The organism is Brevundimonas sp. MEB006b (genome assembly GCF_030209705.1).
Taxonomy (GTDB): Bacteria; Pseudomonadota; Alphaproteobacteria; order Caulobacterales; family Caulobacteraceae; genus Brevundimonas.
Map to the genome: position 1 here is coordinate 557305 of NZ_JARVRL010000005.1, position 57026 is coordinate 614330.

The following is a 57026-nucleotide window of genomic DNA, read 5'->3' on the forward strand; positions in this document are numbered from 1 at the left end:
CCCATCCGGCGTCGTCAGCCAGGGTGTGAACGTTGATCCACGGACGGCCGTCAACCGTCTCGACCGACAACGGATTGGCGCCCGGCGTATAGACGGTGGCGCGATAGGCGGCTTCCAGGCTGGCGGCGTCGGCCGGCTGGGGCTGCATCTGGAAGTCACGATCGCGACGCCCGACCTTGAAGGTGCACAGCGACGGAACGCCGCCGGTGAACGGGTTATTGCGGTTCCACAGCAGATAGGGGGCGGTGCGGACACGTCCGGCTTCCGTCGTCAGGTCGCCTTCCCATCGGTCCAGCCGCTCTTCGGCCAACTGCGCGGCGGTCTTGTCGCCGCATTTGACCAGGGTCGCGCCGAGCGGCGGTACGTTGCGAACGCCGGGCTTCACATAGGAGACGACATATTCGCCGTTGCGCCACGCCGTGGTCACGCCCGGCCAGCTGGTCGCGAAGAAGGGGCCGAGGCCTTCGTAGGTCGGGCGAATCGCGATGTTCGAATCGCGGAAGCCGTTGGCGTAGTAGCGCATCAGATACGCGTGGCTGTCGCCGCTGTTCACGCGTCCCACCTTGCCTTGCGCATCGGTCAGGCCGGCATCGATCCAGCTGCGAAACGCTTCGCTGGGCGCGCCGGGAATCACGGCGGCGGGGTGGTTGGCGGCCAGGGCGTCATGCGCGGCTTGGAGGTCTTGCTGCGCCAGAGCGCGAAAATCCTGTGCGACAGCGGCGCCGGCGACGACGGTCAGCGACAGAACGGCGGCCGATGCGGCGGCGATCATTCGGTTCATGGAGTTTCCTGCGGCCTTTGATTTCAAGCTCGTGGGAAAGGTTAAACCCCATGCGTCCGGCGCTTGCCAACCCCGCCGCGCGGGATTTCGCCCGATTGTCACATGGGCTGCGGCGATGCGGCGCGCATCAAAGCGGCGCCGGCGCCTCGACCGCCGCGCCGAAGATCCGATCGAAGCTGCGCCTCAAGGCCTCATCCGCCTCATCCATCGTCGCCAGAACGCCGAGATCGACCAGGCTGGTGACGCCGTGTTCCTGAATGCCGCAGGGGACGATGCCGCCAAAATGATCCAGATCCGGCTCCACGTTCAGACTGATGCCGTGGAAGCTGACCCATTTGCGGACCTTGACGCCGATGGCGGCGATCTTGTCCTCGCGCGACCAGCCCGCCCCCTTGCGCTCGACCCACACGCCCACGCGCCCCGGCCGGATGTCGGCCTTTACGCCGAACGTATCCAGGGCGCCGATCAGCCACAGCTCCAGCCCGCGCACGAAACACCGGACGTCCTTGCCGCGCCGGTTCAGGTCCAGCATCACATAGGCCACGCGCTGCCCCGGCCCGTGATAGGTGAACTGTCCACCTCGCCCCGTGCGATGCACTGGAAACCGGCCGGCATCCAGAAGGTCGTCGTCCTTGGCCGAGACGCCGGCCGTGTAGAGCGGCGGATGCTCGAGCAACCAGACCATCTCATTCGCCTCGCCGGCCGCAATGGCGGCGACGCGCGCCTCCATGAAAGCCTCCGCGGCCGTATAGTCGACGTAGCCTTTCGACACGGCCCATTCGACCGGTCGGCCATCGTCGAGACGCAGTTTCTGAAGGGACGGGCTTAACGGCTCAGCAAGCATGACGCTTCAATGTGGTCGCCAGGGCGTTTCTGCAAGAGACGGCCCTCCAGTGAAGAGAGCTTTACGTGACCCAGATCAACGCCGTCGATGTCGAAATCTCAGTGGTGCTGGGTCGCTCGGTGCTGCCGATGTCGCAACTGCTGCGCATGGGTCGCGGCGCGGTGATTCCCCTGGACGCCGCAGAGGGCGACGAGGTCTGGATCCTAGCCAACAACTATCCGGTCGCGCGCGGCGAAATCGAGATCCGAGACGACCGTATCGCCATCACCGTCACCCGCCAGGCGGACGTGTACGACTTCATGGCCGGGTCGGCCTGAGGCTTTGATCCGCGACGTCTTTGCGTCGTTCATTTCGCCCTTTCCTTTTCCAACGGCTTCGTCTATTCGCCGCCGCTCCGATGCGAGCGGTCGTGGCGGAATTGGTAGACGCGCAGCGTTGAGGTCGCTGTGGGGCAACCCGTGGAAGTTCGAGTCTTCTCGACCGCACCATCTGGCTAAACAGGGCGATTCATCGGCTAAGTACGGCTGGACATTCTACCAAGGGAGGCGACCACGTGAGCACCACGGACACCGCCTTTGCTCCAGACGAGACGCTCGATAACGAAGACCACGCCGCCCTGGACGAGGACTATGTCCTCACCCCTCAATTCGTCGAGAAAGTCGTGGACGCCGCCGACGACGGCGACGGGATGCGGCTGCGCTCGCTGCTGGAAGACCTGCACCCGGCCGACGTCGCTGACCTGATGGGCTTTCTGACGGCGGAACACCGCGCCGTCGTCGTGCTGTGGTTGCCGCCCGAGCTTCTGGCCGAGACCCTGCCCGAGCTCGACGACAATATCCGCGAAGAGGTGCTGGAGCGGGTCCCGCACGGCACCCTGGCCGAGGCGCTGCAGGAACTGGATTCCGACGACGCCGCCGCCGTCGTCGAAGACCTGGAAGACGACCAGCGCGAACGCGTTCTGGCCGCCATGCCCGAAGTCGATCGCGCCGCCATCGAAAGCAGCCTGGGCTATGCGGAAGAGTCCGCCGGCCGCCTGATGCAGCGCGAGGTGATGGCCGCGCCCCAGTTCTGGAGCGTGGGCGACACCATCGACCACATCCGCAAACAGGGCGACGACCTGCCCGAGCTTTTCTTCGACATCTATGTCGTCGATCCGCTGAACCGTCCGGTCGGCGGCGTGCCGATCAGCGGTCTTCTACGCGCCGCCCGAACCGTCGCCCTGACCGATCTGATGGAGCCGATCAACGAGATCGCCGTCGATCAGGATCAGGAAGAAGTCGCCTACATCTTCGAGAAATACCACCTGATCTCGGCGCCCGTCGTGGACGCGGCCGGTCGGCTGGTCGGTCAGATCACCGTCGATGACATCGTCAACATCATTCAGGAAGAAAACCGCGAGGACATTCTGCGTCTGGCCGGTGTCGCCGATGAGGACCGCGGTTCGTCCGTGCCCGAGATCGTGCGCGGTCGCGTGCCCTGGCTGGCGATAAATCTGGCGACGGCGGCGCTGGGCGCCAGTGTCATCGGCCTGTTCGAGGCCACCATCCAGCAGATCGTCGCCCTCGCCGTCCTGATGCCAATCGTCTCGGCCATCGGCGGCAACGCCGGCACCCAGGCCCTGACCGTGACCGTACGCGCCCTGGCGACGCGCGAGCTGAACAGTTCGAACGCCCCGCGCACCTTCTGGCGCGAGATGATGGTCGGCCTGGCCAACGGCCTGATCCTGGCCCCCCTGATCGGCATCGCGGCCGGCTTCTGGTTCCGGGACGAAGACTGGAAGATCGGCCTTGTGATCGGCGCGGCCATGATCCTGAACTTGTTGGTCGCCGCTTCGATCGGGGTCCTGACGCCCCTGACCCTGTCCAAGCTGAAGTTCGACCCGGCCGTGTCGTCGGCCGTGTTCGTAACGGCGACCACCGACTTCTTCGGCTTCCTGATCTTCCTTGGTCTGGCCACACTGGTGCTGCTCTAAACACGACGCGGATGATCCGGCGCGGCCCTTGCTGGGAGCGGTGCGAGCGCCGCGCGCCTGTTTCCAATTGGGTCAACTGTGTCTGACGTCCTCCCCAAACCCAGCAAGGTGTCCCGCGAGGGCGTCCTGCTGATCAAGAGTTTCGAAGGCTTCCGGCCTCGGGCCATGCAGCGCAGCGACGGTCGATGGGTCATCGGCTATGGCCACACCCGGTCGGCTCGCGAGGGCGCGAGGGTGTCCGAGGCCGAGGCCGAACTGCTAATGCAGTACGACCTGATCCCGGTCGTGAAGGCCGTGACCGATCATGTCCGCGTTCCCCTCAACCAGCATCAGTTCGACGCCCTGGCCAGTTTCGCTTTTTCTATCGGCGCGGACAGGTTCGCCGCCTCCGACGTGGTCAAGCAATTGAACGCGGGGTCTGCGCGTCAGGCGTCCGCCTCCATGAGCGCCTGGGCCGATGAAGCCGCAGCCGAGACCCCAACCCGCCGTCGTTCGGCTGAACACGCGCTGTTCAACGCCGCACCCGGCGCGCCGGTCACCTTGGCGGACCTTTTGGCCGCGCCCCTGCCGTCTCCTTTCGAGACGGACGAGCCGGCCCTGCCCGCCGTCGACGGCGCCCTGGATGAGGCCGTCGCCCCCTTCCCGGCCCAGGACGGCATGGTGCTGGCTCAAGCCATCTCTGCGACCACCGCACCTCAGCCGCACAACACCTATGCCGCGACGGCTGTCGGCCCGGTCCCGGACGTCGTGCCGTTGACCGGGCAGTCGGAGACCGTGTCTGTCGCTGCGTCGATCATCGCGGCCAACGACATCCACGCCCCGGTTGAGGCCAAACAGCCTGAGACGCCGTCGGGCTTCGCCGATGCGCAAAAGACCAGCGTGGTGCTGACCGCGCCGGGACTGGCCGAAGCCACGTCCGGCGACAGCGCCGCCGCACCGGCCATCGAGGGTGACACGGCATCCAGCGAAGACGTGCTGAGCACGCGTGAGGTCGTGGCCCGCGCTCGGGCCAGGCGGCGCTCGGGCCTGGGGGAAACCCTGACCTTCGTCATCATGGGCGGCCTAGGCGCCCTGTGCCTCGGCGTCGCCATGGCCGCCTTTCGCCGCGCGTCAATATCGAACAGCAGCGACACCGCCACGGTCGCCTGGGTCCTGATCCTGGTCGCCGCCGCCTGCATCGGCGTGTCGGGCTATAATCTCTATCGTCGCTGGGGACGGGCCGACCGCGTCTGACAACGCTTGGCGAACAGCCGTGCGCGATGCTACGCCCTAGCGCATGAGCATTCCCTTCGCGCCCCAATCCATGGAATTCGGCCTTGGCGATAACGCCGACGCCATCCGCGACACCACCGCCCGCTGGGCCGCCGATCGCCTGGCGCCGCTGGCCGCCGAGATCGACGAAAAGAACGAGTTCAAACGCGAGCTCTGGCCCGAGATGGGCGAACTGGGCCTGCACGGAATCACCGTCGAGGAAGAGTTCGGCGGCCTTGGCCTGGGCTATCTCGAACATGTCGTGGCGATGGAGGAAGTGTCGCGCGCCTCGGCCTCGATCGGCCTGAGCTACGGCGCCCACTCCAACCTGTGCGTCAATCAAATCCGGCGCTGGGGCACGGCCGAGCAGAAGCAGAAATATCTGCCCAAGCTGATCAGCGGCGAGCATGTCGGCTCGCTGGCCATGTCCGAGGCCGGATCGGGCTCCGACGTCATGTCGATGCGCACTCGTGCCGAAAAGAAGGGCGATCACTATGTCCTGAACGGCACCAAATTCTGGATCACCAATGCCCCCCACGCAGACACCCTCGTCGTATATGCCAAGACGGATCCGGACGCAGGATCAAAGGGTTGCACCGCCTTCTTGATCGAAAAGGGCATGAAGGGTTTCAGCGTCTCCAAGAAGCTGGACAAGATGGGCATGCGCGGCTCGGACACCGCCGAACTGGTGTTCGAGGACTGCGAAGTGCCCGAAGACAACATCATGGGTCCGCTGGGCGGCGGCGCCGGCGTGCTGATGAGCGGCCTGGACTATGAGCGCGCCGTTCTGGCCGCCGGTCCGCTCGGCATCATGCAGGCGGCGCTGGACGTGGTCCTGCCCTACGTCCGCGACCGCAAGCAGTTCGGCAAGCCGATCGGCTCGTTCCAGTTGATGCAGGGCAAGATCGCCGACATGTACGTCGCCCTGAACAGCGCCCGCGCCTATGTCTATTCGGTCGCCAAGGCCTGCGACGCTGGCCTGACAACGCGCTACGACGCGGCGGGTGCGATCCTGCTGGCGTCCGAAAATGCGGTGAAGGTCACGATGGAGGCCGTTCAGGCCTTGGGCGGCGCCGGCTACACCAAGGAATGGCCGGTTGAACGACTGGTCCGCGACGCCAAACTCTATGACATCGGCGCCGGCACCAACGAGATTCGCCGCTTCCTGATCGGACGGGAACTGCTGGGCGGCTGACGGCTTGTCTCCGCACAAGGGAGACAGACCATGCCCGCCAAATCCGCCGCTCAGCAAAAGGCCGCCGGCGCCGCCCTGTCGGCCAAGCGCGGGGACACGCCGAAGTCAAAGCTGAAGGGCGCGTCCAAGTCCATGGTCGAGTCCATGACGGAAAAGCAGCTGGAAGACCTTGCCGAAACCACGCGCAAGGGCAAACCCGAGCACGTGCAGGACTGAGACACAGTCGATTTATCTGATCGCCTGTCCGTTCTGTAAGTGGCGATCCACGCGCCGACCGCCTAGATGGGCGCAATCTCCAGCCGAGCGCCCCGCCTGATGCCCGCCCAACCGCCTCCGAACGACGACCTGCGGCGGTTTTCCGACGTCCTTGAAGACCTCGGCCACGCCCCAGAACCCAAGCTGACCATGGCTGAACTGGTGGCGTCGTTCGGCGAGCGCGGCTTTGGGGCCATGATTCTGATCCTGTCGCTGCTGGCGCTCTTGCCCTGGCCGCCCGGCGGCAAGGCGGTCTTCGCCGTACCGATCATTTTGATGTCCCTGGAACTGGCCTTCCAGAGACAGAGTGTCTGGCTGCCGCGCTGGATGTTGAAGGCCTCGGTGTCCCGCGCCGCCTATAATTCCTTGATCGCCACTCCGTTCGCAGCCCCGGCCTGGCTGCGTCGCTGGGTGCTGTCGGCAAAGGTGCGGATCGCCGGGCGCCGCTACATCTTTTCCGACGGCGTGAGGCGCGCCGTTCGCAGACGCCCGAATGGCCTGAGCGTCCTGAAGATGGTCCGCGCCATCGAACGCTTGACCCGCCCTCGCCTGCCGCTGCTGACCGGCGATGTCGCCGACACCTTCACAGGCTTGGTCTGCGTGGTGTTGGCTCTGATCATGGCCTTGCCCATCCCGTTTGGAGACGCCCTGCCCGGCATCGCCCTGGTTCTGTTCGCCTTGGGCATGATGCAGCGCGACGGTGTCGCCATCCTGCTCGGCGTCGTCGCCACCGCAGCCAGCGCTCTCTATCTGTTCCTGATCTGGGCGACGGTGGTCGAGGTGGCCCAGCACGTGACCGGCTGGTTCGCCAAACTGCTGCACTGACGGCGACAAAAAGGGCCGCCGGGTTTCCCCGACGACCCTTCATTGCCTGACCGCGAACGGTCCGGCCGCAACTCAGTCTGAAAGGCTCAGACCAGACCCTCTCCGAGGGCCAGGGTCGCGGTCGCCGCTCGCGATTGATGACAATGAGACACTGGATCACCTCCTTTCGACTGTTGAACAGGGAGGTGAAACATAAGACGGCTCAACGCCTTGCGCCAATGGGCTTCGCGCTTTCGTGAACGCGCGCTTATCTACTGCGTCGGCGACGCCCCGCCGGACAGGCCCTGCATGATCATGCGATTGATGTCGATCAGATCCTGAAAGCTCTCTTCACCTCGCATGATCGCCGAGGAATGGCGATTGATGAACAGGCTCAGGGAAATGATCTGAGCACGCATCGGAGCGCCCAGAGCGTTGCCTGCATCGCTGCACTCGCCGGCCAGCGTCGACCAGAGGCGCCGATTCCAGTCCAGCGCGTCGATACGTGTGGCGATGTCGGACTCGTCGACGGTCGAGGCGTGAACCAGAGCGCGCGTGACCTGACCGAACAGACGGTACTCCAGGTCGCGCGGGCTCTCAGCCCTCGCTGTCGCCGCTGTGTAGGCCTGAAGCGACATTCAGCACTCTCTCTTCATACTCGACAATCTTACGCGCCGACATCAGGGCCTTATAGTATTCGCGCGCCAGCACATGACGCGAGGCCGAGACGCATTCGGCCAGGATGTCCGGGTTCTGCGTCGCGCCCATGAATTCGGTGATCCGCAGAGCGAGTTCGTCGAAGAACTTCGACGCCGAACTCTCGTCCAGATACATCATCATGATCGGGAAATAGATGCGGCGTGCGGGCGTGGTGACGTCCTCGGCCTGCATGATGTCCTTCTCGCGCAGAACGCTGGCGCGGTTTTGGAGGATCAGCACGCCGCGACGATCGCCGTTCTGGACCACGGCGCCATTCAGAACGAACTTCTCGCCGGGTTTCAGCGACAGCTTCAAGGCCATTGAGGACCGTACTCCAGTCGTGGTCGAGCCGGTCGCGCACGACAGCTCCGAGTGAATCAGACTCTACCCCGGCATCAGTTAACCATCCCTTGTGAGATCGATCCGCTGGAACGCGTATCGTCGCCGTTGCGTTGGCTTGTCGAAGAGGAGACGACCATGCCGGACAACGACTATCAGGACGATCAGGAACAGTCTGAGACGTTCGACGAAACCCATCTGGACGACGAGGGCGACGGCGAATTTCTGCTGGATGAAGCCGACCAGGTGCTGGACGTGACCCAGGCCGATGGCGACGCCGACGAAGAGGATTTCGACGAAGACGCCGAGGTCGATCTCGACGACCAGTTAGCTCTCGACGGCATCGAACGCGAAGCCGATGCCCTGTTGGGCGTCGATGGCGAAAACCGCGATCAGATCGACGCCGAAGGCGGGCCTGCGTCAGCACCAGACGAAGTCGAGCTCGTCTATTCGGGCCTGATGGAAAACGAACGCGGCGCACAGGCCAGCGCCGCCCACTGGGAGGCGAAACGGCTCTCGGATGACGACATCACGGATCTGGGATACGGCCCGGACGGCGATCAAGACGCTCCGGCGCGATAAGGAGACAATGACATGACCGACGACAAAGCCCGTCACGACGCGTCGCCCGACGCCCCGCACGCCAAGCGCACGACCTCGCAGGACGGCGTGCCGGACCAACTCGACAAAATCGACAAGTCCGACAGCCGCCAGGAAGCTCTGGTCGATGAAGGCCTGGAAGAGACCTTCCCCGCCAGTGATCCGGTCTCGGCCAAGCGCATCACCTGATCGCTGTTCACGACGCAGGCGATCCGCTAACCCACTTCGTGGAAACATGGAGTGGGTTTTTCTATGAGCCGTTTCGAAGGCACGGACCGTTATATCGCGACGAGCGACCTCAAGGTCGCGGTGAACGCTGCGGTCGCACTGGAGCGTCCCCTGCTGATCAAGGGCGAGCCTGGCACAGGCAAGACGGTCCTGGCCTATGAGATCGCCAAGGCCTTCGACGCGCCCCTGATCACCTGGCACGTTAAATCCACGACCAAGGCCCATAACGGCCTGTATGAATACGACGCCGTCAGCCGGCTGCGCGACAGCCAGTTGGGCGAGGAACGCGTCCATGACGTCCGTAACTATCTGAAGAAGGGCAAGTTGTGGGAGGCCTTCACCGCCCCCGCCCGCCCCGTCCTGCTGATCGACGAGATCGACAAGGCCGACATCGAGTTTCCCAACGACCTGCTGCAGGAACTGGATCGGATGGAGTTCTACGTTCAGGAAACGGACGAGACGATCCGCGCCGAAGTTCGTCCCATCGTGATCATCACCTCCAACAATGAAAAAGAACTGCCTGACGCCTTCCTGCGCCGCTGCTTCTTCCACTTCATTCGCTTCCCCGACGCCGAGACCCTGTCGGCCATCGTCGACGTGCACTTCCCCGGCATCAAACCGCGCCTGGTTTCCGAGGCGTTGAAGACCTTCTACGAAATCCGCGACACGCCGGGCCTGAAGAAAAAGCCGTCAACCTCGGAGCTTCTGGATTGGCTGAAGCTGCTGCTGGTCGAGGATATCGACGCCGAGACCCTGCGCGAAAAGACGCCGAACAAGCTCATCCCGCCGCTGCATGGCGCGCTGCTGAAGAACGAGCAGGACGTGCATCTGTTCGAACGCCTGGCGTTCCTGAACCGCCGCGAAGGCTCGCGCCCCGGCGGCTGACCCTGTGATTACTGCGATTTCACTGGATCGCGCGGCCGCAGCGCGCAGAATGGGGGCCAAGAGAGGTTCGACCATGCGTCATGTCCTGCTTTATCTAGCCCTCAGCGCCAGCCTGGCCGCCTGCGATGGCGACAACTCGGTCCGCATCACCACCACCTCGTCCAGCGACGATCAGGGCGCAGGCGTATTAAAGGTGATCGACGCCCTGCAATGCCCGGACAATCTTGGCGTCCTGACGCGAAAGGGCCTGGCGGCGGCGGGCGGCGCAAACTGCGTCTATGGCGGCCCCAAGGGCGCCGACGTCGTGCTGCATCTGGTCAAGCTGGACGGTCGCTCCGTCGATGACGTCCTGCGGGACTTCGAAGCGCGCGCCAGCGCCGATCTGCCCCATACGGTCGCGCGCTTGGCCCCGGGCGCAGGCGATGCGCCGCCGCCTCCGCCATCGATCGAGGCAGGCGATACGACTTCCGTCCAGGCGCCTGGGGTCGACATAAAGACGCGCGGCGAGGACGCCTCAGTCCGCCTGCCGGGCCTGAAGATCGAGACCCAGGGCGATAATGCCAGCGTCCGCATCGGCGGCATCAACATCCAATCCAAGGACGGACAAAACGTCCGCACCGAAACCTCGATGGTCAGCGTGGACGCCAACGACAACTCCACGCGCGTGCGCACCCGTGCGCCGGGCGCGGCGACGCGCATGACCTATATCCTGGCTGACGATCAGCCCGGCGATGCGGGCTGGCGCCAGGTCGGCTTCGAGGCGCGCGGGCCCAGCGGCGGTCCGATCGTCATCGCCGTGGTCAGGTCCAAGGATCGCCGAAACGACGGCATTTTCGACGACGCCAAGGAACTGGTCACACTGAACGTCGGGCGCTGACGCGGCGATTTCCTGCGCCGTCTGGTCCCTCCCGCTTGATCCCGGCGTGTCTTTGCGTCACCTGACCAGCCGACAAGCGATCAGGACACGCGATTTGGCCGAGCGCCCCACCAAGAAGAACGCCCCCCGCGCCTGGCAGCGCATGCTGTCCGGTCGTCGCCTGGATTTGCTGGACCCGTCGCCGTTCGACATCGAGATTGAGGACATCGCCCACGGCCTGGCGCGCGTCGCCCGCTGGAACGGTCAGACCATCGGCGAGCACGCCTTTTCGGTCGCCCAGCACTCCTGCGTGGTTGAAGAGATCGCGGCCCACATCAAGCCCGGCCTGGATCCGAAGTGGCGTCTGGCCGCCCTGCTGCATGACGCCTCGGAATACGTCATCGGCGACATGATCTCGCCGTTCAAGGCGGCGCTCGGGGCCGGTTACAAGGACTTTGAGGCCAAGCTGGAAGCCGCGATCCATCTGCGCTACGGCCTGCCGCCCAAGACGCCTCAAACGATCAAGACGCTGATCAAGAAGGCCGACAAGGCCTGCGCCTTCTTCGAGGCGACTCAGTTGGCGGGTTTCACCGAAAAGGAATCGCTGGGCTTCTTCGGCAGCCCGCCTGAGGGTTACAGCCTGACGATCGAGCCTCAGCCCGCCCCGGTCGCGCAGGCCCGATATCTGGAACGCTACCGCGTCCTGGCTGGCGCTGTCGGTCTGATCCCCACCGACGACGCCTGGCACACGGAATAACATGATGACCCAGGGGGCGGAGGATGGCGTTCGCATCGGTCTGTCGGCGGTCGTGATGACCTTGAGAGACCGACAGGCCGTCGTCCTGACGACCCCGACCGAGGACGGTTCGCGCGCCCTGCCCTTCGGACCGTTCGATCCCGTGCGCGACCGCACCTTCGAACGCGCTTTGCGAGACTTCGTGACGGACCAGACCGGGTTTCGGCTTGGCTTCGTCGAACAGCTCTATACCTTCGGCGACGCTGGCCGCGCCTCTCCCCGTGCGACGCCCGGCCCTGGCCGGCACAGAGAGGTCTCCGTCGGCTATCTGGCCCTGACGCCCGACGCCGCGGAAGGCCAGACCCACGACGCCCGCTGGGACGCCGTGTTCGAGTTCTTTCCCTGGGAAGATCGGCGCGGCGGTCACGATGCGCGAATCACGGAAGGCCTGCACGCCTGGGCCGATGGCGACGAGCACCGCCTAGCCCGTGCCCGCGCCCTGTTTGCCCTGACGCCCGATCACCGCTGGAACGAGGAGCGGGTCCTGGAGCGCTATGAACTGCTCTACGAAGCGCGTCTGGTCGCCGAGGCCTGGCGCGACGCCGACCTGTCACCCACGCAGCCCATGCCGGGACGCATCATGTCCTCCGATCACCGGCGCATCTTGGCGACGGCGCTTGGCCGTCTGCGCAGCAAGCTGAAGTACCGCCCGGTACTGTTCGATCTGACGCCTGGCGTCTTCACCCTGTCCCAACTCCAGGCGGGCGCCGAGGCCGTCTCGGGCCTGAGCCTGCACAAGCAGAATTTTCGGCGCGGCGTGGAGCGCACAGGACTGGTCGAACCCACCGGACAGCTCTCTTCCACCACGGGCGGCCGACCCGCCGAACTGTTTCGATTCAAGGGCGTGGACGCCCAGACCGGCGCCGCGCCGGGCCTGTCTTTGCCCGCGCAAAGATAGCGTCGGATTTCTTTCACAGACGGGTTGCGAAGCGCTGCGGCTCCGACTAGAGAAGCCCCTCGCTCGACCAAGCGATATCGGCGCCGCGGAGAGGTGGCAGAGTGGTCGAATGTACCGCACTCGAAATGCGGCGTGCCTGGAAGGGTACCGTGGGTTCGAATCCCACCCTCTCCGCCATCGGCCTGACTGGGGTCTGACCCAAGTTCCAACATTCTTGAACCGAGGTTTCGGCCTTTATCTACGGCCCGCTGCACGTGCATCTCGGCCTCGCTGTCATTCCGCATTGAATGAATATGATACCGGTGTCAGGATCGCTTTCGTCGGATATCAGATGGGCGACGATCGATGATCACGCGACGTAAGGCGCTGCTGAGCAGCTTGGCGACCGCAGGTGTGCTTTTGGCGCCCTCTGGTGTTCTTGCGGCGACGGCGCCAAATCGCGTGATGACCACCGCAGGACCGGTCATCGGTCTAAGACAGGACGGGATCAGCGTCTTTAAGGGCGTGCGATACGGAGCGCCGACGCGACGGTTTCAGCCGCCGGAGAAGCCGACGCCTTGGCGCGACCCGGTTCGTGCAACAACCTACGGCGCGGCCAGTCCGCAGCGCGGCGATGAGCCGAATCAAGGCGAAGACTGCCTGTTCCTAAACGTCTGGACGCCAAGGACCGACGCGGGTCGGCGACCGGTGATGGTCTATATCCACGGCGGCGCCTATTCGAGCGGATCGGGATCGGACCCGCTGTATGACGGCACGCGTTTGGCGGCGCGCGGCGATGTCGTGGTGGTGACGCTGAACCACCGGCTGAATGTCTTCGGTTATGCCTATCTGGCGCGACTGGCGCCGGGGTTCGAAGATTCGGGCAACGTCGGCCAGCTGGATCTGGTCCTGGCGCTGCAGTGGGTACGAGACAACATTGCGGCGTTCGGCGGCGATCCGTCGAGGGTGATGCTGTTCGGTCAGTCCGGCGGGGGCGCCAAGATCGCCACCTTGATGGCGACGCCGGCGGCGCAAGGTCTGTTCCATCGCGCCGCGACCATGAGTGGTCAGCAGGTGACGGCGTCCGGGCCAATCAACGCCACGACGCGAGCCACGACATGGCTGAAGGCTCTGGGCCTGACGCCGGATCGGGCGGCCGAAGCGGCGACGATGCCGGTCGAGCGGCTGCTCGAAGCGCAGAGCGCCGAGGACCCGATTCTGGGCTTCGGCGGCCTGTATTTCGGGCCGGTGCTGGATTTCCGCACCCTGCCCCGCCACCCCTTCTATCCCGACGCGGCGCCGCTGGGCCAGTCGATCCCCATGATCATCGGCAATACCCGCGAAGAGACCTTGGGCTTCATGGGCAACGATCCCAAGAATGTCGGCCTGACGTGGGAGACCTTGAAGACGCGACTGTCGCCCGGCGTCATGCGAATCGACATCACGCCCGAAGCCGTGATCGCCGGCTATCGCGCCATGCATCCTGAATGGTCGCCCGACCAGGTGCTGATCGCCGCGACGACAGCGGGCCGGTCCTGGCGCGGCGCGGTGATCGAGGCTGAAGAGCGGGCCAAGGCCGGCGCACCCGCCTGGGTCTATCAACTCGACTTCCCTGGAGAGTTGGCCTCGGGTCGCAAGGGCGCCTTCCATACCGCCGACATCCCGCTGGTGTTCGACAATGTAGAGGCGACAGGCTCACGGACGCGTGGGCCGGATGCGCAAATCATGTCGGACCGGATGAGCGACGCCTTCATCGCCCTGGCCCGCGACGGCGATCCCAACCATGCCGGACTGCCGCGCTGGGACCGCTATGAGCTGCCTCGCCGACAGACGATGTTGATGGATATCCAGCCGCGCATGGTCGACGACCCGCGCGGCGACGAGCGGGCCTTCTTCTCGGCCATTCCCTATATCCAGCCGGGAACCTAGAGCGGGAAATCCAGCCTGACGGCCCAGGCGCGCACCAGATCGGGCCAGACCTGGGCGGGCTTGCCCTGGATCAGGCGGACGCCGAATCCGTGGCCGCCTTCCTGGAACAGATGCGCCTCAGACGGGACGGCGGCGGATTTGAGCGTGGTCAGCAGTTGCAGGCTGTTCTCGACCGGCACGGACGTGTCGTCCATGGCGTGCAGCAAGAAGACGGGAGCCGCATTCCGCCACCCCATCTGCTCAAGAGAATAGGCCGCGATCCGCTCGGCCGAAGGCGTCTCGCCCAGCAGGTGCGTCCGCGATCCGGCGTGGACGTACGGGTCCGCCATGGTCGCGACCGGATACATTAAAACGGTCAAATCTGGTCGCAAGGATGCGCTGTCGGCGGCGTCGACCGGTTCATAGGTCGGGTCCGTCCGGACACTGGCCAACCCCGCCAGATGACCGCCGGCCGAGGCGCCCAGTACGGCGATCTTTTGCCGATCGACAGCATAGTCGGCGGCGCGGCTGCGTATCAGCCGGATCGCACGCTGGGCGTCCTGAAGGGGTGCGTCGGCCCCGGCCGCCCAGCCGTCAGCCGGCAGGCGATAACGCAGGACGAAACAGGTCGTGCCGCTGGCCGCGAAAACGCGCGCAACGTCATACCCTTCCTTGTCCAGCACAGCCCAGCGATAGCCGCCGCCGGGTATGAGGAGCATCGCCGAACCGTTTGGCCGCTCGGGGCGAAAGACGGTCAGGATCGGATCGGTCGTGTACTGGGCGTAACGGTCGTGGAAGGCGGGATCGGTCGACCGCTCTGGCACGACCGGCGTGACGGTCACACCCCGCCCACCCGGCGCGCCGTCGGGCCATAGGCGGATGATCTCGGTTGGGTCCGGCGGGGCGACGCGGCCGCCGTCCGCCACTGTCTGCGCCCTCGCCCCGGATGCGCCAACCACGGCCCCCATCGCCAGACCTAAAAGCGTCCTGCGTTGCACATCCATCGCGGTTCTCTCTTCCTGAAAAAGACGACGGCCGGACGATCGCTCGCCCGGCCGCAATCCTTGATGACGTCGCGGTGCTTAGCCACTCAGTCGTTCGTCAGACCTTGGCCAGTTCGTATTTCGGCGTAATCAGGTGAATGACCAGAAGCGCGATCAGATAGGCCGAAGCCGCCACGATGAAGATGGGCGTATAGGTGCCGATCTTCTCCAGGACGTAGCCGGCGTATTTGGCCATGGCCATGCCGCCGATGGCGCCCAGCATCCCGCCGATGCCGACGACCGATCCCACCGCCGAGCGTGGGAAGACATCGCCCGGAAGGGCATAGAGATTGGCCGAGAAGCCTTGGTGCGCAGCCGTCGCCAGTCCGATGATGCCGACCGCGACCCAAAGGTTTGACGCCTCGGCCGCGAAGGCCACCGGCACGGCGCACAGGGCGCAGATCAACATGGTGATCTTGCGGGCCTTATTGATGCTCATGCCCCTGTGCATGAAGCGCGACGACAGCCAGCCCCCGCCAACCGACCCGACATCGGACAGCAGATAGATGGCGACCAGCGGCGGGCCGAAGGTCTTTAGGTCTAGCCCATAGGTTTTGCCGAGGAAGTCCGGCAACCAGAACAGGAACATCCACCAGATCGGATCAATCAGGAACTTGCCTAGAGCGTAGGCCCAGGTTTCCTTGACCGTCAGCAGTTTGGTCCATTTCACCTTTTCCACGACGTCGGCCGGGTCCTGCTCGATGTAGGCCAGTTCGGTCGCAGACAGCTTCTTCTGTTCGCGCGGGCGGCGATAGATCAGCAGCCAGATAGGCAGCCAGATCAGGCCCAAGGCCCCGGTGATGACGAAGGCCATCTGCCAGCCGAAGGCCAGCACGAGGCCCGGAACGATCAGGGGGGTAACGATGGCGCCGATATTGGTGCCAGCGTTGAACAACCCCGTGGCGAAGGCGCGTTCCTTCTTGGGGAACCACTCCGCGACCGCCTTGATGCCGCCGGGGAAGCCGCCCGCCTCACCGACGCCCAGCACCATCCGCGCCATCATGAAGTGCGACAGGTCACGCGCCGCACCGTGCATGATATGACCGATCTGCCAGATGCCGAAGGCGATCCCCAGCCCCCAGCGCGCGCCGATCTTGTCCATGATCCGGCCCCACAACAGGTAGGCCACGGCATAGGACGCCTGGAACCAGAAGACGATGTCGGCATAGTCCGTTTCGGACCAGCCGAACTCGGCCGACAAGGTCGGCTTGAGGAAGCCGATCATCTGGCGATCGACGTAGTTGATGACCATGGCTGCGAACAGCAGCCACATGATGATCCAGCGATACTTGCCGGGAGATGGCGCCTTGATCTGGATCGGCGGCGCGACGGAGGCGTCTGACATGGTTATGAAAACCCGTTCCTGAATATTCCTCGACGCGTCCCTGCTCTTTTCCGTCCCTGAACGGCGGCGGGGTGGGCGTCCGATGATGTTACTGGGCTTCGGCCCTGACGACCGAACAGTGAAGTTCTGCGATACCCTTGAAGATGCACACGGCTTCGTCGCCCGCGTGGACACGGTGGACGCCGGTGACAGCGCCGGTCGAAACCAGCATGCCCGCCTTCAGCGGACGGCCCCAGCGCGCGCAATGTTCAAACAGAAATCGCACGGATTCCATCGCGCCGCCGGCCAGGGACTGCGACCCGCCCGTGCCGACACTGGAGCCATTGATCACCGTCTCGACCTCAATGCCGTCCAGGCGCTCGCGCCAGTTCTCAACCTCGGGACCGATCATCAGTCCGCCATTGTTGCCGAAATCGGAGGCGACCACGGCTGATCCCAGGTCGTTGATCGTCGAAAGCGGACTGCCAGCCAGCTCGACGCCGATGAAGACCTTGTCCACGACGCCCATCGCGTCTTCGATGGTCCAGTCGGTCTTGGCTGGATCGGCGTCGGCGCCGATCCGAGCAATGAACTCGGCTTCCACCGCTGCAAACCCGCCCTCGATTTCGGGCAAAGGCACGACTGTATCGCCGGGCGCCGGCCAGACATTGCGCGCGAAAATGGCGCCGGCCAGACGATGGATCCCCAGCTTCGGCTGCTGCTCGAGCGGCACACCGCCCACCTTCCAGCCCACGACCTCATCGGGAAACAAACCGATGGCGACGTCCTGGATGGCGTAGGATTCGGCCATGCTCTGCGGAATCACGCCCGGATAGCCTGGCGTGTTGCGCGCCGCCAGACGCGCGGCGACGAACTGCTGTGCGATCGCCGCCGGGTCGGCCGACAGCGCGTCGTCCTGGCTTGCAAGAGAGGGGGTCGAAGTCAAAGGTGTCGCCTCGTGAATAGGCTGCGATAAGAGCGATGAAGGAAACCGGTGTCAATGCGCTTTAACTGAGCCCCATGGCGTCGGCCGCGAGTCGCGGCTATGCCTTCAAGCTGCACATAGGGAAGGAGCCGAACCTTGGCTCAAGACGATCCGCGATCCGGCAAGCCGGGCAAGCGGGCAACCATCAACGATGTCGCCCGTGAGGCGCAGGTCTCCAAGAAGACCGTCTCGCGGGTCATCAATCAGTCGCCGTTCGTCAAGGAAGACACGCGCGAAAAGGTCAACGCCGTCATCAAGGCTCTGGGGTTCACGCCTGATCCACAGGCGCGCGGCCTGGCCTTTCGACGTTCGTTCCTCGTCGGTCTGATCTACGACAACCCCAGCCCGACCTATGTCGTGAACATGCAGCAGGGCGTGTTGGATGCGCTAAAGGGGTCCGGCCTGGAACTGGTCGTTCATCCTTGCAATCGCAACTCCCCTACCCTGCTGGAAGACATCAGGGGCTTCGTCGAGCGCCAACGTCTGTACGGCGTCATCATGCCGCCTTCGGTGTCCGAGGATGAACAGGTCATCGACCTGCTGCGCGATCTCGACTGCCCCTATGTCCGCATCGCCTCGGTAGCGTTGGACGAGCCTCAAGCGATGGTGGTCACCAATGACAGGCTCGGCGCGGCTGAGGCGGCGGCGCATCTGGCCGACCTGGGACACAAAAGAATCGGTCTGGTGCGCGGGCCGGACCTGTTCCGGTCGTCGGCCGTGCGGGGCAAGGGGTTCCTGGACGCTCTGGCCGAGCGCGGGATCCCGCTGGATCCGGCTTACGATTTCAAAGGCGCCTATACGTTCGAATCAGGCGTGGAGGCGGGACACGCCCTCCTGGCGCTGGAAACGCCGCCAACCGCGATCTTCACCCTCAACGACGACATGGCCATCGGGGTGATGCAGGCGGCGCGAGATCGCGGCCTTGAGCTGCCGCGCGACCTGTCCGTCGTCGGCTTCGATGATCTGCCGATGGCGGCGCGGGTTTGGCCCAACCTGACTTCGGTGCGCCTGCCTATCCGCGACATGGGACGGATGGCGGCCGAAAAGCTGCTGGCGCCGATGCGTGGCGTCGATCCGGCCAAGATGCAGCAGCCCGAAGTTCGACCGGCCCTGGTGGTGCGCAAGTCGGCAATCCCGGCAGTCTGAGTTGGATCGGCGCGCGTGATCGCGCGCCGACCTCTCTGCCTCAGGCCGTTTCGAGCGCAGGCTTGGCGGCGAGAACGCCCTTCAGATAGTCGCGAATGCCTTCGTCGGTGGCATTGGCGAAGAAGTAGTCCTGGAACTTCTCGCCGGCGATGGCGGCCTTCAGCAGGTCCTGATCCATCGTCTTCAGAACCGTCAGCATATCGTGGCAGGTCACGGCTTTCAGGTCGCTGAGCACGCCGCGATTCTTGCGCATGATTTCGGCGCGCTCCTTGGGGTAGCCCAGGCCGCGCTCGCCTTCGAACAGCTTGCGATACACGTCCTGCAAATTCAGTTCTGCAGCCCAGCCGAAGCCCTTGGCATAAGGCATCGAGATGGCGTTGCCGTCGTTGATCTGGCCGAACAGGAAGGCGTCGGTCGGGTCGATCACCAGACCGCAGAAGACGCCGGGCATGCTGTTGCACGCCAGCATGGAGCCCATGCCGGTTCCGCAGCCGGTGACGACGAAATCGGCCGCGCCGGAGTTCAACAGGATGCCGGTCAGCACGCCGTTCATCACATAGGTCAGCGAGGCCTTATCTTCGGCTGCATACATTCCATAGTGGAAGACTTCATGGCCCAGCGGTTCGGCGACGGCGGTCAGTGCGGCATGCACCGTCTCGCTTTTGGCGGCCTGGCTGTTTTCGATGACGAGAGCGATCTTCATGGGGGAATCCTCAAGACGGTGGCGATGCGATGCCGACATATGTGGACGGCGTTGGTCTAATCGATTGCATCATTATATGACACCGGTTACCTAGTCCACAGAAGGACGGGCGCAAGATCCGTCTCGGTGGCTCGCGCTGCGAGTTCCCAGGGAGACCGGCATGTACGACCCCATGTACGACAAAGTCTATCAGGCCACTCATCCCGACATGATGGACGGCGCCTCAAACCAACAGCTGCGCGATCGCTATCTGATCGAGAACCTGTTCGTTCCGGGCAGAATCAGCCTGATTTATTCCCACCACGAGCGCATGATCATCGGCGGCGCGACACCGGCCGAGACCGCCCTGAGCCTGCCCACCCAGTCGGAGCCACCCTCCTTGGCCGGCGCGCCGTTTCTGCAGGCCCGTGAACTGGGCGTGGTCAATATCGGCGGCGCCGGTTCGATCACGGTGGATGGCGAGACTATCGAACTAGGCTTCCGTGACGGCCTGTACGTGCCGATGGGATCGAGCGACGTCAGCTTCGCCTCGAATAACCCCGCCGAGCCGGCGAAATTCTATCTGGTCGCCACGCCCGCCCACGCCCGCTACGACCTGACAAAGATCTCGATCGAGGAGGCTGTGCCGCTGGAAATGGGGTCGCTGGAGACCTCCAACGAACGGACCATCTATCAGTACATCGTTCCCGCCAAGGTGAGGTCCTGCCAGTTGCTGTTGGGCGTGACGGTGCTCAAGTCGGGCTCGGTGTGGAACACTATGCCGCCGCACATTCACGACCGCCGTTCGGAAGCCTACCTCTATTTCGGCCTAGGCGAAGACGACCGCGTCTTTCACTTCATGGGCGAACCAGACAAGTCACGCCACATCGTCATCGCCGACGGCGAGGCGGTGATCTGCCCGCCGTGGTCGATCCATACTGGCGCAGGCACCTCGAACTACACCTTCATCTGGGGCATGGGCGGCGAGAACCTCGACTACACCGACATGTACAAGCTCGACATCTGCCAGTTGAAGTAATCAGGACAAGAGGAAGAAAAACATGAGCAATCCGTTCGACCTGACCGGCAAGGTCGCCCTGGTCACCGGCGGCAATGTGGGCCTGGGCCAAGGCATCGCCCTCGCTTTGGCCGAAGCCGGCGCCGACATCGTCTCGGTCGCCCTGTCGGATTCTGACGACACGGTCGCCAAGGTTCAGGCCATGGGCCGTCGCGCCCACGCCATCAGCGCCGACCTGACCTCGATCGAGCCGGTCGAGCGCGTGGTTCAGGAAGCTTTGGCCGCCATGGGCCGCATCGACATCCTAGTGAACAACGCCGGCCTGATTCGCCGCGCCGACGCCGTCGACTTCACCGAGGCCGACTGGGACCTAGTGATGAACATCAATCTGAAGACCGTCTTCTTCATGAGCCAGGCGGTCGCCCGCCTGTTCATCAAACAGGGCGACGGCGGCAAGATCATCAACATCGCCTCCATGCTCTCCTTCCAAGGCGGGATCCGCGTGCCGTCCTACACCGCGTCCAAATCGGGCGTCGCCGGCCTGACCAAGCTGATGGCCAACGAATGGGCGCCGCACCGCATCACCGCCAACGCCATCGCCCCAGGCTATTTCGCCACCGCCAACACCCAGGCTCTGCGCGAGGACCCGGTCCGTTCGGCCGAGATCCTGGGCCGTATCCCGGCCGGGCGCTGGGGCGAGCCGTCGGACCTGGGCGGCGCGGCCGTCTTCCTGGCCAGCCGGGCCTCCGACTACGTCCAGGGCGCCATCCTGCCGGTCGACGGCGGCTGGCAGGCGCGCTGATCCGGAGCTAGCGTTGCGATCATGACCCAGGCTGCATCTTCCCGGCGCATCCTCTGCTTCGGCGAGATGCTGCTGCGGTTTTCGCCCAACGCCAACGAACTGCTGATGCAGTCGCCTGCCCTGACCGTGCGTCCCGCCGGCGCCGAGGCCAATGTCGCCGTGTCGCTGGCCCGCTTCGGCGCGCCGACCGGCATGGCGACGGTCCTGGCCGACAATGCGCTGGGTCGCGGCGTGCGTGACGAGGTGCGCAAGCACGGAGTCGACACCTCTCAGGTCGTCTTCAAACCCGGCCGTATGGGTCTGTATTTCCTGACGCCCGGCGCTGTGCGTCGTCCGTCGGAAGTCCTCTACGACCGCGCCGGATCGGCCTTCGTCGAACATGTCGATACGGCCTTCGACTGGGACCAAATGCTGGACGGCGTCGAATGGTTGCACGCCTCGGGCGTGACGCCGGCGACGGGCCCGAACGGCTCGGCCGCTGCCGTCGCCATCATCGAGGCCGCCGTCCGCAAAGGCGTCAAGGTCAGCTACGACGGCAACTTCCGTGGCAAGTTGTGGGAACAATGGGATGGCGATCCCCCAGCCACGCTGGGCAGAATGTTGGCAGGCGCCACGGTCGCCTTCGCCGACGACCGCGACTTCGCCCTGGTGCTGAAGACGACGTTCGACAGCCCCGATCCGGCTGTGCGGCGTCGTGAAGCCGCCAAGGCCGCCTTCGCCGCCTTCCCTCGCCTGCAACGCATCGCCTGCACCCTGCGCGTTCAGGATAGCGTCGCCGACCAAGCCTTGTCGGCTGTCATGCTGACCCGCAATGGCGGCGACGTGATCGAAACCAGAGCCGAGGCCATTCACATGGCCGGCGTCGTGGACCGGGTCGGCGGCGGCGACGCCTTCGCCTCCGGTGTGCTGTTTGGCCTGTGGAACGGCTGGTCGGATCAGGAGACCCTCGACTTCGGCCTCGCCGCCGCCGGCTTGAAACATTCCTTGCCGGGCGACTTCAACCTTTTCACCGCCGACGAGGTGCGCGCAGCCATGGGCGACGGCGGGTTCGATATCCGCCGCTGAGGCTGCGAAAATTGAGATTGGGTGGAGGCCGCATGGAGAAGTCCATGCGGCCTTTTTCAATCCCGCCACGGGGCTAGGAAACCGGTGTCAATCATGCTTCAGTGATGGTTCGAAACGGTCAGAAGAAACCGTGCGAGAGAGGTCACATCAGGAGTTTCCATGCCCGTCACGTCCATGAACCGCCGCGCCTTACTGGCCGCCGGCGCCGCCGCCACCTTCGTCGCCGCTTCAGGGCCCGTACTGGCCCAGGCGTCGCCAGAGCGCGCCGCCATTCTGGACACCATGAAGCGCGCCGCTCGGTTCATGAGCGAAAAGGCCGCCGTCGAAGGCGGATACGTTTGGCAATATCTGCCTGACTTCTCACGCCGTTGGGGCGAGCTTGAGGCCAACCCGACCATGATCTGGGTCCAGCCGCCGGGCACCGCGACCGTGGGCCATCTGTTCCTGGACGCCTATCACGCGACCGGCGACGAATATTACTACGAGGCCGCCAAGAAGGCCGCCGACGCCCTGGTCAAGGGCCAGCACCCGCTGGGCGGATGGAACTATGTCATCGACACCGCCGGCGAGGAGTCGCTGAAGCAGTGGTATGGCACGGTCGCCGCCAACGCCTGGCGTCTGGAGGAATTCCACCACTATTACGGCAACGCCACCTTCGACGACGCGGGCACGTCCGAGGCTTCGCAACTGTTGCTGCGCGTCTATCTGGAGAAGAAGGACCGCAAATATCTGGCACCCCTCCACAAGGCGATCAGCTTCGTACTGGAAAGCCAGTATCCGAACGGCGGCTGGCCCCAGCGCTATCCGTTCGTCGAGAACGGCGGCCTGCACGGCCATGCGGACTATACGCCCTACATCACCTTCAACGACGACGTGGCCGGCGAGAACCTGGAGTTCCTGATTTACGCCTATCACGGCCTGGCGCGGAACGGTCGGGGCGATGCGAGGATTCTGGACGCCATCAATCGCGGCATGGACATCTTCGTAAAGACCCAGCAGCCGCAGCCGCAACCGGCCTGGGGCCTGCAACATTTCCCCGACACGCTGAAGCCGGCGGGCGCCCGGACGATCGAGCCGCAAGCCTTTGTCACCCACACGACCGGCACCAACATCAAGTCGATGATGGGCTTCTATCGCCTGACCGGGGACCGGAAATATCTGGCCCGCCTGCCCGAGGCGATGGACTGGCTGGATCAGGTCGCGGCCAAGCCGCCGCTGAACACGCCGGGCCGCACGCACCCGACCTTCATCCTGGAAGGCGCCAACACCCCGATCTACATCCACCGGCGCGGGTCCAACATCGCCAACGGCCAGTACTACGCCGACGACAACCCCACCAATCTGATCGTCCACTATGGCTCGTTCCGCAATGTGGACACCCCGGCCCTGCGCGCCGAATACGCGCGTCTGTCGGCCATGCCGGTCGATGACGCCACGCGCGGTTCGCCGCTGAAGGCTCGCCCCGGCTCGCTGAACCTGCCCAAGTACTTCACGCTTCAGGATGTGGACGTGTGGGACATGTCCAGCGACGCTCGTCGCCCGACCGCGCCTCACGCCGGTCGCGCGGCCGAAGTCATGGCCGGGCTGAATGCGCGCGGCTATTGGCCCACGCCGCTGACAACGACGTCGAACCCGTACAAGGGCCCCTCCCCCACCGCCATCACCGGCGGTGAATATCAGATGACCCGCGTCGGCGACCTGTGGGATACCTCGCCGTACAATACTGACTTCCCGGTCGAGGGCGTCTCCACCTCAGTCTTCATCCGCAACATGGGCGACCTGATCGAGTCGTTGGGGGCTTAGGACTTTCGAAGATGTGCTTTATCCCCGCTTTCGTGGCGGGGATAAAGCACTGATCCTGTGTCAAATCGCCAGCATCTCGCGGGTCATGCCGGCGACCGACTTGGCGCCGGTCAGGGTCATAGCGACGCGCATTTCCTTTTCGAACAGGTCCAGCAGATTTTCGACGCCCGCCTGACCGTTCGCCGCCAAGGCATAGATGAAGGCCCGGCCCAGCAGGACCGCGTCGGCGCCCAGGGCGATGGCGCGAACCACGTCCAGACCGTTGCGGATGCCGGAATCCACCAGAATCTTCAGCTCGCCCTGCACCGCTTCGGCGATGGCTGGCAGGGCCCGGGCCGACGACAGCACACCATCCAACTGACGCCCGCCGTGATTCGACACCACGATGCCGTTTGCACCGAAGCTGACGGCGTCGCGCGCGTCCTGCGGATCCAGGATGCCCTTGATGATCATCGGCCCGTCCCAGAAATCGCGGATCCATTGCAGATCCTTCCACGAAATCGACGGATCGAAGTTGTTGGCCAGCCAGCCGATATAGTCGGCGAGACCCGTCGGCTTGCCCAGATAGGCCGAGACATTGCCCAGATCGTGCGGCGTGCCGCGCACCCCGACGTCCCAGGCCCAGGCCGGATGGGTCATCGCCTGGACCATGCGGCGGATTTCGGCATTGGGCCCGCTCATGCCCGAATGGGCGTCCCGGTAGCGGGCCCCGGGGGTAGGCATGTCGACCGTGAAAACCAGCGTCTTCACTCCCGCCGTCCTAGCCCGCTCCAACGCATTCTTCATGAAGCCCCGGTCGCGCAGCACATAGAGCTGGAACCACATGGGCCGGGCGATGGCGGGCGCCACCTCCTCGATCGGGCAGACCGAGACGGTGGACAGAGTGAAGGGCACGCCGCGCGAGGCCGCCGCCTTGGCCGCCTGCACCTCGCCGCGCCGGGCGTACATGCCGGTCAGGCCGACGGGCGCCAGGATGATGGGCAGGCGCAGGGTTTCGTCGAACAGCTTGGTATCAAGACTGAGGCTGGTCATGTCCTGCAGCACGCGCTGGCGCAGGGCGATGGCCTGCCAATCCTCGACGTTGCGCCGCAGGGTCTGTTCGGCGTAGGCGCCGCCGTCGATATAGTGGAACAGGAAGGGCGGCAGCTTGCGCCGCGCCGCCTCGCGATAGTCGCCGGGCGACGAAATGATCACGCCGCCGTCCTACTGGAAGTTGGCGAAGGCGCCGCCGTCGACCAGCAGGGCCGCGCCGGACATGTAGCTCGCCATGTCCGAGGCCAGGAAGGCGACGACCGAGGCGATGTCCTCTGGCCGGCCCAGACGACCCAGCGGGATGCGGCCCTCCATGTATTGACGCTTGTTCGGATCGGCGAGGTCGTCCTTGTTGATGTCAGTGGCGATGGTGCCGGGCAGGACCGAATTGCAGCGGATGCCGTGACGGCCCAGGGCGACGGCGCAGGACTGCATCAGGCTGTGCACCCCCGCCTTGGTCGGGGTGTAGTGGGTCTGCATCTCGCCGCCGACCAGGGCCGAGATCGAGCTGATGGCCACGATGGAACCGCCGTCTCCCTGGCGGACCATCTGATTGGCCGCCGCCTGCACCATGTAATAGGCGCCGTGCAGATTGACCTCCATCGTGCGGCGCAGTGTCTCGACCGGCATGTCGAGGAAGGCGTGGAACGGACAGATGCCGGCGTTGGAGACGAAGACGTCCACCCGGCCCAGCGCCTGAACCGCGGCGGCGACGAAGGCTGCGGCGCTCGCGGGCTGGGCCACGTCGCCGTCGACGGTGATGGCCCGGCGGCCCAGGGTCTCGATCTCGGCGACCACCTCGGCGGCGGCCCCATCGTCCCGGAAGGTGTTGAGGGCGACGTCGGCGCCCTGGCGCGCGGCCTCGATCGCCGTCGCCCGCCCGATGCCCCGCGATGCGCCCGTGATCAGGACGACCTTGTTCTCAAGCAGCATGTGGGCTCCGGCGATGGTTCGGTTTCAGGGTTTGGGCGACCAGCCTAGGTCGGCGCTGATCGCGTCGGCGGCCTCGGTCACGGTCTTGGTCAGTTCGGTCATCCGCGCGTCGGACATATATTGCGCGGCCGAGGACACGCTGAGGGCGGCGACGATCTGGCCGTTCACCGAACGGATCGGCGCGGCGACGCAACGGATCTGGTCTTCGTTCTCTTCCAGGTCGAAGGCGTAGCCCTTCTGGGCGTAGCCATGCATCCGCTCCAGCCAGACGGCACGGGCGGATGAGTCATAGGTCGCGCCCGGCTCGGCGTAGAAGTCGATCCAGTCCGCCTCGGTCTTGTCCAGGATCAGCGCCTTGCCCAGGCCAGTCGAGGCGATCGGATGACGTTCGCCCAGGCGCGAGCCGATGTTGATCCGCCTGCGCCCCGCCACCTTGTCCAGATAAAGCGCATGACGGCCGTCCAGCACCCCCAAGTGGACCGTATCGTCGGTCTGAGCCGACAGTTGTTCCAACCAGGGCCGGGCCACGCGCGGCAAATGCATCTGCTGGCTGGCGGCATGGCCCAGCTCCAGCAGTTTGGGGCCGAGGGAATAGCCTTCGCGCGGGCGGAACGACAGCAGGCGACGCTCGACTAGGGCCGAGGCCAGACGGTGAGTGGTGCTGCGGGTCAGATCCAGCTTTTCGGACAGTTCCGCCAAGGGCAGAGAACCCTCGATGAGGGCGTCGATGACGTCCAGACCACGCAGCAGGGTCTGGCTGCCGGACGCCTTGGCCCCCGGCTCTTCTTCCCCATCGACCTGCACGGTCTTGATTGACGACGATCGTCCCATTTCGTAATCCTCATTCTCAGAATGTAGCAATACGCGCAAGTCGCTCCGCCACACCGGCCTGACTTTGACGTTATGCACGGAGGAACGCCAGTGAAATCCCGCATTATGGGAGCAAATCACCAATCACTGGTGATGACGCGATGAGCCGCCTGCCCCGCATCAAACACGTTCGCGCCTTCGTCGTGAAAAACGACGGCACGGGAGGCGGCGCCGACTATCACGATCAGGGCGACGGTCACTGGATCGACGACCACATCGCCACCCCCATGGCGAGATACCCGGAGTACCGCCAGAGCCGCCGCAGCTTCGGCATCAATGTGCTGGGCACGCTGGTGGTGGAGATCGAGGCCGAAAACGGCGTGGTCGGTTTTGCGGTGACCACCGGCGGCGAACCCGCCGCCTATATCGTCGAGAAACACCTGGCCCGCTTCCTGGAGGGCCGCGATCCGTCCGAGGTCGAGAAGATCTGGGACCAGATGTATTTCTCGACCCAGTATTACGGCCGAAAAGGTCTGGTGGTGAACGCCATCTCCGGCGTGGATCTGGCGCTGTGGGACCTGCTGGGCCGTCTGCGTCAGGAGCCGGTTTTCGCCATGCTGGGCGGGGCGGTGCGCGACGAACTGACCTTCTACGCCACCGGTACGCGGCCCGACAAAGCCAAGGAACTGGGCTTCATCGGCGGCAAGATGCCCCTGCACCACGGCCCAGCCGAGGGCGAGGAAGGCCTGCACAAGAACATCGCTGAACTCGCAGCCATGCGGAACGCCTGCGGCGACGATTTTTGGCTGATGTTCGACTGCTGGATGGCGCTGGACCTGAACTACGCCACGCGGCTGGCTCAGGAGGCCCACAAGCTGGGTCTGAAGTGGATCGAGGAGGCGCTCAGCCCCGACGACTACTGGGGCTATCAGGCGCTGAAGAAGAACGCTCCCAAGGGGATGCTGGTCACGACCGGCGAGCATGAGGCCACCCGCTGGGGCTTCCGCATGCTCTTGGAGATGGAATGCTGCGACATCATCCAGCCGGACGTGGGCTGGTGCGGCGGCGTCACCGAACTGCAGAAGATCTCCGCCCTGGCTGACGCCAAGGGCGTGCTGATGATCCCTCATGGCTCGTCGGTCTATTCCTACCACTTCGTGGTGACGCGCCATAACAGCCCGTTCGCCGAGTTCCTGATGATGGCCCCCGGCGCCGACGAAGTCGTGCCGATGTTCCATCCGCAACTGATCGGCGAACCCGTCCCCGTAAACGGCCGCCTGAAGGTTCCCGATACGCCCGGCTTCGGCGTCGAACTGAACCGCGACATCGCCCTGCATCGCCCCTACGCGCGCCCCTAACTTCGCCAAGACGAAAGCTCCTCCGCCACTATGAAACTGCTGCGTTACGGCCCCAAGGGCCAAGAAAAGCCGGGCACGCTGGACGCCGAGGGGCGCATTCGCGACCTGTCGGGATACATCGCCGACATCACACCGGACCAACTGTATGGCCCCGCACTTGAGGCGCTGAAGGCCATCGATCCGACCACCCTGCCCGTGGTCGAGGGCCAGCCTCGCTATGGCGTGCCGATCAATGGCGTGCGCAAATTCCTGGCCATCGGCCTGAACTTCGCCGACCACGCAGCCGAATCCAATTTGCCGATCCCCGAAGAGCCGGTGCTGTTCACCAAAGCCATTACCTGTCTGAACGGGCCGAACGACGACGTGGTCATCCCGCGCGGCTCGGAAAAGACCGACTGGGAGGTCGAGCTGGGCATCGTCATCGGCAAGCCCGCCTCCTACGTCACCAAGGCCGAGGCTTTGGATCACGTGGCCGGCTATGTCCTGATCAACGACGTGTCCGAGCGCGCCTATCAGACCGAGCGCGGCGGCACCTGGGACAAGGGCAAGGGTTGCGACACCTTCGGCCCCGTCGGCCCCTGGCTGGTGACGACCGACGAGGTCGGCGACGTTCAGGACCTGGACATGTGGCTGGACCTGAACGGCAAGCGCATGCAAACCGGCAACACCCGGACGATGATTTTCGGCGTCGCCGAGATCGTGTCCTATCTGTCGGAGTTCATGACGCTGAAGCCGGGCGATCTGATCACCACCGGCACCCCGCCCGGCGTGGGTCTGGGCCAGAAGCCGCCGCTATATCTGAAGGCGGGCGACACGGTGCGCCTGGGCATCCAGAAGCTCGGTGAACAAGGCCAGACCTTCGTGGAGTGGACGCGATGAGCGCCTATCAAGGCCGTTTTTCGGGCCGCACCGCCATCGTCACCGGCGGCGCGTCGGGCCTGGGCAAGGCCGCAGCCGCCCGCATCGTCGCCGAGGGCGGCAAGGTCGTGCTGTGGGACCTCAACGCCGAGGCGCTGACGGCCGCCGCCACCGAGGTCGGGGCCGCCCATGTGATCGCCCTGGATGTCGCCGACCCCGAGGCCGTCGCCGCAGCGGCCCAGGACTCGGCCCAGGCGCTGGACGGCCGCATCGACATCCTGGTCGCCTCGGCCGGCATCACCGGCGCCACCGTGCCGGTGCATGAGTTTCCGATCGACAGTTGGAAGAGGGTCGTCGACATCAATCTGAACGGCGTCTTCTACTGCTCGCGCGCCATCGTGCCCTTCATGCTGGCCAACGGTTACGGCCGGATCGTCAATGTGGCCTCGGTTGCGGGCAAGGAAGGCAACCCCAATGCCTCAGCCTATTCCGCCTCCAAGGCCGGTGTGATCGGCTTCACCAAATCGCTGGGTAAGGAACTGGCCGGCAGGGGCGTCATCGCCAACAGCCTGACCCCCGCCACCTTCGAAAGCCCCATCCTGGACCAGCTGCCCCAGAGCCAGGTCGACTACATGCGCTCCAAGATCCCCATGGGACGCCTCGGCGAGGTCGGCGAAAGCGCCGCCATGGTTTGCTTCATGGCCTCCGAGGAATGCAGCTTCACCACCGCCTCGACGTTCGACACGTCGGGCGGCAGAACGACCTATTAGGACACGCGCGTGGCTTCGGATCTTCGCATTGTCGACGGGCACGTCCACCTGTGGGACCTGTCGCGTGCGCGCTATGGCTGGCTTCAGGACGATCCCTTGCCAAACAATCCGGCGGGAGACATGTCGCCCATCGCTAACGCAAACTATCTGCTGGACGACTATCTAGCCGATGCGGCCAGCTGGCGCGTGGACAAGATCGTCCACGTCGAGGCGGGCCGGCCGATGGGCCAGCAGCTCGCCGAGACCGACTGGCTTCAGTCCATCGCTGATGACACCGGTTATCCGCACGCCATCGTCGCCGGCGTCGATATGCTGGATCCTGACTTGAACGCCCTGCTGGAGGCCCACGCCGCCCGGCCGAACGTACGCGGCGTGCGCCAGATCGTCTGCTGGCACGAAGATCCGTTGAAGACCTATACCGACCGCGATCTGTTGCGTGATCCGAAATGGGTCGAGGGCTTCGCCAAGCTGGCACGCCACGGCCTCTCGTTCGACCTCCAGATCTATCCATCTCAGATGGCGACCGCTGCCATCATCGCCGCCCGCCACCCCGACATTCCGATCATCGTCAACCACGCCGGCCTACCGACCGACCGGGACACCGCAGGGATGGAGCGCTGGCGCAAAGGTCTGCGCCTGCTGGCCGCCCAGCCGCAGATCTCGATCAAGATCTCAGGCTTGGGCATCACCGACCGCGCCTGGACGCCCGACAGCATCCGTCCCATCGTTGTGGAGTGCATCGAGGCCTTCGGGACCGAGCGCGCCATGTTAGCCTCGGACTTCCCTGTCGAAAGCGTGCACGGAACCTTCGACGCCTTCTATTCCGCCTTCGATGCGATCACGGCCGACTTCTCGGTCGACGAACGTGACCGCCTGTTCGCCGCCAACGCCGAGGCGATCTACCGTATCTGACCCACCCGCCGAAGCCGCATCAAGACGGCGAGGCCCGAGGAACACCAGGAGAGTATCCCAATGGTCATCGAGACCGACGCTGCCCACACCCCCGGGGGCTTGGCCAAGCCCGCCGGGTCGCTGAACGGCCCGCTGGCCTTCGCCATAGCTTGCTTCCTGATCTGGGGCCTGGCCTACGGCCTGTTGGACGTGCTGAACAAGCATTTCCAGGAGACGCTGAGCATCAGCCAGGCTGACAGCGCCTGGCTGCAGATCGCCTATTTCGGGGCCTATCTGCTGCTGTCGATTCCGGCAGGCATGCTTCTGCATGCGCGGGGCTACAAGTTCGGGATCGTGTCGGGTCTGGCGGTCACAGCCGTCGGCGCCCTCTTGTTCATCCCGGCGGCTGGCGCAGGCGCCTTCCTGCCCTTCGTCGGCTCGATGTTCGTCCTCGCCGCCGGCCTGTGCATCCTGGAGACCAGCGCCGACACCTACGTCAACGTCCTGGGCGATCCGGCCAAAGCCTCCCAGCGGCTGAACCTGGCCCAGTCGTTCAACGCTCTGGGCGTCTTCTTCGGCCCGCTGATCGGCGGCGCGGTCTTCTTCAGCCCGACCACGACCGAGGCCCTGGGCGGCGCGACCCGCTCGATCCAGATCGTCTACGGGCTGATCGCCGTCGGCGTGGTCCTGTTCGCCCTCGCCGTCTGGCGCGCGCGCCTGCCGGAAACCGGCCTTTCGGACCACGGCGGCGCGGTGGAGGGCGACGCCCCCGCCCTGCCCCTGTCGCAACAGCCGCACTTCATCGCCGGCGTGATCACCCAGGCCCTCTACATCGGTGCCCAAGTCGGCATCGGCGCCTATTTCATCAATCTGGTGACCCACAACTGGCAGGGCCTGACCTCGCAGCAAGGCGCCTTCATGCTGTCGCTGGCGGCCATCGGCTATCTGGTCGGACGCTTCTTCGCCACCGCTCTGCTGCTGAAGGTCCGCCCCCGCGCCTTGCTGACGGCTTATGGCGTGATCAATGTGGTCCTGACCCTGGTCGTCGCCGCCGGCATCGACAAGGTCTCGCCCATCGCCCTGCTGGCCGTCTTCTTCTTCATGTCGACCATGTTCGCCACCATCTTCGCCCTGGGCACCATCGGCCTGGGCGCGGGGACCAAGAAGGCCTCGTCCCTGATGGTCATGGCCATCGGCGGCGGCGTGCTGCTGCCCTGGCCCATGGGCAAGATCGCCGACCTGTACGGCGCCAACGTCGCCTTCCTCCTACCCGCCGTCTGCTTCGCCGTCGTCGCCTGGTACGGCTGGCGGGGCGCTGGCCTTGGACTGAAGAAGGACGCCGCCTGATGCGCCTGCGCACCGCCCTCCTCGCCTTCACCCTGCTAGCCGGCCCCACGGCCGCCTGCGCCCAGACGGTGACGCCTACCGCCGCCGTCGCGCCCGCCGCGCCGATAGACCGGCACGCCCTGGTCACGCGCCACAACGTCAGCCTGACCGCCATCGACCGACATGCCCCGATCATGCTGGGTAACGGCGACCTGGGCTTCACCGCCGACATCACCGGGCTCCAGACCTTCCCGGAGCAATATTCGGAACTGTCGCCCCTGCTGACCATGGCCCAGTGGGCCTGGCACAGCTTTCCCAATCCGAACGGCTATACCGAACAGGATGGCCTGATCGACGTGCCCGTGCCGGGTCGGGGCGAGCAGCCCTACGCCTGGATGAAGTCCTGGGACGTGGCGGAAACCCAACCAGCCTACACCTGGCTGCGGGCCAATCCGCATCGATTCTCGCTCAGCCGCATCGGCCTGACCTTCGCAGACGGCAAGCCTCTGGACTTCGCCAAGGTCGCCGACACGCGCCAGACGCTGGACCTGTGGTCCGGCGCCCTGACCAGCCGTTTCACCTATGACGGCCAGCCGGTCGAGGTCGTGACCCGCGTCCACCCGACGCTGGACATGGTGATGGTCGAGATCGCCTCGCCCCTGGTCGCCGCCCAGGGTCTGGGCGTCCAAGTCCGCTATCCTGGCGTGAACCCCGCCATCAATCCCGACCCGACGACGTTCGAGGCCTCTGATACGCAAAGCCTGAGCATCGTCGCCTCCGACACGGGCGACGTCCACATTCGCCGCACCTTGGACGACACCACCTATTATTCCGGCATCACCGCGTCCGGTAAGATCGAACAGAGCGGCGCCGGCGCCTTCCGTGTCGTCTCCTCCGGTCGCGACCGGCTGACCGTCATGGTCCGTTTCGATCAGCAGGAGCCCGTCGAGAAGACACCCGCCTATTCCGCCGGCGTCCAGGCGACCGCCGCACACTGGAACGCCTTCTGGACCCAGGGCGGCGCCGTCGATTTTTCGGGGTCAACCGACCCGCGCGCAGCCGAGCTGGAGCGGCGTGTGGTCCTGTCTCAGTACCTGTCGACCGTTAACGGCGCCGGCGAACTGCCTCCGCAGGAAGAGGGCCTGTTCTCCAACAGCTGGTACGGCAAGTTCCATCTGGAAATGCATCCCTGGCACTCCGGCTGGCAAGCGATGTGGGGTCACGCCGACATGCTGGAGCGCAGTCTGCCCTGGTATATCGGCAATCTGGACAACGCGCGCGCCGAGGCCGCCCGTCACCACGTCAAGGGCGCCTGGTGGCCCAAGATGGTCGGACCCGAGGGCCGCAACAGCCCCAGCCTCGTCTCGCCCTTCATCATGTGGCAGCAGCCGCACCCGATCCTGTTGGCCGAACTGGTCTGGCGCGCCGAGAAGGACCCGGCCGTGCTGGATCGATACGGCGAGGTGGTCGAGGCCACCGCCGACCTGTTGGCCTCCTGGCCCATCGAACACGACGGCCGCCTGAACCTGGGCACGCCGATGATCCCGGCCCAGGAGAACTACGATCCCCTGACTACGGCGAACCCGACCTTCGAGGTCGAGTATTTCCGCTGGGCCCTGGAAACCGCCCAACAGTGGCGCGAACGCAAGGGTCAGGCCCGCCGCGCCGATTGGGATCAGGCCCTGGCCAAGATCGCGCCGCCGCCGATGAGGGACGGCCTGTATCTGCCTGTCGAGAGCGTGCCGGACTTTTGGGAGACGGCCATGTCCGAAGCCTGTCGCCGACACGCGGCGGCGGCTCAGTGCAAGAACCGCGACCATCCCTCCTTCCTGATGGCCTATGGCTTCATTCTCGGCGCGCGGATCGATCCAGCCGCCATGCGCCACACGTTTGAAGCGGTGGAGCAGAACTGGGACGTCCGCCAGACCTGGGGCTGGGACTTCCCGATGATGGCGATGACGGCGGCTCGCCTCGGCGAACCGGAGAAGGCGGTGAACTGGCTGTTCGCCGACCTGAAGAACAATCAGTGGGGCGTCACCGGCATGACGCCTCGCGTTCACCTGGATGAACACGCCGACGAACTGGTGCCCGTCTCGGCCGGCGCCGGCGGCGTGACGATGGCGGTCAATCCGGATGGTCCGGGCTATCGCCGCGCAGCCGAGACCTATTTCCCGTCCAACGGATCCCTGCTTATGGCCGTCGGTCTGATGGCGGCGGGTTGGGACGGGTCCAGCGGCCACGCGCCCGGCTTCCCAAAGGAAGGTTGGACCGTCCGTGTCGAAGGCCTGACCCCCGCGCCGTAATCCAGAAAACCCGAGAGGACCGCCCCAATGACGACCTCGAGACGCACTGCCCTTAAGGCCCTGCTCAGCGCCCCCGCCGTCGGCGCCTTCACCACGACGACCGCTCAGGCGCGGACCACGCCGGCCGTCCCGCCAGCGCCGGGACAGACCCCCGTCTGGCCCGCGCCCAACACCGCCCCGCCTTCGACTCAAGAGACGCCGGTCGAGCGGCCGCGCTGGGACGGCCCCGCGCCGAAGGAGTGGGTCGATACGAAGACCGGCCATCGCATCCGCCGCGTCTCGCCCGATGGCGGGGGCGGAAAGCCCTATTTCTACAAGAACATGTTCTTGCCCAACAAGGTCGGGGCGCCCGACCTGATGGTCATCTCGACGCCTCAGGGCATCTCGACCGTCAATCTGGCGACCTGGGCCGTCGACGTTCTGGTGCCCGACCATGACGCCGACCTGATGTTCACGGGCCGCAAGGGGCGCAACGTCTATTATTCGGTGACCGCGCCTGGCGAAGGCCAGTTGATGGACCGCGCCAAGACCCTGTTCGTCATCGACGTCGACACCAAGCACCGTCGCGAGATCGGCCGGATACCGAACGGTCAGATCAATTCGGTCAATGCCGATGAGAGCCTGCTCCTGGGCTTCGTGGCCTATGACAGCCAACCGCTACAGCCGACCGTGCCCGACCCGCGCAACCGCCGCTTCGATCAGGCCGAATACGAAGCTGATGGGCCGGACGGAAAGCCGCTGAACTTCGCCCGCGCCAAGGGGGTGCGGATGCTTCAACGCTGGGCCGCGCGCTATCCGATGGAAATCTTCGTCATCGACCTGACCACGGGCGAGCGACGCGTGATCCACAAGACCAACGAATGGATCGGCCACACGCAGTTCTCCCCCACCGACCCCCAGCAGATCATCTTTTGCCATGAAGGGCCTTGGCACCGCGTGGATCGAATGTGGGCTATCCGCGCAGATGGCACGGGCCTGAGAAAGACCCATCAGCGGACGATGAACTTCGAGATCTTCGGCCACGAATGGTTCAGCCCGGACGGCAGACAGGTGCTCTATGACCTGCAGACCCCGCGCGGCCAGGTCTTCTGGGTTGCCTCGGTCGATCTGGAGACGGGCCGCCGGGTCTATCGTCGGGTCGAGCAGAATGACTGGTCGGTTCATTACAACGTCTCGCCGGACGGCAGTCTATTCGCTGGCGACGGCGGCGACGGCGACATGGTCGCTCATGCGCCCGACGGTAAATGGCTGGTCCTACTGCGCCCCGAACCGATCGTTGATGAAGATCCGTCTAGCGATAAGGAAGACCAGATCTTCGTCGAATACCTGCGATCCGAGCGGCTCGTGGATCTGTCAAACCACGACTACCGGCTTGAGCCGAATCTGACTTTCACGCCGGACGCAAAATGGATCGTCTTCGTGTCGAACATGCACGGCGCCAACCACGTCTATGCTGTCGAAGTCGATCGTAGCGCTTAGGAACATCGCTAGCTTCTCGAGCCCTAACGCCTGAGATGTCGAGGATTTATCGACATCTCAGCGGAATCTCTCGGTCCTGACATCACCTTGTTGCAAAATGCGGGAAGCTGTTGCAATAAGCGATACGTCGCTAATCCAAATATGCGCGACGGCATACCACAAAATGACACCGGTGCCAGATGGACGCCGGGATGGGGAGAGAACGAATGCGACGGACCAACACCCGGACTCTGTGCGCGGTTGGCGTTTCCCTGGCGGCCCTGATGGGTGCGTCGGCGGCTGCGGCTCAGGCCGTTCCTGCCTCAGAACCCGTCACGCAAGACGCCGCCCAAGACGCAACAGTGGTCGATGAGATCGTCGTCACCGGCTTCCGGTCCAGCCTGCAACAGGCGCTGAACATCAAGCGCCGCGAAGCCGGAGCGGTGGACGCCATCTTGGCCGAAGACATGGCCGACTTCCCCGATCAGAACCTGGCCGAAGCGATCCAGCGCCTGCCCGGCGTGACCATCGACCGCGTGAACGGCCAGGGCACCACCATCTCGGTGCGTGGTTTGGGTTCCGATTTCACCCGCACTCGCATCAACGGCCTGGAAGCCCAAGCTGCGTCTGGCGGCAACCGCAACCGCAGCTTCGACTTCTCAATGTTCGCGTCCGAACTGTTCAACAGCATCAAGGTTCGCAAGACCCAATCGGCCGAGATCGAAGAGGGCTCGCTGGGCGCCACCGTCGATCTGCAGACGGGTCGCCCCCTGGACTTCAGCGGCAGCGGCCTGAACTCCGCCCTGTCTGTGCAGGGCTCGTACAATGATCTGTCTGAGAAGACGGTGCCGCGGCTCGCGGGTCTGCTCAGCTGGTCGAACGAGGACCGAACCTTTGGCGCCCTGGTGTCAGTCGCCTATTCCGAGCGGTCGCCAATCCTGGGTAGCTTCAACACGACGCGTTGGCAAAAGGGCGACCCGTCAAACGTCAATGCCGCCGGCAACCCCTATGGGCGCGGCCAGAACTTCGGCGGCTGCATTCCCTGCACCACGACGGCGCAACGTGACGCCGTCCTGAACGCCTTCTATCCCCGCATCCCGCGCTACACCTTGGGCAATACTCAGGAAGACCGCCTGGGCATGACGGGCGCGCTGCAATGGCGGCCGAGCGACCGCACCGAGGCGGTGCTGGACGTCCTGTGGTCGCGGTTTAATTCGGAACTGGAAAGCCCGAACATCGAAGCCTGGTCGTTCAGTCGCGCCAACGTCAACAGCGTCGTCGTGCGCGATTATGCGATCGACGCCGACCAGAACATCCTGTCCTACGGCGTCTTCGACAATATGCTGGTGCGCGCCGAAAACGGCTTTACCCGCAACGAAAGCAACTTCTACCAAGCCTCTCTGAACGTCCGCCACGATTTCAGCGACCGGCTGCATGGCAATCTGAAGGTCGGCGCCAACCGATCCGAAGCCCGCACGCCGCTCAATGTCGCCTATGCCTTCGAGGCCGCAGGCGTAAACGGCTATTCCTTCGACTTCCGCGAGGATGATCGCCGGCCGCGCATAAACTACGGCTTTGACGTCACTTCGGGTCAACGCTTCACCCTGGTCAATGCGACGCGCAGCAACGCCGGCGGCAACTTTGACAATAAGGTCGGCGCCGGCTCGCTGGCCTATGACTGGTCGGACTCCCTCACCCTCAAACTGGGGGGCGAATATCGCACCTACGGCTTCGAGACCTTCGGCTTGACCCGTACCAAGACCAACCCGACCGGAGCGGACCGTCTGACTGGCGTCGACAGCATCGGCCGCGTCGTTGATATCTCGGACGGCGTGGACGCGGGCGCGGGCTCCGACCTGCGCTTCATCGTCCCCGACATCTCGAAGATCGCCGACTTCCTCAGCTTCTACGACGATCCCCTGGTGCCCAATCGCAGCGAGCGTGAGGTCGACGAAACCGACAAGGGCGTCTTCCTCCAGGCCGACTTCAACACAACGGTTGGGGGCATGGTCCTTCGCGGCAATGCGGGCATTCGCTACGCCCAGACCGAGGTCACAGCCAAAGGATGGCAAACCATCGCGGTGGGAACGCCACCCGTCACGACCTACGACTACGTGACCACCGACAACGACTATGACGACGTCCTGCCATCCTTCAACCTGGCGCTGGAGCCGCGCGATGACGTCGTGATCCGCCTGGGCGCCGCCAAGGTGATGTCGCGTCCGACCCTAGGCGATCTGACGCCAGGCGGCAGCGTCTCGCCGACCACCCGCACCGTCTCCTACGGAAACCCGCTGCTCGATCCGTTCCGCGCCACCAACTACGATGTCTCGGTCGAGTGGTATTTCCAGAATGAGGGCCTTCTGGCCGCCGCCGTCTTCTACAAAGACATCGACAGCTTTATCACATCAGAGACGGTCGGCATCCCCTACAATCAGTTGGGCCTGCCCAACGAACTGCTTCAGGGCGCTGCAAGCCCGACTGACATCTTCCAGGTCACGCGCCGCCTGAACGGCGAAGGCGGTGCGCTGAAGGGAATCGAAATCCAGTATCAACAACCCTTCACCTTCCTGCCCGGTCTTTGGTCCAACTTTGGCTTCACCGGGAACGTCACGTGGGTTGATTCCGAAGTCAGCTACGGCACGGCCGGCAAAAACCGCCTGACGGGCCAGTCGAAGAACACCGCCAACGCGACCCTGTATTATGAGGATGGCCCGTTCCAGGCCCGCGTCTCGATCGCACACCGCAGCCAGTATCTGCTGTCCTTCCCCGGCGCGAACGGCAACTCCGAAGAAGGCGTCAACGACACCACCAATGTCGATGCCTCCATGTCCTACGAGTTCACGCCGAACCTGACCTTCTCGCTCGAAGGCATCAATCTGACGGACGCCTACACCGACCGTTACATCGACGTGACCAACCGCGTGTCCGACTACCGTCATACCGGCCGAGAGATCGCCGTGGGATTGCGCTGGAAGTATTGAGCTTCACTCCCTGACGCCTCCAGCGTGACAAACTAAAGGCCCGGAGCGGACAGCTCCGGGCCTTCTTTTTTACCCAGGAAAAAGGCGGTGATTGAGGTTTTCGGATCCCTCGCCGCCTCTACAGATACGCTCCCACCTGCCAGGGCACGAACTCGTTGTCGCCGATGCCGAGCGCCTCGGATTTGGATGGCTCGCCTGATGCGACATCTAGCATTTTCTGGAAGATGACGCCGCCGACCTCGGCCAGGCTGGTTCCGGTCAGGACGGGCGAGGCGTCGATGTCCATGTCCTCGTCCATCCAGTTCGCCAGCTTGGCGTTGGAGGCGACCTTGATCGATGGAGCGGGCTTAGCGCCGAAGACCGAGCCCCGGCCGGTGGTGAAGACGATCAGACTGGCGCCCGAGGCGATCTGGCCCGTAGCCGAGCACGGGTCGTAACCGGGGCTGTCCATGAAGCTGAGGCCCTTGGCCCGAAGCGGTTCGGCGTAACCGATCACGTCGTTCAGCGGGGTGGAACCGGACTTGGCTACCGCACCCAGCGACTTCTCCAGAATGGTCGTCAAACCGCCCTTCAGATTGCCGGGCGACGGATTGTTGTTCAGCTCCATCTGATGGCGATCCGCATAGTCGCGCCACCACGCCAGACGCGCGTTCAGCTTGTCCGCAACCTTCTGCGACGCCGCGCGCCGCAGCAGCAGGTGTTCCGCACCCCAGATTTCGGGCGTTTCCGACAGCATGGCCGAGCCCCCGTGCGCGACCAGCAGATCGACTGCGGCGCCCAAGGCCGGATTGGCGGTAACCCCGGACCAGCCGTCTGAACCGCCGCATTGCAAGCCGACGGTCAGGTGAGAAGCGGAGACAGGTTGGCGCTGGACCTTGGCGGCGTCCACGACCAGATCGCGTACGATCTCGATCCCGGCCTCGATCGCCCGGGCCGTGCCGCCAGCCTCCTGGATCGTCAGGGCGTGCAGATGCGGGCCGGATTGAAGGCCTTCGTTGGCGAGCCAGGCGGGTATCTGATTGGCCTCGCAGCCCAGGCCTACGATCAGGATGGAATGGAAGTTCGGGTGCCGGGCATAACCGGCCAAGGTCCGCTGCAGCAGGGTGACGTCGCTACTGAGCGATGAGCCGCCGCAACCGCCTTGGTGAGTGAAAGCGACCACGCCATCGACGCCCGCAGGCAGGATGGAATCCGGGAAGGCGTCGGCGATGCGGCGCGCCACTGTGGCCGAACAGTTCACGCTGGTCAGGACGCCGATATAGTTGCGCGTGCCGACGCGGCCGCCTGGGCGAACGATGCCGCTGAACGTCACGCCCGACAACGGCGCAGGCGGACGCAGGTCGGCCCCGACCTCGGCTTCACGCCCGTCCTCCGCCATGGCCAGGTTGTGGACGTGGACGTGAGCACCGGCGGCGATGGCGGTCTTGGCGCGTCCGATGACCTGGCCGTAGCGGCGGACCAGACCGCCCGCCTCCACTGCATGACGGGCGATCTTGTGGCCGGTGGCGATGTCAGCGCGCGCTGGCGCGTTCAGGCCATCAGGCGTATCGCCGCTGGCGATGTCGTCCAGGGCGATGGCGACGTCGTCGGCGGGGTTCAGGATCAGGACGCGAGACATGGATTTACTCCGCGACCAGACGCGCGACCTCGACGGCGCCGTTCTGGCTGAGCGACAGATAGGCGGACGTGACCGCTGCGGCGAACCGGTTGTCAGCGGCCAGCGCGGGCGGGAAGACGGCAGACAGGCTCAGCAAGGCCGAAACGCGCGCCTGATCGGTGTCGGCGCCAGCCAACAGTTCATACGTCTTGGCCGCTAGCGGATCGTCGACGACGACTGTCTCGCCCGTTTCGGTCACCCCCGACTGCCACTTCATCCAGGCGGCGACGCCCAAGGCCATGGCGTCGATACCCTGCCCCGCCGCCAACCGTTCGGCGGCGCCGGCCAGCAGGCGCTGGGGCAGCTTCTGCGAGCCGTCCATGGCGATCTGGCGCGTCCGGTGCATCAGGGCCGAGTTGGAGAAACGGGCCATCAGTTCGTCGCGATAGGCCGGAATATCCAGACCCGGCGGCGGGTTCAGCGTGGTCTGGGCCTCGTCCCACAGGGCCTCGACATAGGCGCGGAAGGCGGGGACGGCGACGGCCTCGTGGACATGCTCGTGCCCCGACAGGGCGCCCAGATAGGCGATAGCCGAGTGGGCGCCGTTCAGCAGGCGCAGCTTGGCGTCCTCCCACGGTTCGACCGCGTCGGTCAGTTGCACGCCGAGCGACGCGAAGTCCGGCCGTTCGCCGGCGAACCGATCCTCGATCACCCACTGGATGAAGGGTTCGGCCTTGACCATGCCCTGGTCTTCGACGCCCAAACGGGCGGTCAGGCGGGCGATGTCGTCGGGAATGGTCGCCGGGACGATCCGGTCGATCATCGTCTGGGGAAAGGCGCTCTCGGCCTCGATCCAGTCCGCCAGCGCCGGGTCGATCTGGCGCGCCATCGCCAGCACCCCGTCCCGGATGCGCTTGCCGTTGTGGGGAAGGTTGTCGCAACTGATGACGGTGAAGGGCTTCAGTTCCGCCGCCTTGCGGGCCTGAAGCGCGGCGACGATGAAGCCCGGCGCCGTGCGGGGCGAGCCGATGTCGGCCAAGTCCGCCGCCACCTCCGGGTCGTCTAGCAGCAGGTCGCCGGTCGCCGGATCGAGGCGATAGCCCTTTTCGGTCACAGTCAGGGTGACGATGTGGACGTCGGCATCGGCCATGGCGGCGACCAGGGCGGCGGGATCTTCCGGCCCGACCATCACGCCCGCGCAGGCGCCGATCACCCGCAGATGCTCGTCCGATCCGTCACGCACGACCAGGGTGTACAGCCCGTCCTGCGGATTCAGCTGATCGCGTACGCCGGGCGACCGAAGCGAAGCGCCCAGCACACCCCAGCGCGGATCGCCCGACCTGATCGCATCGTCGAACACGACCGCCTGGTGGGCGCGGTGGAAGGCGCCGATGCCCAGATGGACGACACCCGTCTTCACCTGGGCGCGGTCGTAGCCGGGGACGGCGATGTCGGCGGGCAGCCCCGTCAGGCCGGCTTGGTTCAGTCTACTCACAGCTTGTAGGCCGCCTTGACCAGGCCATAGGTCAGAGCGTGGGCCAGTTCGTGAGCCTCGTCCTCCTCCATCCGATGCTCGACGACCAGTTTAGCCAGGAAGCCGCAGTCCATGCGCCGCGCCACGTCATGACGGGCGGGAATGGACAGGAAGGCGCGGGTGTCGTCGTTGAAGCCGACGGTATTGTAGAAGCCAGCCGTCTCGGTGACCTGCTCGCGGAAGCGACGCATCCCTTCGGGACTGTCGTGGAACCACCAACTGGGTCCCAGCTTCAGAGCCGGATAGTGGCCGGCGAGTGGCGCGAGTTCGCGGCTGTAAGTGGTTTCGTCCAAGGTGAACAGGATCAGAGACAGACGGCTGTCCGAGCCGAACCGATCCAGCAGCGGCTTCAGCGCGCGCACGTAGTCGGTCTGGGTCGGAATATCGCAGCCCTTGTCGCGGCCGAAACGGTTGAAGACGGTGGCCGAGTGGTTACGGAAGCTGCCGGGGTGAAGCTGCATCACCAGACCATCCTCGACCGACATGGCGGCCATTTCGGTCAGCATCTGGCCGCGGAACAGTTCAGCGTCGGCGGCGCTGGCGGGCGCCGTCGACACACGCCGGAACAGGGCCTCGGCTTCGGCCTTAGGCAGATCTGCGGTGAAGGCCGTCGGGTGGCCGTGATCGGTCGAGGTGGCGCCCATTTCGATGAAGAAGACCCGGCGATCGCGTAGGGCTTGTAGGTATCCGTCCCACGACAGCGTATCGCGGCCGGTCTGATCGGCCAGGATTTTCAGATTGTCGCGGAAACCCTCATAGTCCGGGTCAATAACCGGATCCGGGCGATAGGCGGTCAGCACCCGTCCCTTCCAGCCCGAGGCTGCGATGGTCTTGTGATGCTCCAGCGTATCGAGTGGGCTCTCGGTCGTGGTCAGGACCTCGATATTGTAACGGTCGAACAGCGCGCGCGGCCTGAAGGCGTCGGTCTTCAGGGCCGCATCGATCACGTCGTAATAGTGGTCCGCCGTCTCGGCCGACAGGCGCACGTCGATGCCGAAGGCCTCGGCATAGACCCAGTCGTGCCACATCCGCGAAGGCGTCCCCCGGAACAGGTGATAGTTCTCGGCGAAGCGCCGCCAGATCTCTCGCGGATCGCTCTCGACCGGCCCGCCATCGGCGCGCGGCACGCCCAGATCCTCCATCGCCATGCCCTGCGAGTGCAGCATGCGGAAGACGTAGTGATCGGGCGTAATCAGAAGTTCGGCCGGATTGGCGAAAGGTTCGTTCAGCGCAAACCAGCTCGGGTCCGTATGGCCATGCGGGCTGATGATCGGCAGCCCCTTGATCTCACCATACAGACGACGCGCGATCGCCCGGGTGTCGGCGTCCGCCGGAAACAGGCGATCAGGGTTCAGTTTGAGCGGATGAACCATAGCGTTTCTCATTGCCTCGTGGCGGAGGCTTGGTTCGCCTCTCGATCTTGATCCAACAAGCCTACAACATGGACCGCAAAAAGACACCGGTTACCATCATCGAACCTCAGCTTGTTTTCGGCGTCGGACGTCGGATTTTAGGCAAGGCGGCGCTGGCGCCTTGCGTCCGGGCGCGAGGCTGGACATAAGGGCCGCTCACCGCCCGTGCGGGCCGGCTTAGCTCAGTTGGTAGAGCGCCAGTTTTGTAAACTGGATGTCGCGGGTTCGATTCCTGCAGCCGGCACCACGCCTTTCGACCATCGGGGACATGGCCGACACAACCAACAAGCTGGGCCACAAGATCGGTGCGCGAGGCGGCAGAACCCGCCAAGCGATCCTCGACGCTACCCAAAGCCTGTTGAACGAGCGGCATTACGGGGAAATCCGCGTCGCCGATCTGGCCTCGGCCGCCGGCGTGTCGCCGTCCAACTTCTACACCTATTTCAAGACGGTCGAAGAGCCTGTTCTGGCGCTGTGCGAGGTCGCCGCGACGGATTTCCAGGGATTGGCCGCGCATTTCCAGGCCGACTGGCCGGGCGACAAGGCCTTCGTCATCGCGCGCGCCTTTATTCTGAATGTGATGGCCATCTGGCGCAGCCACGGTCAGGTGCTGCGTGTCGAACATATGCTGGCGGACAATGGCGACGCGGCCTTCGTCGAAAGCCGGGTGCGCCGTTTGCGCCGGCTTCACCTGTCCATCGAACGCCGCGTGGCCCAGGCCCACGCCAGCGGTCTGCACCCCAAGGACTACAATCCGCGTCTGGCCTCTTACCAGATCGCCTCCATCGCGGAGTCGACGGCGGCCAGTTTCGATCTGTTGCGACGGGCCGATACGCCCGAAGCCATCCTGGATACGGCGGCCATCATCATCGTCAAGCTGACGACGGGGCGTTAGAGGCCCAACGGCCCATACAGCCAGGTCATCCAGATCCCGACGGCCAGGAAAACGCCGAACGGCAGCTTCTCCGATCCGCTGACGCTGCGCCGGACCACCAAAATGCCGAAGACCAGACTGAGCCCGACCGCGCAGGCCCACAGCAGCACGCTGGGCAGGCCCATCCAGCCGACCCAGGCCCCTGCCCCCGCGAACAGGAAGGGGTCGCCTCCCCCCAGTCCCTGGCGCTTGCGGACGAGTTGATACAGCCAGCCGACCAGCCACAGACCACAAAACCCGACGGCAGCGCCAATCAGATGGGAAAAGCCAAGGCTCCAATCCAGAATTAGCGCGACCGTGACGCCTGTCGAGATCAAGGGCAGCGTCAGACTATCCGGCAGCCAGAAGTGTTCACCATCGACGATGGCGATCAGCAACAGCTGCCAACCCAGAACGGCCGTGACGGCGATCATGAACGTTGAGGCGCCGCCTGTCGCGCCCCACACGCCGGCCCAGATCCCGACGCCGGCCGACGCCAGTTCGATCAGGGGATAACGCGGCGAAATCCGGGTGTGGCATCGCGCACAACGCCCGCGCAAGGTAAGCCAGCTGAAGACCGGCACAAGCTCCCAGGGACGTAGCGTCTGATCGCAGCCCCGGCATCGCGAGCGGGCGACGACGATGTCCTCGTCGCGCGGCAGGCGAACGCTGACGGCGGCGATGAAACTGCCGACGATCAGGCCCAGCCCGCCCATGACGGCGGCGGCGAGTACAGGATTCATCAAGACGTCCCGAAGGCGGCGAACCGCTCAGGCTTAACCGCCTCCGAGCGCCACCGCCACATGATAGGTCACCAGCGACGCCAGATAGGCCAGACCGAACATGTAGCCGATCATGATCCAGGTCCATTTCAGCGAGTTGGTCTCGCGCCGCACGACGCCCAAGGTCGCTACGCACTGGGGCGCAAAGATGTACCAGGCCAGGAAGGACAGCGCCGTCGCCAGAGACCAGTGCGACGCCAGGGTCGAGGCCAGAAGCCCCGTCGCATTCTCGGCGTCTGCGATGGCGTAGGTGGTGCCCAGCGCCGCGACCGCGACCTCGCGCGCCGCCATGCCAGGAATCAGGGCGATGACCATCTGCCAGTTGAAGCCGATGGGCGCGAAAATGGGCTCGAGCGCCCGGCCGATCATGCCGGCGAACGAATAGTCGATGGCCGGCAGGGTCGCATTCTCCGGCGGATAGGGGAAGGTCGCCAGCACCCAAAGAATGATCACGAGCGGCAGGATGATGCGGCCCGCCCGGTTCAGGAAAATCTTGGCCCGGAGCCACAGATTGAAGCCCACGCTGCGCAGGTCCGGCGTCTTGTAGGCCGGAAGCTCCATCATGAAGGGCTCGACCGCACCGCGCCAAAACACCTTGCGGATCAGCAGGGACACGATCAGGGCGCTGACGATGCCGGCGGCGTAGAGGCCGAACATCACAAGGCCCTGCAGGTTCGCAAAGCCCCAGACCATCTCATTCGGAATGAAGGCGGCGATGATCAGCGTATAGACCGGGATGCGCGCTGAGCAAGTCATCAGCGGCGCGACCAGGATGGTGGTCAGGCGGTCACGCCGGGAATCGATCACCCGCGCCGCCATGACGCCGGGAATGGCGCAGGCGAAACTGGACAGCAGCGGGATGAAGGCCCGGCCGTGCAGCCCCGCCCCGCCCATAATCTTGTCCATCAGGAAGGCCGCGCGGGCCATATAGCCGAAGTCTTCCAGCGCGATGATGAACAGGAACAGGATCAGAATCTGCGGCAGGAACACCAGCACGCTGCCGACGCCGGAAATGATGCCGTCCACGATCAGGCTTTGCAGCAGACCGTCGGGCAGCACATTGGCGACCAGACCGCCCAACCAGGCGATGCCGGCCTCGATGCCGTCCATTACGGGCGCGGCCCAGCTGAACACGGCCTGGAACATCACGAACAGCAGGGCGAACAGGATCAGCAGCCCGCCGACCGGATGCAGCAGCACCGAGTCGATCCTGCCGGTGAGTGTGTCAGGCCGTTCGGGGGGGCGGACGCAGGCCTTCATGATCCGCTCGGCTTCGCGGGCGGCGGTTCGTAACTCGGCGGCGTCCGGACTGCGCCATTGGCTTTCGGTCACGGCGGCGACGGCGGCCTGGTCCTCGATGGCGGCAACCAGATCGTCGATGCGGCGCTTGCGCGTGGCCACGGTGGTGATGATCGGCACGCCCAGTTCGGCGCGCAGTCGCTCCAGATCGATGCGCAGGCCCTGGCGCTGGGCGATGTCATACATGTTCAGTGCCAGAACCATCGGCCGACCCACGGTCTTCAGCTCCAGAACCAGGCGCAGGACCAGGCGCAGATTGGTGGCGTCCGCGACGCAGACCACCACGTCGGGCGGCGTCTCGCCGGCCAATCGCCCCAGAACGGCGTCGCGCGTGACCTCCTCGTCCGGGCTGCGCGCGCGCAGGGAATAGGTGCCGGGCAGGTCCAGCACCGACATCGTGCGGCCCGAGGCGGCGCGGATCAGGCCTTCCTTGCGCTCCACCGTCACGCCGGCATAGTTGGCGACCTTCTGGTGAGCGCCGGTCAGGGCGTTGAACAGAGCCGTCTTGCCGCTGTTGGGATTGCCGACCAGAGCGACGCGAGCGGTCTTCATCGCAATGTCCATCAGGCGGCGCCCAGCCGGATCGACAGGCTTTCCGCCTCGTGACGACGAAGGGCCACGCGCATGTCGTCCACCTTCATCGCGATGGGGTCGCGTCCGAACAGACCTTCGTGCAGCAGTTCGATCTGCGCGCCTTCGACAAAGCCCAGTTCCAGCAGACGACGTTCCAGCTCGACCGCCTCGCCCTGATGGTGACAATGGGCGCCCACCTGAACGATGACGCCGCGATCGCCGCGTCGGGCTTGGCTCAACTTGATGGTGTCGGTCAATTCTACGCTCGCACGGGCGAGGCCGCTCCCCAACGGCTCCGCGTTTCTTTGACACTGATTATCAGGTGCGAGGGGGCTACGTCCAGCAGGACAGCTTGACCAATTGCCGCGCCGGTGCGTTGCGCTATCACAAGGCAAACAGGAAGCCGCCATGACACGCCACGCCCTCGTCGCACCCCTTTTTCTGGCCCCGGTTTTGACCTTGGCCGCCTGTGGTCAGGGCGAGCCGTCCGCAACCACGCCTGCCGCGCCGGTTCACGTGCTGACGGATGCAGAAAAGGCGACCCTGCTGGCCTCCCTGCCCGCCCCCTACAATGCGGGCGATCTCGAGAACGGGCGTCGGGCGTTTGCGCGCTGTCGCGCCTGCCACACCATAGGCGAAGGCGGCCCGGACATGGCGGGGCCAAACCTATACGGTGTGTTCGGCCGCAAGGCGGGAGATCGTCCGCGCTATAACTATTCCAACGCCATGCGCACGGCGAACTTCACCTGGGACGCCGAGAAGCTGGATCACTGGCTGGAAAATCCGCGCACCTTCCTGCCCGGCAACAAGATGACCTTCCCCGGTCTGCCCGACGCCACGGATCGCCGCGACGTCATCGCCTTCCTGAAGGTGGAGACGGGCTACAAGCCGGAGCCTGCGCCCGCCGCTTGATCCGTCAGGCCTCGGGCAGTTCCTTGGGGCCGCCTTCGCGCAGTTCCTGGGCTTCCCACTCCTCGATCTTGCGGGCGGTCCATTCCGGCGACTTGGTGAAGCGCGCCAGGACGCCATAGATCACCGGCACCACGAACAGGGTCAGAACGGTGGCGAAGATGGCTCCGGTGAAGATCACCACGCCGATCGTCTGACGGCTGCCGGCGCCTGCGCCTTGCCACAGCACCAGCGGCAGAGCGCCGAAGGCGGTTGCGATCGAGGTCATGATGATTGGACGTAGCCGCAAGGACGACGACTCGATGATCGCCTCCCGGATCGACCGCCCCTGGTCGCGCAGTTGGTTGGCGAACTCAACGATCAGAATGCCGTTCTTGGCCGCCACGCCGATCAAAATGATCAGGCCGATCTGGCTGTAGATGTTCAGGCTGGAGCCCGCCATCAGCAGGCCGAAAAGCCCGCCCGCCGCCGCCAGCGGCACCGTCAACATGATGACCGCAGGCGTGATCCAGCTCTCGAACTGGGCCGCCAGAACCAGGAAGACCAGCAACAGCGCCAGACCAAAGGCCGCGAACACGGCCCCGCCCGCTTCCTGCTGATCGCGCGCCGCGCCACCCCACTGGGTGACGACGGCGCCTTGCGGCTGCTTGGCCGCCTCGGCGTTCAGGAACTGTATCGCGTCGTCGATCGTGGTGCCGGGATTGAGGTCGGCCTGCAGGGAGATCGCGCGCTGACGATCCAGACGGCGACGGTCCGGCGTGTCGCCGCTGGTCTTGGTCGTGACCACGGCCGACAGCGGCACCAGTTGGCCGCCCCCGGTCGCGACATACAGGGCTTCTAGGTCGGCGACCTCGCGACGATTGTCACGCTCCGTCTGCAGGATGACGTCGTATTCCTGACCGCCCTTGATGTAGGTCGTGGCGCGGCGAGAGCCGAACATGGTCTCGAGCGTGCGGCCGATCGACTGGGACGAAACGCCCAGCGCGGCGGCTTTCTGCGGATCGACATCGACCAGCAGACGCGGCGAGTTCGGCTCATAGTTCAGGCGTGGACGCGAGAAGCCGGGATTGGCCTGGGCCGCAGCCAGCATAGGCTGGAGCCAGGCGTAGATCTGCTGATAGTCGCTGCCGGTCGCGATCAGCTCGATGGAGTTGGAGTTGCCGCCGCCACGCTGGAAGGCGCCGGGCGTCGAAGCGTTGACCTGGGCGCCCGTCTGGCCGCGCAGCTTGCCGTTCAGTTCCTGAGCGATCTCGGCCGCCGAGCGGTCGCGCTTGGACCAGTCGGCGAGCGTGAGGACGGCGTTGCCCGAGTTGAAGCTGCCGCCGCCGAAGCCGGGCGCGGACACCAGATAGCTGTCGGCCTCGCCACTCGTCTTGTATTCGGCCAGCAACGGCTCCAGCCCCAGCATGATCTTGCGGGTATAGTCGAAGCCCGCGCCTTCGGGCCCTGCGACGCGCACCGTAACCCGACCGCGATCCTCGTCCGGCACCAGTTCGTTAGGCAGGGTCAGGAAGATGCCGCCCGCCCCCGCTGCGACCAGCAGGATCAGGGCGCCGACGCCGATCACCGCGATGCGACGGCCCAACAGCATATCAAGCGACCGGCCATAGGAAGACTTCAGCCGGTCCATGCCCCAGTCGACCTTGCGCGCCACCCAGCCGCCGCCATGGGCGGGTCGCAAAATCTTGGAGGCCAGCATCGGCGACAGGCTGAGCGCCAGGAAGGCGGAGAAGGCCACGGCCGCCGCGATCGCCGCCGCCAGCTCTACGAACAGACGCCCGACATATCCGGGCAAGAACAGCAGGGGCGCGAAGACCGATAGCAGCACGATGGTCGTGGCCACGACCGCGAAGAAGACCTGGCGCGCGCCGCGTTCGGCCGCGACCAGAGGCGGTTCGCCCAGGTCCAGGCGACGCTGAATATTCTCGACCACGACGATGGCGTCATCCACAACCAGGCCGATCGCCAGCACCAGAGCCAGCAGCGTCAGCAGATTCAGCGAAAAGCCCAGCGGCGCCAAGACGATGAAGGTCGCCAGCAGACAGATCGGCGCCACGATGGACGGGATCAGCGCCGCCCGCAGGCTGCCCAGGAAGATGAAGTTCACCAGGGCCACCAGGGCCATGGAGATGCCGATGGTGATCCAGACCTCGTCGATCGCGTGCGAGGTGAAGACCGAGTTGTCGGACCCGACCTCGATGGTCACACCCGGCGGCAAGGTCGGCCGGATTTCCTCGATCATCTTGTGGACGCCGTCCGAGATGGCCAGGTCGTTCGACTGCGCCTGACGGGTCACGGCGAGGCCAATTTGATCCATCCCGTTGCCACGGAAAAGACGCCGGTCTTCTTCCGGCGCTTCCTCGACGCGGGCGATGTCGCCCAGGCGCGTCACATAGGTCGGCTGCCCCTGGATGATGGCCGACGATCCGCTGCCCGTGCCTGTGGCGACCGTCGCTGAGGCCGAGGCCGAGCCTCGCGTGCCGATGGGCAGTTGGCGGAAGTCTTCCGGCAGCGCGTAGGTGCGCGCCACGCGGACGGTGTAGTCCTTGTCCGTCGATTCCAGCGAGCCGGCGGGCAGTTCGACGTTCTGGTTCGTCAGGGCCGTCTCGACGTCGTTGACCGTCAGGCCCCGCGCCGCCATGGCGGCGGAATCCAGCCAGATGCGCATCGAATAGCGCTGCTCGCCATATATGTTGACCTGGGCCACGCCAGGCACCGTCGCCATCCGGTCGATCAGATAGCGGTCAGCGTAATCGGTCAGCTGCAGCCGGTTCATGCTGGTCGAGCGCAGGAAGACGATGATGATCGGCTGGCTGTCGGAATCGGCCTTGGCCACCTCAGGCGGGTCGGCCTGGTCCGGCAGGCGGCCGACCACGCGGCTGACGCGGTCGCGTACGTCGTTGGCGGCGTCGTCGATGTTGCGGTCCAGCGAGAACTCGATGTTCACGTTGGAGCGTCCGTCGCGGCTAGTCGAGTTGATGCGTTCGACGCCCTGGATGCCGGCGATCTGCTGCTCAACCGGCTCGGTGATGCGGCTTTCGATCACCTCGGCCGAGGCGCCGGCGTAGCTGGTGTTGACCGACACGATCGGCGGATCGACGTCGGGCAGTTCACGCACGGGCAGGAAGAAGAAGGCCGCCGCGCCGATGACGCACAGCACGATGGCCGCGACGGCCGCGAAGACTGGCCGCCGGACCGAAACGTCGGACAGCATCATTTGGCGGCGCCCGACTTGCGACCCTGGCCGCCCACGCTGACCGGTGCGCCCGGCTGAATACGGTTCAGGCCCGATCCGACGATGCGGTCGCCCGCCTCGATGCCGGACAGGATTTCAACAAAGCCGTTCTCGACGGCCCCGGTCTCGACCTCGACCCGCTGCGCGGTGGAGCCGTTCTGGCCGGGCGCGATGCGATAGACGAAGGCGCCGGCGCCTTCATATTGCACGGCCGACTCGGGCACGGCGGCGCTCTGACGCTGGCCCTGCTGGACCGCCACGCGCATCAACATGCCGGGACGGATGCGACCGCCGGGGTTGGGGAACTCCGCGCGCGCGGTTGCGGCGCGGGTCGTTTCGTTGACGCGCGTGTCGATCAGGGCGATCCGCCCAGTGAACGGCTCGTCGCCATAGGCGTCTGCCGTCGCCGTCAGCTGGGCGCCGGGACGCAGCAGGTTCAGATAGCGCTCAGGCAGGGGGAAATCGACGCGGATCGTCGACGTGTCGTCCAGCGTCGTGATCACCGCGCCCGGGTTGATCAGCGTGCCGGGCGTCACCGTCGTCAGACCGACGCGCCCGGAGAATGGCGCCCGGATCACCCGGTCGCCCCGACGCGCCTGGGCCGCCTGCAACGACGCCCGCGCGGTTTCCAACCCGGTCTCGGCCTGTTCCAGCATGACCTGGGGCGCAACGCCCCGGTCGGCCAGGGCCTTGTAGCGATCGTATTCACGCTGGGCCTGATTGACGTTGGCGCGAGCCTCGATAATGGCCGCGTCTTCTTCACGCGCTTGGAGTTCGACCAGTGGCGCGCCGGCCGAGACGTACTGGCCGTCCGCGAACAGGACGCGGGTGATCAGTTCGGTGGTCGAAGAGGTGACGTTCACCGACCGCTCGCCGCGCGCTACGCCCAAGACGCGAATTTGATCCGAGAAGGGTCGCTGCGCCACGACGGCCTCGGACACCTGCTGCGCCCCGCGTCCGCGACCGCCGCCCGGCCCTGCCGCCTTCTTTTCATCTCCCGCGGAGACTTTGACGATGGCGGCAACGACCATCAGGGCAAGCAAGACAGCGGCGGCGACGAGGAAGAAGTGACGTTTGATCACGCGGGGGTCTCTCGGTCAGGGGACGCCGCATGCATTACCGGGTAATGAAGTGCGCGCAATGTTACGTATCAGTAACGTGCCGGATCACATTTTCCGTCGCGGAAATCTTGCCTAAAATCGTCTCCAGATCGAAAGAACGGGCCCGCGGCTGATGGGAATCTCCTGGCCTGCGACGGTTTGTCTCCATCCGGCCTGCAAGCTCCAGGCGCCGGAATCACGCACCACCGAGGCTTCCAAGGACAGCCAGCGCGCGCCGCCGTCGGCCGCGCCGCCGAACGCCTGACCCAGCATCATCCAATCCTCGCCGATCCGGGCGCCCGCCGTGGCGTCGATGCGGGTTTCATCCGGCAAGCCGTCCCGCAGACGGCGTGCGGCCTGAAGCTCGACGAATGCGCCGTCCATTCCCCAGCGCTCGCCCATCTCGCCGAGGGACCGGCCGACCGACACGCGCGCCTCCCAATCGTGATCGCCGACGCCCGGCGCGGCATAGCCGGCGTTGCGCCCCTCCCCGGCCTGGGTATAGCCGCCGTAAAGGCTGACGGCGTTCTGGTCGTCGCGCCAGACCTGCCAGGTCGCACCGATCTCGATTGGGCCGCGCCCGCTGTAATCGACGAAGGCGTCCTCGCCGTCCTGCCAGTCCGCCTTCAGCTGAAGCGTCAGACGATCCGCCACGCCGTATTCGGCGAACAGACCCAATGTCGCGTCGCGCCGCCGGCCCGGCAGATCACGCTCCTCGCCAGCAGCGTCAAAGCCCGTGTCGGCGCTCAGCCGCTCGTATTTGACGATCGCTTGGCCCTTGCCCTTCGGCTGGGTCCAGGCGCCGGCGACGACTTCAGTCGGCGTCAATGCCGCGAGGGCCAGAGCCCCCGCGACAACGGGAATTAGGCGTCGTAGCCCGGCGACTTGCGATCCAGCTGTCGCAGAGCGCCCGGCCAGGCCAGCGACGAGATGAAGCCGATTCCGCGCCCCTGCTCCTTGGTCTCGGCTTGCGCCTCGTCCGGCGCCAGCAAGATGTGCTCGCGCCCGCCGGACAGAGCCGCAACCTGCTGCGCGCAGGCCCTCTCCAGGAAGAAGATGCCGATCCATGCTTGAGCCGCCGTTTCCCCGACCGCCAGCGTGCCGTGGTTTCGCAGCAGCATCAGCGGTTTGTCCCCCAGGTCGGCGACCAGACGTTCGCGTTCGTCATGGTTCAGAGCCAACCCCTCGTATCCATGATACGCAACCTGATGCTGTAGTAAACACGCGTTCTGACTGACGGGGAGCAAACCTTCGGCCTGAGCGGCGACGCCCACGCCGTTCACTGTATGTAGATGGATGACGAACTTGGCGTCTTCGCGCGCGGCGTGGACGGCCGAGTGGATCGTGAAGCCCGCCGGATTGATGAAATAGGGCGTGTCCTGGACGATGTTCCCTTCCAGATCGACCTTCACCAGTGACGAGGCCGTAATCTCGTCGAAATAGAAGCCGTACGGATTGATCAGGAAATGATGGTCCGGCCCGGGCACGCGCGCCGAGATATGGGTGAAGATCATGTCGTCCCAACCGTTCAAGGCGACCAGCCGATAGAGGGCCGCCAGTTCGACACGGACCTGCCATTCGGCTTCGGATACGCGCGTCTTGATCGAGGGACTGGTTCCGTCCGCCATGATTTCCTCCTGCCTCTGGATGGGCTTTTACAAACCGTCACCCCGCGCGGTCGCGTCGTCAAGCCGACAAGCCGCCGTTGACGTGACGTCACCCCCTGCAGCGGCCTTGCTTAACCCGGTCTTCATCACGCAAGCATATGGTTAAGCATCGTCGCCGGTTCGGGGAGCCGCCTTGTCTGTCGTTCAACTGGAGCCGCCCCGCGACGCCTGGGACGACCGGACTGTGTCTGAGCTTCTGGCGCTGGCCAGCAGCCGTTCGGCCGACGATCGTCAGCGCCTGCTGCTGAACGTCACCTCGCTGTGTGAATCCAATCCGCCGCCGCCCAAGGTCGCGCCGCTGCTCAGCGACATCTTCCTCGCTCTGACAGCCCAGGCCGAGCGGGATATTCGACTGGCCCTGTCCGAACGGATCGCTGGCGTCGATTGGGCCCCGCCAGCGCTGGTCAATATGCTGGCGCTGGATGAGATCGAGATCGCCCGCCCGGTCATCACCTCCAGCCCGCTTCTACAAAACGCCGACCTGATACGCCTGCTAATCGAGGCGACGCTGGAGCATCAGATCGCCGTCGCCCGGCGCCCGCAGCTGGCGCGGCCGGTCGTGGACACGATCGTCGATCGCGCAGAACCCGTCACCGTGACGGCGCTGGCGTCCAACCGTACGGCCGACATTGGCGAAGACGCCATGCGCAAGCTGGTCGATCATTCGCGCCGCATAGCGGGCCTGCGGGCGCCGTTGACGCGTCACCCCAGGCTGAACGAACAGTTGGCTCAGCAGCTTTATCAATGGGTCGGCCAGGCTCTGCGTCAGTCGATCGGCGAACGCTTCCGCATCGACGACGCCCAGTTGAATGCGGCGGTTCAGGACGCGGCGGCGAAGGCTGTCGGCAGCCCGGAGTGGCGCGCCATGTCCGCCCGGACCGAGGATCGCGCACGCATCGACGCGGAACGACGACTGGTGGAAAAACTTCAAGCCGCCGGCCAGCTGCGCCCCGGTCTGCTGGTCCGCGCGCTACGAGAACAGCGTTTCGAACTGTTCGAACAGACCCTGGCGGCCCTGGGCGGCTTCAGTGAGGCTCAGGTGCATCACGCCATCCGCGCGCCGACCGCCGAACCGCTTTACCTGGCCTGCATCGCCGTGGGCGTGGATAAGGCCGTCTTCGCCTCTCTTTTGGTGGAAGTGCGCAAGCTTTCGGGCGGAATGCCTGCCGACGGCGGCTGGAAGGCGACGCCGATGAGCGCACACGCCGCCTCTCGCGCCTTCCATCAGATGATGCAGAAGCCCGCGACCGTTTGACTCTCGCCCTAAGCTCGGGCCACGTCGCCAAGTGACTCAGTCAAGCCCCTCCCCCCTGCCGTCATCGCCCCGATTGGCCTTCGTCGCCAGTGACCGGCCCGAAGCCCAGGCGGCGCGCAAGGCCTTGATCGCCCGCTATGGCGCCGTGCCCGAAGACCAGGCCGATGTGATCGTGGCCTTAGGCGGCGACGGGCAGATGCTGGAAACCCTGCACGGCAATCTGCGCCAGCGTACGCCCGTGTACGGGATGAACCGGGGGTCCGTCGGCTTTCTGATGAACGACTATGACGAGAACGGTCTGCTGGAGCGGATCGCGACGGCCGAAAAGACCGTCATCCACCCGCTGCAGATGGATGCCTGGACCGAAAGCGGCGAGGTCCACACCGGCTTGGCCATCAACGAGGTGTCGCTGCTGCGCCAGACGCGCCAGTCGGCCAAGCTGCGCATCACCGTCGATGAGCGCGTGCGGCTGGATGAACTGTCCTGCGACGGCTGCCTCGTCGCGACGCCTGCGGGATCGACCGCCTATAACCTGTCGGCGCACGGCCCGATCATCCCATTGGACGCCCGCATCCTGGCCCTGACGCCGATTAGCGCCTTCCGACCTCGTCGCTGGCGCGGCGCCCTGTTGTCGCACGGCGCCAAGGTGCGGTTCGAGGTTTTGGAGGCCGACAAACGCCCGGTCTCGGCGACCGCCGACAACTTCGAGGTCCGCCGCGTCGCCCGCGTCGAGGTGCGCGAGCGTCGTGATGTCACCCTGACCATGCTCTTCGATGCGGGCCGGTCGTTCGACGAGCGGGTGATGGCCGAACAGTTCGCGAACTGATCGGTCACGGCTTCTTAAGCCCGCTACCGTATCTTGGGGTGAACGTCCTATGGAGCCCGCCATGAGCAATCCGGCGCAGATCACCCCTCCGACCAACTCGCTGCGGCTCAAGGTCGGCGGCGGCTTCGGCATCAACGCCGACGCCATCGCCAAGGCTGAGGAGGCGCTAAAAGCCATGTCGGCCCAGTTCGGCCAGTGGCTGAACGACGAGATCGTAAAGCTGGACAAGGCCCAGGCCGACATCCGTGAGCAGGGCTACACCCCCGCCACCGCCGAGGCTCTGTATTTCCGCGCTCATGATCTGAAGGGCTTGGGCACCACCTACGAATATCCGCTAGTTACCCGCATCGCCGGTTCGCTGTGCAAGATGCTGGACGACGCCGATCGCCGCATGACTGCGCCGATCGCCATCCTTGACGCCCACATCGACGCCATCCGCGCCGTCGTCCGCGACCAGATCAAGACCGACGAACATCCGACCGGCCGCGCCCTGGCCGAGACCTTGGAAGCGCGCGTCGCAGATCACCTCGCAGGCTGAAGCCCCTCCAGCCGTTTGCGAAAGGCCCGTCGTCTCCGACGGGCCTTTTTCTTAGGCCGCGTTGGCGGCGGTCAGACTGAGCGACGGCGACTGATCCAACCGCTCCATCAGATAGGCCAGATCGTCGCGCAGTACGGCCGGACGCTGGGTCAGGAACCGCTCCAGCATCTGATCGCGGAAATAGGCGCTCGACGTATCGATCCCCTCCGCCGCCAGCGCACGCCAGGTGTCGACCCCCGCGCGGAAGGCTTGGAACAGGCGCGGCGGCAAACCCGCGCGATCATAGATTGCCTTCAGCCCCAACGGACCGGCGTCATGCACCATCAGCCAGGCGCGGTGATGGGGCGTGTTTGCCAGTTCGGCCAGCCCATATTCGAACATCGCCATCTGACCCCGCGCCAGTCCGCGCAGCAGCAACGATGCATTCAGGACGCGACGGGCGTTCAACTGGGTCATGAAGGCCGCCAGATCGGTGCTGACGCTGGCCTGATCGACCAGATCCACC

The 57026-nt window shown here is 65.2% G+C and carries 53 protein-coding genes and 3 tRNA genes (2 of these 56 only partly in view); 34 read left to right on the top strand and 22 right to left on the bottom strand.

All coding sequences use genetic code 11. The features are described 5' to 3' along the window. Positions 1 to 781, bottom strand: partial view of a hypothetical protein gene (locus QRN13_RS09165; protein ID WP_284877660.1) — the 5' portion only. Its footprint begins 704 nt before the window's first position; the window shows 781 of its 1485 coding nt (coding positions 1-781); its start codon is at positions 779 to 781; its stop codon lies beyond the left edge, outside the window. Between the two features lie 127 nt (positions 782 to 908). Beyond that, the gene (lipB, locus tag QRN13_RS09170) at positions 909 to 1625 is read right to left on the bottom strand and encodes a lipoyl(octanoyl) transferase LipB (protein ID WP_055808602.1); all 717 of its coding nucleotides are present in this window, start codon (positions 1623 to 1625) and stop codon (positions 909 to 911) included. Positions 1626 to 1690: 65 nt separating this feature from the next. Between lipB and QRN13_RS09175 the strand changes: the two genes are divergently transcribed. The 7 genes from QRN13_RS09175 to QRN13_RS09205 all read left to right on the top strand — a co-directional run bounded on the left by QRN13_RS09175 (position 1691) and on the right by QRN13_RS09205 (position 7123). Further along, the gene (locus QRN13_RS09175; RefSeq protein ID WP_017505209.1) at positions 1691 to 1942 is read left to right on the top strand and encodes a FliM/FliN family flagellar motor switch protein; all 252 of its coding nucleotides are present in this window, start codon (positions 1691 to 1693) and stop codon (positions 1940 to 1942) included. Positions 1943 to 2028: 86 nt separating this feature from the next. After that, positions 2029 to 2113 (top strand) — tRNA-Leu (locus QRN13_RS09180). 65 nt (positions 2114 to 2178) lie between these two features. Continuing rightward, entirely contained in the window at positions 2179 to 3597 is a 1419-nt protein-coding gene (mgtE, locus tag QRN13_RS09185) for a magnesium transporter (RefSeq protein WP_066551775.1), read from the top strand. Between the two features lie 78 nt (positions 3598 to 3675). Next, on the top strand, positions 3676 to 4830 hold the full coding sequence (locus QRN13_RS09190) for a lysozyme (protein WP_284877661.1): 1155 nt from the start codon (positions 3676 to 3678) through the stop codon (positions 4828 to 4830). Between the two features lie 43 nt (positions 4831 to 4873). Further along, positions 4874 to 6043: an isovaleryl-CoA dehydrogenase gene (locus QRN13_RS09195; protein WP_284877662.1), complete on the top strand. Its 1170-nt coding sequence runs from the start codon at positions 4874 to 4876 to the stop codon at positions 6041 to 6043. Between the two features lie 30 nt (positions 6044 to 6073). Further along, complete coding sequence (locus QRN13_RS09200) at positions 6074 to 6259, top strand: DUF3008 family protein (RefSeq protein WP_284877663.1); 186 nt, start codon at positions 6074 to 6076, stop codon at positions 6257 to 6259. Between the two features lie 99 nt (positions 6260 to 6358). Next, a complete protein-coding gene (locus QRN13_RS09205; protein WP_284877664.1) occupies positions 6359 to 7123 on the top strand; it encodes an exopolysaccharide biosynthesis protein in 765 nt (254 codons plus the stop codon). A gap of 251 nt (positions 7124 to 7374) precedes the next feature. Here QRN13_RS09205 and flaF read toward each other — a convergent pair whose 3' ends face one another. Both flaF and flbT read right to left on the bottom strand, forming a co-directional pair. After that, a complete protein-coding gene (flaF, locus tag QRN13_RS09210; RefSeq protein WP_055808591.1) occupies positions 7375 to 7740 on the bottom strand; it encodes a flagellar biosynthesis regulator FlaF in 366 nt (121 codons plus the stop codon). Further along, complete coding sequence (gene flbT / locus QRN13_RS09215) at positions 7700 to 8122, bottom strand: flagellar biosynthesis repressor FlbT (RefSeq protein ID WP_045811316.1); 423 nt, start codon at positions 8120 to 8122, stop codon at positions 7700 to 7702. Before flbT ends, flaF begins: the two co-directional genes overlap by 41 nt. A 156-nt stretch (positions 8123 to 8278) precedes the next feature. Between flbT and QRN13_RS09220 the strand changes: the two genes are divergently transcribed. From QRN13_RS09220 to QRN13_RS09255, 8 genes are all read left to right on the top strand, one after another. Beyond that, the gene (locus QRN13_RS09220; RefSeq protein WP_284877665.1) at positions 8279 to 8722 is read left to right on the top strand and encodes a hypothetical protein; all 444 of its coding nucleotides are present in this window, start codon (positions 8279 to 8281) and stop codon (positions 8720 to 8722) included. Between the two features lie 12 nt (positions 8723 to 8734). Next, positions 8735 to 8929, top strand: a complete 195-nt coding sequence (locus QRN13_RS09225; RefSeq protein ID WP_017505218.1) for a hypothetical protein — start codon at positions 8735 to 8737, stop codon at positions 8927 to 8929. Between the two features lie 63 nt (positions 8930 to 8992). Beyond that, on the top strand, positions 8993 to 9853 hold the full coding sequence (locus QRN13_RS09230; protein WP_017505219.1) for an AAA family ATPase: 861 nt from the start codon (positions 8993 to 8995) through the stop codon (positions 9851 to 9853). 73 nt (positions 9854 to 9926) lie between these two features. Beyond that, entirely contained in the window at positions 9927 to 10730 is an 804-nt protein-coding gene (locus QRN13_RS09235) for a methyltransferase type 11 (RefSeq protein WP_165116301.1), read from the top strand. Positions 10731 to 10824: 94 nt separating this feature from the next. Continuing rightward, on the top strand, positions 10825 to 11466 hold the full coding sequence (locus QRN13_RS09240; protein WP_502868583.1) for a YfbR-like 5'-deoxynucleotidase: 642 nt from the start codon (positions 10825 to 10827) through the stop codon (positions 11464 to 11466). Between the two features lie 4 nt (positions 11467 to 11470). Further along, positions 11471 to 12403 (top strand): NUDIX hydrolase, encoded by a 933-nt coding sequence (locus QRN13_RS09245; RefSeq protein ID WP_284877666.1) that lies wholly within the window; start codon positions 11471 to 11473, stop codon positions 12401 to 12403. A gap of 87 nt (positions 12404 to 12490) precedes the next feature. After that, positions 12491 to 12580: transfer RNA gene (locus QRN13_RS09250), tRNA-Ser, on the top strand. A gap of 168 nt (positions 12581 to 12748) precedes the next feature. Beyond that, positions 12749 to 14311, top strand: a complete 1563-nt coding sequence (locus tag QRN13_RS09255) for a carboxylesterase/lipase family protein (RefSeq protein ID WP_502868584.1) — start codon at positions 12749 to 12751, stop codon at positions 14309 to 14311. On the opposite strand, the gene QRN13_RS09260 is transcribed toward QRN13_RS09255, so the two are convergent. The 3 genes from QRN13_RS09260 to QRN13_RS09270 form a co-directional block, all read right to left on the bottom strand. Beyond that, positions 14308 to 15294, bottom strand: coding sequence for an alpha/beta hydrolase (locus QRN13_RS09260; protein ID WP_284877668.1), 987 nt, complete (start codon positions 15292 to 15294; stop codon positions 14308 to 14310). The two genes, QRN13_RS09255 and QRN13_RS09260, sit on opposite strands and share 4 nt — an antisense overlap. Positions 15295 to 15391: 97 nt before the next feature. Further along, positions 15392 to 16678 (bottom strand): MFS transporter, encoded by a 1287-nt coding sequence (locus QRN13_RS09265; RefSeq protein WP_284877669.1) that lies wholly within the window; start codon positions 16676 to 16678, stop codon positions 15392 to 15394. Positions 16679 to 16766: 88 nt separating this feature from the next. Continuing rightward, on the bottom strand, positions 16767 to 17603 hold the full coding sequence (locus tag QRN13_RS09270; RefSeq protein ID WP_284877670.1) for a 2-keto-4-pentenoate hydratase: 837 nt from the start codon (positions 17601 to 17603) through the stop codon (positions 16767 to 16769). Positions 17604 to 17738: 135 nt separating this feature from the next. Between QRN13_RS09270 and QRN13_RS09275 the strand changes: the two genes are divergently transcribed. Then, positions 17739 to 18788: a LacI family DNA-binding transcriptional regulator gene (locus tag QRN13_RS09275; RefSeq protein WP_284877671.1), complete on the top strand. Its 1050-nt coding sequence runs from the start codon at positions 17739 to 17741 to the stop codon at positions 18786 to 18788. Positions 18789 to 18828: 40 nt separating this feature from the next. Here QRN13_RS09275 and QRN13_RS09280 read toward each other — a convergent pair whose 3' ends face one another. After that, positions 18829 to 19491: an RpiB/LacA/LacB family sugar-phosphate isomerase gene (locus QRN13_RS09280; RefSeq protein ID WP_284877672.1), complete on the bottom strand. Its 663-nt coding sequence runs from the start codon at positions 19489 to 19491 to the stop codon at positions 18829 to 18831. Positions 19492 to 19663: 172 nt separating this feature from the next. Between QRN13_RS09280 and kduI the strand changes: the two genes are divergently transcribed. From kduI to QRN13_RS09300, 4 genes are all read left to right on the top strand, one after another. Next, a complete protein-coding gene (kduI, locus tag QRN13_RS09285; RefSeq protein WP_284877754.1) occupies positions 19664 to 20509 on the top strand; it encodes a 5-dehydro-4-deoxy-D-glucuronate isomerase in 846 nt (281 codons plus the stop codon). A gap of 22 nt (positions 20510 to 20531) precedes the next feature. Then, positions 20532 to 21290, top strand: coding sequence for a 2-dehydro-3-deoxy-D-gluconate 5-dehydrogenase KduD (gene kduD / locus QRN13_RS09290; RefSeq protein WP_066551825.1), 759 nt, complete (start codon positions 20532 to 20534; stop codon positions 21288 to 21290). Positions 21291 to 21311: 21 nt separating this feature from the next. Next, complete coding sequence (locus QRN13_RS09295; protein ID WP_284877673.1) at positions 21312 to 22355, top strand: PfkB family carbohydrate kinase; 1044 nt, start codon at positions 21312 to 21314, stop codon at positions 22353 to 22355. A gap of 159 nt (positions 22356 to 22514) precedes the next feature. Further along, entirely contained in the window at positions 22515 to 24158 is a 1644-nt protein-coding gene (locus tag QRN13_RS09300) for a pectate lyase (protein ID WP_284877674.1), read from the top strand. Between the two features lie 60 nt (positions 24159 to 24218). On the opposite strand, the gene lldD is transcribed toward QRN13_RS09300, so the two are convergent. From lldD to QRN13_RS09315, 3 genes are read right to left on the bottom strand one after another with little or no spacing between them, the layout of a single operon-like run. Continuing rightward, positions 24219 to 25352, bottom strand: coding sequence for an FMN-dependent L-lactate dehydrogenase LldD (lldD, locus tag QRN13_RS09305; protein WP_284877675.1), 1134 nt, complete (start codon positions 25350 to 25352; stop codon positions 24219 to 24221). Between the two features lie 9 nt (positions 25353 to 25361). Further along, positions 25362 to 26123, bottom strand: a complete 762-nt coding sequence (lra1, locus tag QRN13_RS09310) for an L-rhamnose 1-dehydrogenase Lra1 (protein ID WP_199059904.1) — start codon at positions 26121 to 26123, stop codon at positions 25362 to 25364. A 24-nt stretch (positions 26124 to 26147) separates the two neighbouring features. Next, positions 26148 to 26954, bottom strand: a complete 807-nt coding sequence (locus tag QRN13_RS09315) for an IclR family transcriptional regulator (RefSeq protein WP_284877676.1) — start codon at positions 26952 to 26954, stop codon at positions 26148 to 26150. A 140-nt stretch (positions 26955 to 27094) separates the two neighbouring features. Here QRN13_RS09315 and rhmD point away from each other — a divergent pair, with 140 nt between their 5' ends. The 8 genes from rhmD to QRN13_RS09355 all read left to right on the top strand — a co-directional run bounded on the left by rhmD (position 27095) and on the right by QRN13_RS09355 (position 38881). Further along, positions 27095 to 28291, top strand: a complete 1197-nt coding sequence (gene rhmD / locus QRN13_RS09320; RefSeq protein WP_284877677.1) for an L-rhamnonate dehydratase — start codon at positions 27095 to 27097, stop codon at positions 28289 to 28291. 30 nt (positions 28292 to 28321) lie between these two features. Then, complete coding sequence (locus QRN13_RS09325) at positions 28322 to 29170, top strand: 2,4-didehydro-3-deoxy-L-rhamnonate hydrolase (RefSeq protein WP_284877678.1); 849 nt, start codon at positions 28322 to 28324, stop codon at positions 29168 to 29170. Further along, on the top strand, positions 29167 to 29919 hold the full coding sequence (locus tag QRN13_RS09330) for an SDR family NAD(P)-dependent oxidoreductase (RefSeq protein WP_284877679.1): 753 nt from the start codon (positions 29167 to 29169) through the stop codon (positions 29917 to 29919). The genes QRN13_RS09325 and QRN13_RS09330 overlap by 4 nt, the downstream gene beginning before the upstream one ends. 9 nt (positions 29920 to 29928) lie before the next feature. Next, positions 29929 to 30831: an amidohydrolase family protein gene (locus QRN13_RS09335; protein ID WP_284877680.1), complete on the top strand. Its 903-nt coding sequence runs from the start codon at positions 29929 to 29931 to the stop codon at positions 30829 to 30831. A 60-nt stretch (positions 30832 to 30891) separates the two neighbouring features. Next, positions 30892 to 32157 carry a sugar MFS transporter gene (locus QRN13_RS09340; protein ID WP_284877681.1) on the top strand — a complete coding sequence of 422 codons (1266 nt, stop codon included), beginning with the start codon at positions 30892 to 30894 and terminating at the stop codon, positions 32155 to 32157. Beyond that, positions 32157 to 34439: a hypothetical protein gene (locus tag QRN13_RS09345; protein WP_284877682.1), complete on the top strand. Its 2283-nt coding sequence runs from the start codon at positions 32157 to 32159 to the stop codon at positions 34437 to 34439. Before QRN13_RS09340 ends, QRN13_RS09345 begins: the two co-directional genes overlap by 1 nt. 27 nt (positions 34440 to 34466) lie before the next feature. Continuing rightward, positions 34467 to 35918, top strand: coding sequence for an oligogalacturonate lyase family protein (locus tag QRN13_RS09350; protein WP_284877683.1), 1452 nt, complete (start codon positions 34467 to 34469; stop codon positions 35916 to 35918). 206 nt (positions 35919 to 36124) lie between these two features. Beyond that, positions 36125 to 38881 carry a TonB-dependent receptor gene (locus QRN13_RS09355; RefSeq protein WP_284877684.1) on the top strand — a complete coding sequence of 919 codons (2757 nt, stop codon included), beginning with the start codon at positions 36125 to 36127 and terminating at the stop codon, positions 38879 to 38881. 118 nt (positions 38882 to 38999) lie between these two features. Here QRN13_RS09355 and QRN13_RS09360 read toward each other — a convergent pair whose 3' ends face one another. Genes QRN13_RS09360 through uxaC form a run of 3 tightly spaced genes read right to left on the bottom strand, consistent with a single transcriptional unit; the run spans position 39000 to position 43385 of the window. Further along, a complete protein-coding gene (locus QRN13_RS09360; RefSeq protein WP_284877685.1) occupies positions 39000 to 40499 on the bottom strand; it encodes a UxaA family hydrolase in 1500 nt (499 codons plus the stop codon). A 4-nt stretch (positions 40500 to 40503) separates the two neighbouring features. Further along, a complete protein-coding gene (locus QRN13_RS09365) occupies positions 40504 to 41973 on the bottom strand; it encodes a mannitol dehydrogenase family protein (protein ID WP_284877686.1) in 1470 nt (489 codons plus the stop codon). Further along, positions 41970 to 43385, bottom strand: a complete 1416-nt coding sequence (gene uxaC, locus QRN13_RS09370; protein ID WP_284877687.1) for a glucuronate isomerase — start codon at positions 43383 to 43385, stop codon at positions 41970 to 41972. The genes QRN13_RS09365 and uxaC overlap by 4 nt, the downstream gene beginning before the upstream one ends. 210 nt (positions 43386 to 43595) lie before the next feature. Here uxaC and QRN13_RS09375 point away from each other — a divergent pair. Then, positions 43596 to 43671, top strand: a tRNA-Thr gene (locus QRN13_RS09375). Between the two features lie 21 nt (positions 43672 to 43692). Then, a complete protein-coding gene (locus QRN13_RS09380; RefSeq protein ID WP_284877689.1) occupies positions 43693 to 44319 on the top strand; it encodes a TetR/AcrR family transcriptional regulator in 627 nt (208 codons plus the stop codon). Here QRN13_RS09380 and QRN13_RS09385 read toward each other — a convergent pair. Genes QRN13_RS09385 through QRN13_RS09395 form a run of 3 tightly spaced genes read right to left on the bottom strand, consistent with a single transcriptional unit; the run spans position 44316 to position 47248 of the window. Further along, positions 44316 to 45080 (bottom strand): prepilin peptidase, encoded by a 765-nt coding sequence (locus QRN13_RS09385; RefSeq protein WP_284877690.1) that lies wholly within the window; start codon positions 45078 to 45080, stop codon positions 44316 to 44318. The two genes, QRN13_RS09380 and QRN13_RS09385, sit on opposite strands and share 4 nt — an antisense overlap. 33 nt (positions 45081 to 45113) lie before the next feature. Beyond that, on the bottom strand, positions 45114 to 46970 hold the full coding sequence (gene feoB / locus QRN13_RS09390; protein WP_502868585.1) for a ferrous iron transporter B: 1857 nt from the start codon (positions 46968 to 46970) through the stop codon (positions 45114 to 45116). Positions 46971 to 46981: 11 nt separating this feature from the next. Beyond that, positions 46982 to 47248, bottom strand: coding sequence for a FeoA family protein (locus tag QRN13_RS09395; protein WP_055754847.1), 267 nt, complete (start codon positions 47246 to 47248; stop codon positions 46982 to 46984). 151 nt (positions 47249 to 47399) lie between these two features. Between QRN13_RS09395 and QRN13_RS09400 the strand changes: the two genes are divergently transcribed. Further along, positions 47400 to 47903 (top strand): c-type cytochrome, encoded by a 504-nt coding sequence (locus QRN13_RS09400; RefSeq protein WP_284877692.1) that lies wholly within the window; start codon positions 47400 to 47402, stop codon positions 47901 to 47903. 4 nt (positions 47904 to 47907) lie between these two features. Here the strand turns inward: QRN13_RS09400 and QRN13_RS09405 are convergent, their stop codons facing one another. The 4 genes from QRN13_RS09405 to QRN13_RS09420 form a co-directional block, all read right to left on the bottom strand. Beyond that, positions 47908 to 51114: an efflux RND transporter permease subunit gene (locus QRN13_RS09405; RefSeq protein WP_055754845.1), complete on the bottom strand. Its 3207-nt coding sequence runs from the start codon at positions 51112 to 51114 to the stop codon at positions 47908 to 47910. Further along, the gene (locus tag QRN13_RS09410) at positions 51114 to 52217 is read right to left on the bottom strand and encodes an efflux RND transporter periplasmic adaptor subunit (protein ID WP_055754844.1); all 1104 of its coding nucleotides are present in this window, start codon (positions 52215 to 52217) and stop codon (positions 51114 to 51116) included. The genes QRN13_RS09405 and QRN13_RS09410 overlap by 1 nt, the downstream gene beginning before the upstream one ends. A gap of 111 nt (positions 52218 to 52328) precedes the next feature. Then, positions 52329 to 53063, bottom strand: a complete 735-nt coding sequence (locus QRN13_RS09415) for a hypothetical protein (protein ID WP_284877693.1) — start codon at positions 53061 to 53063, stop codon at positions 52329 to 52331. Between the two features lie 35 nt (positions 53064 to 53098). Beyond that, positions 53099 to 53863 (bottom strand): class II aldolase/adducin family protein, encoded by a 765-nt coding sequence (locus tag QRN13_RS09420; RefSeq protein ID WP_284877694.1) that lies wholly within the window; start codon positions 53861 to 53863, stop codon positions 53099 to 53101. A 172-nt stretch (positions 53864 to 54035) separates the two neighbouring features. Between QRN13_RS09420 and QRN13_RS09425 the strand changes: the two genes are divergently transcribed. From QRN13_RS09425 to QRN13_RS09435, 3 genes are all read left to right on the top strand, one after another. Next, entirely contained in the window at positions 54036 to 55157 is a 1122-nt protein-coding gene (locus tag QRN13_RS09425) for a DUF2336 domain-containing protein (protein ID WP_284877695.1), read from the top strand. 31 nt (positions 55158 to 55188) lie between these two features. After that, the gene (locus QRN13_RS09430; protein ID WP_284877696.1) at positions 55189 to 55983 is read left to right on the top strand and encodes an NAD kinase; all 795 of its coding nucleotides are present in this window, start codon (positions 55189 to 55191) and stop codon (positions 55981 to 55983) included. Between the two features lie 61 nt (positions 55984 to 56044). Further along, entirely contained in the window at positions 56045 to 56521 is a 477-nt protein-coding gene (locus QRN13_RS09435) for an Hpt domain-containing protein (RefSeq protein WP_168189913.1), read from the top strand. A gap of 51 nt (positions 56522 to 56572) precedes the next feature. Here the strand turns inward: QRN13_RS09435 and spbR are convergent, their stop codons facing one another. Continuing rightward, positions 56573 to 57026, bottom strand: partial view of a SpbR family protein gene (gene spbR, locus QRN13_RS09440; RefSeq protein WP_055754841.1) — the 3' portion only. 686 nt of this gene lie beyond the right edge of the window; only the last 454 of its 1140 coding nucleotides appear in the window; its start codon lies off the right edge, out of view; the stop codon is at positions 56573 to 56575.

What these genes read in the sequence shown, in the direction of transcription:
- lipB (WP_055808602.1), bottom strand. Translation starts at nt 1,625, where the DNA reads ATGCTTGCTGAGCCGTTAAGCCCGTCCCTTCAGAAACTGCGTCTCGAC.
- QRN13_RS09195 (WP_284877662.1), top strand. Translation starts at nt 4,874, where the DNA reads ATGAGCATTCCCTTCGCGCCCCAATCCATGGAATTCGGCCTTGGCGAT.
- QRN13_RS09200 (WP_284877663.1), top strand. Translation starts at nt 6,074, where the DNA reads ATGCCCGCCAAATCCGCCGCTCAGCAAAAGGCCGCCGGCGCCGCCCTG.
- QRN13_RS09205 (WP_284877664.1), top strand. Translation starts at nt 6,359, where the DNA reads ATGCCCGCCCAACCGCCTCCGAACGACGACCTGCGGCGGTTTTCCGAC.
- flaF (WP_055808591.1), bottom strand. Translation starts at nt 7,740, where the DNA reads ATGTCGCTTCAGGCCTACACAGCGGCGACAGCGAGGGCTGAGAGCCCG.
- flbT (WP_045811316.1), bottom strand. Translation starts at nt 8,122, where the DNA reads ATGGCCTTGAAGCTGTCGCTGAAACCCGGCGAGAAGTTCGTTCTGAAT.
- QRN13_RS09220 (WP_284877665.1), top strand. Translation starts at nt 8,279, where the DNA reads ATGCCGGACAACGACTATCAGGACGATCAGGAACAGTCTGAGACGTTC.
- QRN13_RS09225 (WP_017505218.1), top strand. Translation starts at nt 8,735, where the DNA reads ATGACCGACGACAAAGCCCGTCACGACGCGTCGCCCGACGCCCCGCAC.
- QRN13_RS09230 (WP_017505219.1), top strand. Translation starts at nt 8,993, where the DNA reads ATGAGCCGTTTCGAAGGCACGGACCGTTATATCGCGACGAGCGACCTC.
- QRN13_RS09235 (WP_165116301.1), top strand. Translation starts at nt 9,927, where the DNA reads ATGCGTCATGTCCTGCTTTATCTAGCCCTCAGCGCCAGCCTGGCCGCC.
- QRN13_RS09245 (WP_284877666.1), top strand. Translation starts at nt 11,471, where the DNA reads ATGACCCAGGGGGCGGAGGATGGCGTTCGCATCGGTCTGTCGGCGGTC.
- QRN13_RS09255 (WP_502868584.1), top strand. Translation starts at nt 12,749, where the DNA reads ATGATCACGCGACGTAAGGCGCTGCTGAGCAGCTTGGCGACCGCAGGT.
- QRN13_RS09260 (WP_284877668.1), bottom strand. Translation starts at nt 15,294, where the DNA reads ATGGATGTGCAACGCAGGACGCTTTTAGGTCTGGCGATGGGGGCCGTG.
- QRN13_RS09265 (WP_284877669.1), bottom strand. Translation starts at nt 16,678, where the DNA reads ATGTCAGACGCCTCCGTCGCGCCGCCGATCCAGATCAAGGCGCCATCT.
- QRN13_RS09280 (WP_284877672.1), bottom strand. Translation starts at nt 19,491, where the DNA reads ATGAAGATCGCTCTCGTCATCGAAAACAGCCAGGCCGCCAAAAGCGAG.
- kduI (WP_284877754.1), top strand. Translation starts at nt 19,664, where the DNA reads ATGTACGACAAAGTCTATCAGGCCACTCATCCCGACATGATGGACGGC.
- kduD (WP_066551825.1), top strand. Translation starts at nt 20,532, where the DNA reads ATGAGCAATCCGTTCGACCTGACCGGCAAGGTCGCCCTGGTCACCGGC.
- QRN13_RS09295 (WP_284877673.1), top strand. Translation starts at nt 21,312, where the DNA reads ATGACCCAGGCTGCATCTTCCCGGCGCATCCTCTGCTTCGGCGAGATG.
- QRN13_RS09300 (WP_284877674.1), top strand. Translation starts at nt 22,515, where the DNA reads ATGCCCGTCACGTCCATGAACCGCCGCGCCTTACTGGCCGCCGGCGCC.
- lra1 (WP_199059904.1), bottom strand. Translation starts at nt 26,123, where the DNA reads ATGCTGCTTGAGAACAAGGTCGTCCTGATCACGGGCGCATCGCGGGGC.
- QRN13_RS09315 (WP_284877676.1), bottom strand. Translation starts at nt 26,954, where the DNA reads ATGGGACGATCGTCGTCAATCAAGACCGTGCAGGTCGATGGGGAAGAA.
- rhmD (WP_284877677.1), top strand. Translation starts at nt 27,095, where the DNA reads ATGAGCCGCCTGCCCCGCATCAAACACGTTCGCGCCTTCGTCGTGAAA.
- QRN13_RS09325 (WP_284877678.1), top strand. Translation starts at nt 28,322, where the DNA reads ATGAAACTGCTGCGTTACGGCCCCAAGGGCCAAGAAAAGCCGGGCACG.
- QRN13_RS09330 (WP_284877679.1), top strand. Translation starts at nt 29,167, where the DNA reads ATGAGCGCCTATCAAGGCCGTTTTTCGGGCCGCACCGCCATCGTCACC.
- QRN13_RS09340 (WP_284877681.1), top strand. Translation starts at nt 30,892, where the DNA reads ATGGTCATCGAGACCGACGCTGCCCACACCCCCGGGGGCTTGGCCAAG.
- QRN13_RS09345 (WP_284877682.1), top strand. Translation starts at nt 32,157, where the DNA reads ATGCGCCTGCGCACCGCCCTCCTCGCCTTCACCCTGCTAGCCGGCCCC.
- QRN13_RS09350 (WP_284877683.1), top strand. Translation starts at nt 34,467, where the DNA reads ATGACGACCTCGAGACGCACTGCCCTTAAGGCCCTGCTCAGCGCCCCC.
- QRN13_RS09355 (WP_284877684.1), top strand. Translation starts at nt 36,125, where the DNA reads ATGCGACGGACCAACACCCGGACTCTGTGCGCGGTTGGCGTTTCCCTG.
- QRN13_RS09360 (WP_284877685.1), bottom strand. Translation starts at nt 40,499, where the DNA reads ATGTCTCGCGTCCTGATCCTGAACCCCGCCGACGACGTCGCCATCGCC.
- uxaC (WP_284877687.1), bottom strand. Translation starts at nt 43,385, where the DNA reads ATGGTTCATCCGCTCAAACTGAACCCTGATCGCCTGTTTCCGGCGGAC.
- QRN13_RS09380 (WP_284877689.1), top strand. Translation starts at nt 43,693, where the DNA reads ATGGCCGACACAACCAACAAGCTGGGCCACAAGATCGGTGCGCGAGGC.
- QRN13_RS09385 (WP_284877690.1), bottom strand. Translation starts at nt 45,080, where the DNA reads ATGAATCCTGTACTCGCCGCCGCCGTCATGGGCGGGCTGGGCCTGATC.
- feoB (WP_502868585.1), bottom strand. Translation starts at nt 46,970, where the DNA reads ATGAAGACCGCTCGCGTCGCTCTGGTCGGCAATCCCAACAGCGGCAAG.
- QRN13_RS09400 (WP_284877692.1), top strand. Translation starts at nt 47,400, where the DNA reads ATGACACGCCACGCCCTCGTCGCACCCCTTTTTCTGGCCCCGGTTTTG.
- QRN13_RS09405 (WP_055754845.1), bottom strand. Translation starts at nt 51,114, where the DNA reads ATGCTGTCCGACGTTTCGGTCCGGCGGCCAGTCTTCGCGGCCGTCGCG.
- QRN13_RS09420 (WP_284877694.1), bottom strand. Translation starts at nt 53,863, where the DNA reads ATGGCGGACGGAACCAGTCCCTCGATCAAGACGCGCGTATCCGAAGCC.
- QRN13_RS09435 (WP_168189913.1), top strand. Translation starts at nt 56,045, where the DNA reads ATGAGCAATCCGGCGCAGATCACCCCTCCGACCAACTCGCTGCGGCTC.